Origin of the sequence: Nostoc sp. UCD121 (assembly GCF_014222285.1) — a bacterium.
GTDB lineage: Bacteria > Cyanobacteriota > Cyanobacteriia > Cyanobacteriales > Nostocaceae > Nostoc.
In genome coordinates, this window is the sequence record NZ_JACKZS010000028.1 from 1 (window position 1) to 55,251 (window position 55,251).

Annotated in this window: 47 protein-coding genes; 22 read left to right on the plus strand and 25 right to left on the minus strand. The window is 42.1% G+C overall.

What is annotated here, in order from left to right; all coding sequences use genetic code 11:
• The first annotated feature begins 105 nt into the window (after positions 1-105).
• Entirely contained in the window at positions 106-1,326 is a 1,221-nt protein-coding gene (gene nagA, locus GNF10_RS08735; RefSeq protein ID WP_185585763.1) for an N-acetylglucosamine-6-phosphate deacetylase, read from the plus strand.
• Between the two features lie 179 nt (positions 1,327-1,505).
• Here the strand turns inward: nagA and GNF10_RS08740 are convergent, their stop codons facing one another.
• From GNF10_RS08740 to GNF10_RS08750, 3 genes are all read right to left on the minus strand, one after another.
• A complete protein-coding gene (locus tag GNF10_RS08740; protein WP_185585762.1) occupies positions 1,506-2,630 on the minus strand; it encodes a site-2 protease family protein in 1,125 nt (374 codons plus the stop codon).
• Positions 2,631-2,785: 155 nt separating this feature from the next.
• Positions 2,786-3,619 (minus strand): sulfurtransferase, encoded by an 834-nt coding sequence (locus tag GNF10_RS08745; RefSeq protein WP_185585761.1) that lies wholly within the window; start codon positions 3,617-3,619, stop codon positions 2,786-2,788.
• A 47-nt stretch (positions 3,620-3,666) separates the two neighbouring features.
• Positions 3,667-4,086, minus strand: a complete 420-nt coding sequence (locus GNF10_RS08750; RefSeq protein WP_185585760.1) for a DUF6220 domain-containing protein — start codon at positions 4,084-4,086, stop codon at positions 3,667-3,669.
• Positions 4,087-4,199: 113 nt separating this feature from the next.
• On the opposite strand from GNF10_RS08750, the gene GNF10_RS08755 reads away from it, so the two are divergent.
• Entirely contained in the window at positions 4,200-4,865 is a 666-nt protein-coding gene (locus GNF10_RS08755; RefSeq protein ID WP_185585759.1) for a LuxR C-terminal-related transcriptional regulator, read from the plus strand.
• A gap of 138 nt (positions 4,866-5,003) precedes the next feature.
• Here the strand turns inward: GNF10_RS08755 and GNF10_RS08760 are convergent, their stop codons facing one another.
• From GNF10_RS08760 to GNF10_RS08790, 7 genes are all read right to left on the minus strand, one after another.
• Complete coding sequence (locus GNF10_RS08760; protein WP_185585758.1) at positions 5,004-5,213, minus strand: hypothetical protein; 210 nt, start codon at positions 5,211-5,213, stop codon at positions 5,004-5,006.
• Positions 5,214-5,346: 133 nt separating this feature from the next.
• The gene (locus GNF10_RS08765; RefSeq protein WP_185585757.1) at positions 5,347-5,952 is read right to left on the minus strand and encodes a Uma2 family endonuclease; all 606 of its coding nucleotides are present in this window, start codon (positions 5,950-5,952) and stop codon (positions 5,347-5,349) included.
• Positions 5,949-8,906: an N-6 DNA methylase gene (locus tag GNF10_RS08770; RefSeq protein ID WP_185585756.1), complete on the minus strand. Its 2,958-nt coding sequence runs from the start codon at positions 8,904-8,906 to the stop codon at positions 5,949-5,951. The genes GNF10_RS08765 and GNF10_RS08770 overlap by 4 nt, the downstream gene beginning before the upstream one ends.
• Complete coding sequence (locus tag GNF10_RS38445; protein ID WP_185585755.1) at positions 8,875-9,324, minus strand: type I restriction enzyme HsdR N-terminal domain-containing protein; 450 nt, start codon at positions 9,322-9,324, stop codon at positions 8,875-8,877. The genes GNF10_RS08770 and GNF10_RS38445 overlap by 32 nt, the downstream gene beginning before the upstream one ends.
• A 338-nt stretch (positions 9,325-9,662) precedes the next feature.
• Positions 9,663-11,375 carry a bifunctional diguanylate cyclase/phosphodiesterase gene (locus tag GNF10_RS08780; RefSeq protein WP_185585754.1) on the minus strand — a complete coding sequence of 571 codons (1,713 nt, stop codon included), beginning with the start codon at positions 11,373-11,375 and terminating at the stop codon, positions 9,663-9,665.
• 409 nt (positions 11,376-11,784) lie between these two features.
• Entirely contained in the window at positions 11,785-12,474 is a 690-nt protein-coding gene (locus GNF10_RS08785) for a phosphorylase (protein ID WP_185585753.1), read from the minus strand.
• A complete protein-coding gene (locus GNF10_RS08790) occupies positions 12,467-13,507 on the minus strand; it encodes a ferritin-like domain-containing protein (protein WP_311774140.1) in 1,041 nt (346 codons plus the stop codon). The genes GNF10_RS08785 and GNF10_RS08790 overlap by 8 nt, the downstream gene beginning before the upstream one ends.
• On the opposite strand from GNF10_RS08790, the gene GNF10_RS08795 reads away from it, so the two are divergent.
• From GNF10_RS08795 to hpnH, 3 genes are all read left to right on the plus strand, one after another.
• Positions 13,477-16,170, plus strand: a complete 2,694-nt coding sequence (locus GNF10_RS08795; protein WP_185585752.1) for an efflux RND transporter permease subunit — start codon at positions 13,477-13,479, stop codon at positions 16,168-16,170. The two genes, GNF10_RS08790 and GNF10_RS08795, sit on opposite strands and share 31 nt — an antisense overlap.
• Positions 16,170-17,153 (plus strand): hopanoid-associated sugar epimerase, encoded by a 984-nt coding sequence (hpnA, locus tag GNF10_RS08800; RefSeq protein WP_185585751.1) that lies wholly within the window; start codon positions 16,170-16,172, stop codon positions 17,151-17,153. The genes GNF10_RS08795 and hpnA overlap by 1 nt, the downstream gene beginning before the upstream one ends.
• Before the next feature lie 116 nt (positions 17,154-17,269).
• Positions 17,270-18,289 (plus strand): adenosyl-hopene transferase HpnH, encoded by a 1,020-nt coding sequence (gene hpnH, locus GNF10_RS08805; protein ID WP_012411559.1) that lies wholly within the window; start codon positions 17,270-17,272, stop codon positions 18,287-18,289.
• A gap of 569 nt (positions 18,290-18,858) precedes the next feature.
• On the opposite strand, the gene GNF10_RS08810 is transcribed toward hpnH, so the two are convergent.
• Positions 18,859-19,515 carry a class I SAM-dependent methyltransferase family protein gene (locus GNF10_RS08810; RefSeq protein WP_185585750.1) on the minus strand — a complete coding sequence of 219 codons (657 nt, stop codon included), beginning with the start codon at positions 19,513-19,515 and terminating at the stop codon, positions 18,859-18,861.
• A gap of 685 nt (positions 19,516-20,200) precedes the next feature.
• Here GNF10_RS08810 and GNF10_RS08815 point away from each other — a divergent pair.
• The 7 genes from GNF10_RS08815 (at position 20,201) to GNF10_RS08845 (ending at position 25,348) form a co-directional block, all read left to right on the plus strand.
• Positions 20,201-20,722 carry a phycocyanin subunit beta gene (locus GNF10_RS08815; RefSeq protein ID WP_012411561.1) on the plus strand — a complete coding sequence of 174 codons (522 nt, stop codon included), beginning with the start codon at positions 20,201-20,203 and terminating at the stop codon, positions 20,720-20,722.
• An 89-nt stretch (positions 20,723-20,811) separates the two neighbouring features.
• Positions 20,812-21,303 carry a phycocyanin subunit alpha gene (gene cpcA, locus GNF10_RS08820; protein WP_012411562.1) on the plus strand — a complete coding sequence of 164 codons (492 nt, stop codon included), beginning with the start codon at positions 20,812-20,814 and terminating at the stop codon, positions 21,301-21,303.
• 163 nt (positions 21,304-21,466) lie between these two features.
• Entirely contained in the window at positions 21,467-22,279 is an 813-nt protein-coding gene (locus tag GNF10_RS08825; RefSeq protein WP_185585749.1) for a phycobilisome linker polypeptide, read from the plus strand.
• Between the two features lie 129 nt (positions 22,280-22,408).
• A complete protein-coding gene (locus tag GNF10_RS08830; RefSeq protein WP_185586153.1) occupies positions 22,409-23,278 on the plus strand; it encodes a phycobilisome linker polypeptide in 870 nt (289 codons plus the stop codon).
• Between the two features lie 75 nt (positions 23,279-23,353).
• Positions 23,354-23,608 (plus strand): phycobilisome linker polypeptide, encoded by a 255-nt coding sequence (locus tag GNF10_RS08835; RefSeq protein WP_185586152.1) that lies wholly within the window; start codon positions 23,354-23,356, stop codon positions 23,606-23,608.
• Complete coding sequence (locus GNF10_RS08840; protein WP_185586151.1) at positions 23,608-24,453, plus strand: HEAT repeat domain-containing protein; 846 nt, start codon at positions 23,608-23,610, stop codon at positions 24,451-24,453. Before GNF10_RS08835 ends, GNF10_RS08840 begins: the two co-directional genes overlap by 1 nt.
• Before the next feature lie 169 nt (positions 24,454-24,622).
• Positions 24,623-25,348 (plus strand): HEAT repeat domain-containing protein, encoded by a 726-nt coding sequence (locus GNF10_RS08845; RefSeq protein ID WP_185586150.1) that lies wholly within the window; start codon positions 24,623-24,625, stop codon positions 25,346-25,348.
• Between the two features lie 217 nt (positions 25,349-25,565).
• Here the strand turns inward: GNF10_RS08845 and GNF10_RS08850 are convergent, their stop codons facing one another.
• Positions 25,566-26,216 (minus strand): hypothetical protein, encoded by a 651-nt coding sequence (locus GNF10_RS08850; protein WP_185586149.1) that lies wholly within the window; start codon positions 26,214-26,216, stop codon positions 25,566-25,568.
• Positions 26,217-26,507: 291 nt separating this feature from the next.
• Here GNF10_RS08850 and pruA point away from each other — a divergent pair, with 291 nt between their 5' ends.
• A complete protein-coding gene (gene pruA, locus GNF10_RS08855; protein WP_185586148.1) occupies positions 26,508-29,477 on the plus strand; it encodes an L-glutamate gamma-semialdehyde dehydrogenase in 2,970 nt (989 codons plus the stop codon).
• Between the two features lie 258 nt (positions 29,478-29,735).
• Positions 29,736-29,882: a ribbon-helix-helix protein, CopG family gene (locus GNF10_RS08860; RefSeq protein WP_114083081.1), complete on the plus strand. Its 147-nt coding sequence runs from the start codon at positions 29,736-29,738 to the stop codon at positions 29,880-29,882.
• Positions 29,883-30,475: 593 nt separating this feature from the next.
• Here the strand turns inward: GNF10_RS08860 and GNF10_RS08865 are convergent.
• Positions 30,476-30,655: a CopG family transcriptional regulator gene (locus GNF10_RS08865; protein WP_179073760.1), complete on the minus strand. Its 180-nt coding sequence runs from the start codon at positions 30,653-30,655 to the stop codon at positions 30,476-30,478.
• A gap of 439 nt (positions 30,656-31,094) precedes the next feature.
• Here GNF10_RS08865 and GNF10_RS08870 point away from each other — a divergent pair, with 439 nt between their 5' ends.
• Positions 31,095-34,634, plus strand: coding sequence for an NB-ARC domain-containing protein (locus GNF10_RS08870; RefSeq protein WP_185586147.1), 3,540 nt, complete (start codon positions 31,095-31,097; stop codon positions 34,632-34,634).
• Positions 34,635-34,688: 54 nt separating this feature from the next.
• Here GNF10_RS08870 and GNF10_RS08875 read toward each other — a convergent pair whose 3' ends face one another.
• Genes GNF10_RS08875 through GNF10_RS08885 form a run of 3 tightly spaced genes read right to left on the minus strand, consistent with a single transcriptional unit; the run spans position 34,689 to position 38,633 of the window.
• Complete coding sequence (locus GNF10_RS08875) at positions 34,689-35,702, minus strand: SGNH/GDSL hydrolase family protein (RefSeq protein ID WP_185586146.1); 1,014 nt, start codon at positions 35,700-35,702, stop codon at positions 34,689-34,691.
• A gap of 23 nt (positions 35,703-35,725) precedes the next feature.
• Complete coding sequence (locus GNF10_RS08880; RefSeq protein WP_185586145.1) at positions 35,726-36,862, minus strand: 3-oxoacyl-ACP synthase III family protein; 1,137 nt, start codon at positions 36,860-36,862, stop codon at positions 35,726-35,728.
• Positions 36,863-36,875: 13 nt separating this feature from the next.
• Positions 36,876-38,633: a ScyA-related TPP-binding enzyme gene (locus GNF10_RS08885; protein ID WP_185586144.1), complete on the minus strand. Its 1,758-nt coding sequence runs from the start codon at positions 38,631-38,633 to the stop codon at positions 36,876-36,878.
• Positions 38,634-38,921: 288 nt separating this feature from the next.
• Between GNF10_RS08885 and GNF10_RS08890 the strand changes: the two genes are divergently transcribed.
• Entirely contained in the window at positions 38,922-39,671 is a 750-nt protein-coding gene (locus GNF10_RS08890) for a haloacid dehalogenase type II (RefSeq protein ID WP_221643394.1), read from the plus strand.
• 256 nt (positions 39,672-39,927) lie between these two features.
• Entirely contained in the window at positions 39,928-40,797 is an 870-nt protein-coding gene (locus tag GNF10_RS08895; protein ID WP_185586143.1) for a DUF5895 domain-containing protein, read from the plus strand.
• An 84-nt stretch (positions 40,798-40,881) separates the two neighbouring features.
• On the opposite strand, the gene GNF10_RS08900 is transcribed toward GNF10_RS08895, so the two are convergent.
• Both GNF10_RS08900 and GNF10_RS08905 read right to left on the minus strand, forming a co-directional pair.
• Positions 40,882-42,141, minus strand: a complete 1,260-nt coding sequence (locus tag GNF10_RS08900) for a murein transglycosylase A (protein ID WP_185586154.1) — start codon at positions 42,139-42,141, stop codon at positions 40,882-40,884.
• Between the two features lie 3 nt (positions 42,142-42,144).
• Positions 42,145-42,399 carry a hypothetical protein gene (locus GNF10_RS08905; protein WP_012411579.1) on the minus strand — a complete coding sequence of 85 codons (255 nt, stop codon included), beginning with the start codon at positions 42,397-42,399 and terminating at the stop codon, positions 42,145-42,147.
• Between the two features lie 297 nt (positions 42,400-42,696).
• Here GNF10_RS08905 and GNF10_RS08910 point away from each other — a divergent pair, with 297 nt between their 5' ends.
• Positions 42,697-43,017, plus strand: coding sequence for a DUF4278 domain-containing protein (locus GNF10_RS08910; RefSeq protein WP_185586142.1), 321 nt, complete (start codon positions 42,697-42,699; stop codon positions 43,015-43,017).
• Positions 43,018-43,179: 162 nt separating this feature from the next.
• Positions 43,180-44,559, plus strand: coding sequence for a serine/threonine-protein kinase (locus GNF10_RS08915; RefSeq protein WP_185586141.1), 1,380 nt, complete (start codon positions 43,180-43,182; stop codon positions 44,557-44,559).
• Between the two features lie 42 nt (positions 44,560-44,601).
• Here the strand turns inward: GNF10_RS08915 and GNF10_RS08920 are convergent, their stop codons facing one another.
• The gene (locus tag GNF10_RS08920; protein WP_185586140.1) at positions 44,602-45,516 is read right to left on the minus strand and encodes a DUF3365 domain-containing protein; all 915 of its coding nucleotides are present in this window, start codon (positions 45,514-45,516) and stop codon (positions 44,602-44,604) included.
• Between the two features lie 182 nt (positions 45,517-45,698).
• On the opposite strand from GNF10_RS08920, the gene GNF10_RS08925 reads away from it, so the two are divergent.
• A complete protein-coding gene (locus GNF10_RS08925; protein WP_185586139.1) occupies positions 45,699-46,553 on the plus strand; it encodes a phosphate/phosphite/phosphonate ABC transporter substrate-binding protein in 855 nt (284 codons plus the stop codon).
• Between the two features lie 19 nt (positions 46,554-46,572).
• Here the strand turns inward: GNF10_RS08925 and GNF10_RS08930 are convergent, their stop codons facing one another.
• The 6 genes from GNF10_RS08930 to GNF10_RS08950 form a co-directional block, all read right to left on the minus strand.
• Positions 46,573-47,343, minus strand: coding sequence for a hypothetical protein (locus GNF10_RS08930; protein ID WP_185586138.1), 771 nt, complete (start codon positions 47,341-47,343; stop codon positions 46,573-46,575).
• 736 nt (positions 47,344-48,079) lie between these two features.
• Entirely contained in the window at positions 48,080-50,875 is a 2,796-nt protein-coding gene (locus GNF10_RS08935; RefSeq protein WP_185586137.1) for a GAF domain-containing protein, read from the minus strand.
• Between the two features lie 964 nt (positions 50,876-51,839).
• The gene (locus GNF10_RS08940; protein ID WP_185581414.1) at positions 51,840-52,310 is read right to left on the minus strand and encodes an N-glycosidase; all 471 of its coding nucleotides are present in this window, start codon (positions 52,308-52,310) and stop codon (positions 51,840-51,842) included.
• A 126-nt stretch (positions 52,311-52,436) separates the two neighbouring features.
• The gene (locus tag GNF10_RS39265) at positions 52,437-52,622 is read right to left on the minus strand and encodes an ATP-binding protein (RefSeq protein WP_311774142.1); all 186 of its coding nucleotides are present in this window, start codon (positions 52,620-52,622) and stop codon (positions 52,437-52,439) included.
• Complete coding sequence (locus tag GNF10_RS08945; RefSeq protein WP_311774141.1) at positions 52,574-53,386, minus strand: hypothetical protein; 813 nt, start codon at positions 53,384-53,386, stop codon at positions 52,574-52,576. The genes GNF10_RS39265 and GNF10_RS08945 overlap by 49 nt, the downstream gene beginning before the upstream one ends.
• Entirely contained in the window at positions 53,383-54,087 is a 705-nt protein-coding gene (locus GNF10_RS08950; protein ID WP_185581413.1) for a response regulator transcription factor, read from the minus strand. Before GNF10_RS08950 ends, GNF10_RS08945 begins: the two co-directional genes overlap by 4 nt.
• A 150-nt stretch (positions 54,088-54,237) precedes the next feature.
• On the opposite strand from GNF10_RS08950, the gene GNF10_RS08955 reads away from it, so the two are divergent.
• Both GNF10_RS08955 and GNF10_RS08960 read left to right on the plus strand, forming a co-directional pair.
• Entirely contained in the window at positions 54,238-54,495 is a 258-nt protein-coding gene (locus tag GNF10_RS08955; protein WP_185581412.1) for a hypothetical protein, read from the plus strand.
• Between the two features lie 115 nt (positions 54,496-54,610).
• Positions 54,611-55,251, plus strand: a 641-nt coding sequence (locus tag GNF10_RS08960) for a hypothetical protein (RefSeq protein WP_185607141.1), incomplete at its 3' end; no start/stop codon positions are given.

Below are 55,251 nucleotides of genomic sequence, written 5' to 3' on the forward strand. Positions count from 1 at the left end.
ATTTAAAATTCAAAATTATTTGAGTTAGGTTATGCCGATTTATCATCTCATTGATTGATGTTGGTTGCATCTAAAATCAGATTTATCTTTCTTTTTGCCAGTGTGATGACCCAAGTAACACAAAATCCTGTAGATATTATCAATGCTAGAGTGCCTGGTTACAAAGATTTGCAAATGCTCTTGGTTAATGAAGAGGGCATAATTGAGCAAATCTTGCCAATGGGTACAGTAGAAGCACGCAGCCGTACATCTCTAATAAATGTTGCTGGCGACTGGATTTCATTGGGTGGCGTTGATTTGCAAATTAACGGTGCTTTGGGATTGGCATTTCCTGATTTAACGGCTGAAAATGCTCATAAGCTCCAGGAAATCTCACAATTTTTATGGGATGTCGGGGTAGATGGATTTTTACCGACACTTGTGACAACTTCAGTAGAAAATATTCAGCGATCGCTTGCTATTATTGCTGAAGTTCTCCCCAATCAGCCAGCAGGTGCAAAGATTCTGGGAGTACATCTAGAAGGGCCATTTTTGAATTTTCAAAAGCGCGGCGCACACCCGCCGGAGTACCTGTTACCTCTAACAATTGATCGGGTAAAGTGGGTTTTGGGTGATTATGCCCATATCGTGAAAGTCATCACCTTAGCACCAGAGTTAGATTTCACTGGCGAAGTAATTCCATATTTGCGTTCTCTGGGAATTACTGTCAGTTTAGGGCATTCTCAGGCAACATCTGCCCAAGCACAACTTGCCTTTGAACAAGGTGCAACGATGGTAACTCATGCTTTCAATGCCATGCCAGCATTACATCACCGAGAACCAGGATTATTAGGTGCAGCAATTATCGATCCTGATGTAATGTGTGGTTTTATTGCTGATGGTGAACACGTTTCGCCCATGATGCTACAAATTTTGCTTCGCGCTAGCTATCAAGAACAAGGGCTGTTTCTCGTCAGCGATGCCCTTTCTCCTCTGGGGCTACCTGATGGCGTGTATCCTTGGGACAGTCGGCAAATTGAAGTTAAAAACGGTACGGCACGATTGGCCGATGGCACTTTGTCGGGGACGACTTTACCCTTATTGGTGGGAGTGCAGAATTTGGTGAAGTGGGGAATTTGTGACATAGAAAGTGCGATCGCTTTAGCTACTAATGCACCTAGAAAAGCAATTGGTTTACCAGGAATTGTTAAGAGTCAATCCGCTAACTTATTACGCTGGCATTGGGATGAGACTACAAAAGAATTAACTTGGCAACGTGCCATCACCGCAGAAATGCTCAAGAAGCCAGAAGATGGGAATTTATCTGTTGTTGTCAACTCCATATAATTTCAAAATAGCGAAAAAGGGAAAGGTTTTATTATCCCTTTCCCTTTAATCTGAGTGGAGTCTAAGCTTTAATTATGAATTACGTAAAGTCTGCGGCATAGCTTTGCTTAGAGTGTAGCGGTAGCGAGTCCGCAAGCGTCATTACGAATTACGAATTACGAATTACGAATTAGTAACTATTACGCAGGGTTTGGTTGAGTTCGGCTTTGAAGAAGCTGGATAATTGCAGCTTTTTCTAAAATTCCAACTAGAACGCCGTTCTCACGAATTACGGGAAGCACAGATAGCTTTTGTTCTTCGAGTAACTGTATGACTTCTAGCAGAGGTTGATTTGATTGGACTGTGGTAGATTCGGTAATTGGTCGCATGACTTCTTTTACTTGAGTTTCTGACCACAATGCTGTTGGTACATTTCGTAAATTATCAACTGCGATCGCACCTACTAATTGTCCATCATCATCAGTCACTAAGAACCGATGCCAGTTTTGCCCACTGATGACTCGCTCATCGGCAAACTCTCTCAGGCTAAGATTACCAGATACAATCGGGCTGTCATGAGTTACAGCATCTTCAGCAGTCAAACCTGTGAGCTTTTCTTGCACTCTGGCAAATTGAGCCGAATTACCAGCATTTTGCAACAAGAAGAAGCCAATTAACAAGTTCCAGAAGTTACCAGCGTTGCCAAATAATACTAGGGGAAGTACACCTGAAAGAATTGCTACCCAACCAAAGATTTGTCCAACTCGACTAGCAAAGGTTACGCCTTTATAAGGATTACCTGTAACTTTCCAAACGATAGCTTTCAGTATATTTCCGCCATCTAATGGCAAGCCAGGAATCAGGTTAAATAGGGCTAATGCCAAGTTAACAGAAGCTAAAACACCAAGAATTGCTGCTAACGGGCCTGATGCAGTAGTAGTAACACCAATAGCTGTAACGATACCGCATAGTAGCAAGCTTACCATTGGGCCAGCGATCGCTACCCAGAAAGCCTCACCTGGGGTTTTTGACTCTTTTTCTAAACTAGCCAAACCGCCAAATATAAACAGTGTGATGGATTTAACATCAATACCTTGACGAATCGCAACAAAGCTGTGGCCTAATTCATGGGCGACGACAGAGGCAAATAACATCAGCGCTGTCATCAATCCCAGTAGCAAAGCTAATCCCGCAGATAATTGGGGAAATTGTGCCGCCAGTCCACTGCTATAGCTCCAAGTTACCAAACCCAGAACTAAAAACCATGACGGATGGATATAGAAGGGAATTCCGAAGAGATTACCAACGCGAATTGTGCCATTCATGTCGTTCACCTTTGATTTCAGCTTCGAGAGGTTTGTTTTCGTCCTTCTCGATGTTTTTATTGTAACGAAAGGTTAAGAGATTTTAATCTTGTTAATGGTAGTGGTGTCCGTCCGTAAAGGTGCGGTTATTGGCTATATTTGCGAATAATAGCTCACTATTTCTCTATAGCTACATCAGGTAGGCGGCTCCACTCATTCCAGGAGCCATCGTAATTCCGAACGTTCGGATAACCTAATAAATACTTTAAGACAAACCAGATATATCCAGAACGCGCACCGATAGTACAGTAGGGAAAAACTTCCTTATCAGTCGTAATGCCCTTACTGTTATAAAGATTTTTCAATTCCTTGAATGATTTAAAAGTGCCATCCTCATTGAAAGTTAAGGTATGCTCAAGATGCACTGCACCTGGAATATGACCAGTAAGTTGACCTGCTTTTGGTTGCTGATCGAAAAACCACTCGCCACAGTATTCTTGAAGTGTTCTGACATCTAACAACACGCAATCGCTTCGACTAATTGATGCTTTAACTTCATCATGTAATACTCTCAGACTAGTATCAGTAGCTTTGGCACGGTAATCAGTGGCAGGAAACGTGGATAACTCAGTTGCTAGTGGACGATCTTCTGACTTCCATTTCTGGTAGCCACCATTGAGAACTTTTACATTTTCATGCCCAAAGACTTGCAACAGCCAGAAAATCCAGGCTCCAGTTCCAGGATAACTGCCATAAGCAACCACTGTGGTGTTATTTGTGATGCCTGAACGTGCCATCAGCTTCTCAAAAGCGATCGCATCCCAATTCATTTTCAAATCGGGCAATAGTAAGTCTGTAAAGATGTTCCAGAAGACAGCACCAGGTATGCGAGCATTTTTGTACGGTTCTGGACTTATATTCACTTCAATAATGCGGACATTTGGATCGTTGAGATGATTTTCCAGCCATTGGGTATCAACAAGAACGGATGGATGAGCATATTGAGACATTTATATTTCTCCTGTAATAGCGCAAAAAGAATTGAAAGTTACCTATATTAGTCTTGGTTATGGTTGGGAAATACAATCTGCGATGTCCGATGAACTAGGGTTGTGGAAATAGAAAATAAAGAAAAGCCGATGAGTGGATGAAAGATAGCTAAAGGAAAAGAAGTCTTCAAGTGAATTGTGAGAAATTGCAGTCCCAGCAACACTGGGATACTTGCTGTCAGGTTCTGGACTCTGGGAGGAAAAGGCATCAGAAACACCCAAATCAACAAAATTAGTGAGAGTCCGCTATATCCTCGCACGAGCCAAATATGTAGGTTCCACCAATCAGAGTTGTAAAAGTAAGCCAGTCCAACACTAAATATTTGGGTTGCTAAACAGAGATTGAAAAACACTACTGCAATAAAAAAACTGATTTGAATCCAGCGCCCGGATATCTGTGTATCATCAATGCCAGAATTTAGAGTCATGCTTAAGTAATCCAAAAAAAGCAAAAAAGTGGAAAAACTTGATGTGACAAAGGCTAGGATAGGTCTGGTTGCCATACTGCGCCTAGACCTCGAAAGTGTACAATTTGCCAATCATGATTGCCTTACAAGCTCTATTTCATGAAATTGCTCAAGCTAAAGATGAAGAGGCGTTGCGATCGCACATCCGCGCAGAAATGAGTGAATATTTTTCAGCTACACGGTGTGGGCTGTTTTTCTTTGCTCAAATTTCTCTACTTGACAGCAAGTTCCAAAAAGCACTGCAAATTGCATTATCACCTCAGCACAATCCAGTTGCCCGCTACTTGCTAGAACACCATGCCCCTGTTCATGAAGGTTTAGTAGTAGAACCTAAGACATGGAGGTTGATTTGTCCTCGTGCCGATCACTGGCACGTTATGGCAGGGCCAATTGTCAGTAATGGGCAGTTAGTAGGCGTGGTAGGTTTTACCCGTCAGCAAGGAATGCCTACATTCGATTCACAAAATCTCACAGATTTGAGTGCGCTTTGTCTGCACATTTCTACTTGGGTGGCAATGGCGCAATCCCAACATCCACTACTATTACAGACAGAGCGTTTAACGCCTCGTGAAAAGCAAATTGCTAACTTGGTGGCTCAAGGACAAACCAATGCAGAAATTAGTACTGAACTTTGGATTACTGAAAACTCTGTCAAGCAAGCTTTAAAAAGGATGTTTCGCAAACTTGAGGTTTCATCTCGGACTCAGATGGTTGCAAAGCTTTCCACAATTTCAAAATAGTCATCTTCAAGACCTTCCCAAAGTTGAGCAACGGGAATCGTTTGCTCAGTCATTCTATTACAGTCTTAATTTTCAGGAGCAAGTCCTCATCTCGGATCTTACTAAGATCCTTTTCAAAGCTTTTTCTGAACTCGACCTTCACGATTTCGGCTCCAAAAGTTGAAAGATGGAGTCGCGGTTAACCAGTTCAGTTGTTTCACCTTCCGCGATCGCTCGTTCCATTGCTATGTCTTCAATAATTTCTGCCAAAAATTCAGAGACTTCTTCACGCTTATCACGAATCAATTCGACGATCGCGCTTTTCAATATTTCCTTGAGTTGTTCTGGGTTTATGGTAATCTCGGACATTATGCCTCTATTAAATTAAGTTGAATTTGAGAAGTTAATGCCAACAGCTTCAAGTTGTTGGTTTATTCAAGTCGTTGCGATCGCTTCATGCGTCTCTCTATCGCCTGTTCTACTCCTGTTTTAGCCATTCAACTCAAACGGTTGAAAAATCAATATTTTCGTAAAGCTCTGCAATTTGAATTTGCAACTCAAAGATACTCAAAGAAAGGGTGACAGTTGGGTCGTCGTATTCTGAAAATAGCCACTGATTAGCGGCTGTTTTGACATGATGCTCAACGTGTATGCGATATTGATCGATCAGCAAATATTCTTGGAAGGTAGGAATTTTACGATAGGCAACAAATTTCTCACTGCGTTCGCATAGCGTCTCCGCAGGAGAATCGTAGTTTTGGGTGGACTTAGACAATACCTCAGCAATAAAGCAGGGGTTCACCACGGTATCTTTGCGTCCAGTTTGAAGTTCTAAGGGCTTGGGCAGAACCATCACATCAGGGTAAGTATAGAGATTTGCACCGGGAATCCAGAGTCGTTGATCCAGGATAAATACACGGTATGGCTTTCCCCGCAATGTGGCTTTCAGGATAGCCACAAGGTTGCTGGTAATATCATTATGGTCTGGGGTTCCACCTGTCATAGGGATAATTTCTCCATCACGGTATTCGTTGCGGATATCGGAGGCGATTTCAAGTTCCAGGTACTCTTCAACGGTGTAGTGTTTTGTCTCAGGTTGAGCAATCATGTCAGTTTTACTCCCAAGGCTTCAAGTTGCTGGTTTATCCAAGTTGTGGCTGTCGTTTCATCGGTTTCTATCGCTCGTTCTACTCCTGTTTTAGCAATTTCTAGCAGTTGTTTAGATTTTAGTTTTAATAAAAATGATGATTTTATCTTCTCAGCAATCTTTTGCTGTTGAGGTTTTGGTAAAATTGGAATTAACAAATTGGCTAAATCTGGTTGAGAAATACTGTAGTAAGCCACACCATGAACTCGACGTTCAACCTGTAAATAACCGAATTTTGAATTCAAAAATAAACTCACATACTCTGGTAAAATTTCTTGTCTAGAAACTGAAGTTAAACGTACAAGCATAATTTCACTGCTAATAATCCCGTTAACTTCTAGTTCTGTAACGACTGCGGAATTACCAAAACTACCTTTACGGGTAAAAAGGATATCTCCGATTTGTAAACCCACTGGCTTATCAACATCAGCCATCGTGATGGGAATTTTTACGGCACTTTCAAAATTAATCTGTCCGTTTTTGATATCGCCAACGCGAATATAAGGCGTACCTTCCTCGGTATACTCTCGATAGTCAAAACCGTTTTGAATTGGTTCTATCAATGAACCTAAGTTTTGAGATGGAAAACCACAATCTTTAATAGCTTCTTCTGCTTGATCATATTTTGGCTGGTAATACTCAGCGTCTAAGCGACCAGAGGACATGAACGACTCAGCAAAACTCTTGACGGCAACAGTTTCTTCCGTAGGTTGCCAGTCTTTCAAGTCAAGCTCCGACAACAGCAAATCCTCAGCTTGTTGATAAATTAGCTTACTTGCATCTACTTCCATAGATGATTGATGGACTAGCTTCTCTATTGATTTCTGAAAAAAAGTAGAGAAAAGCGGAAAGAGGATGTTTTTTAAGTAGTAAGGTGCTACTTCAGGTTGTACACCTCCATACATTCCCTTGTTGATTTGTTCTTTTCCATAAAAGGTATTCAGAAAAACTGCTAGAAATGATTGGTTGAGTGTTTTGTTCCTTAGTATGAAGACGTGCGATGATGCAATCGCTTCTATTTCTTCATTAAAGATTAAAGTATCTCCGAAATTCGCACCAGTTCTTGTGATGAGAATATCATTCCTTTTAATACGATTTTTAGACAATTTTTCCGCATCTTCTTGGGAGATATAGACTTGATTCGATAAATCAACTCTTAGTGGACGCAAGTTTTGAGTTCTAAAAAATAAGACTCCTGATAAATCATCTTCTACATACTCGCGCTTAATTTCTGTCGGATGGATAATTACAGGTTTAGTTTCACTCAGCCTTGTAGCTTGTGGCAATGCCTTAATTTGATCTTCAATTTGAAAGTATTTCCTCTTAAAAAATTCACTATCAAACCTAAAGTGAAGGTTATGATCGAGAGCCTGAGTTAATGGCACTTCAACAGCTTCAAGCCCATCCATCAGCCACTGATACCTCACAGCATCAAACGGCGCAACAGATGGGCTTAGTTCAAAAAAACTGAAGTTCTCCTTTTTGGCAAACTCAATAAACGCTTCAGCAATGCCGTCTTCTGTCTTTCCTTCGTGGTTATACAGGTCGTGATCTACCACTAAATGTTCGTGATTATCTCGCAAAAAATCGCCCTCTACCCCAACGACTCGTTGCACCGGAGAAGGCGGCATCAAGTCGCTGAGTTCATCATCGGGCGGTGAAGCCGTAGACGATGAAATCTTGCGCCAAATTTTATCCCCAGAGTTATCCTTCCCCGACTTTCGCATCGTGGCAAAAAAGATGTTGTAGTCATCCTTTCGGGGGCAAAGTGCGCCTGCTTTGGGGTCGTCGTTCCACTTCTGCACAAACAGCACTGAGGTTTTTGTGCCTGTGTGCGGTTTAAAGGTGTTGCCATGTAACCCCACCACTGCCAAAATCCGGCAGCGTTCCGCAATAAAATCTCGAATGTTCTTGTCGGAAGAGTTGTTAAAGCGTCCTTGGGGAAGCACGATCGCCATTCTGCCCCCTGGTTTCAAAAAGTCCAGGTTACGCTCAATAAACAAAATGTCGCGCCCGACTTTACTTTGCCACTTGCCATCCGGCTTTTTAGCCAGATCGTAGCGGGCAATCATGCGCGGTTCTTTGATGTCTCCCGCAAAGGGAGGATTTGCCATCAGCACATCAAACTGAAACTCTCGATAGTCTCTGCTACCTTTCGGTCGCAGCCGTTTCAGCCGTTTAAATCCCTCATGGTAAATGTCATCCCAATTATCTTGCTCGGTGACTTCATCCCACAGTTCATAGTCCAGGGTGTTCAGGTGCAACACATTTGTTTGCCCATCCCCCGCAATCAGGTTTAACGTCCGCGCCACCCGCACCGCCTTTTCATCAAAGTCGATCGCAAACACCTTGTCTTCCACATACTCTTTGCACCGGGGCGGCTTATCTTCCAACGAAAACAAATGACTCGTTGACAATCCCTCATCATCTAAAATCTGCCGCCACACATGAAAAATCGTATGCACCGGAAACCCCGATGATCCCGCAGCCGTATCAATCATGTACTCATCCTCTTGCGGGTTGAGCATTTTCACACACAGATCAATTACATAGCGCGGCGTAAAAAACTGTCCCTTTTCGCCCTTGCTGCTCTGGTTGATCAAATACTCAAAGGCTTCATCGATCACATCCAGGTTGGAATTAAACAGCTTCACATTTTCCAACGACGACACACAAACCGACAGGTGAGACGGCGTGAGGCTAATTTTGGCATCCTCGCTAAACACCCCTTCCCACTTCTTCTTGGCTTTGTCGAAGAGATCCTGAATCTTAGTTTTCAGTGCGGCTTCTGTCTGTCCCGTATTGCGAAATTCTAAAGAACGGGTCGATCGCCTGTTACCCTGCCCAGAATACCACTCATCATAGAGCTTGGTGAAAATCAGCTTAAACATGGTAGTAGGAAATTTGATCGCCATTCGTCCAGACTGCGATGGGCGCACCCGTGGCATTGCAGTAAGAGCGAAGTTGGTCTTTCCCATCCTTCAGCTTTGGCTTTTTTAGCTCTACGAGCATATAAACTGTGTTGGGACGGTCTTTGTCCATCACCAGGATGTCTGCCCGTTTCACCTCTCGCCCAAAGTTCACCCCATACTCAACCTGAATGCGACTGAGGGGATAGTGCAAGCGATCGCTCAAAACCCGTAAATATAATTGCCGAATTGCCTCCTCTGGCGTTAGCTTAATCGCCTTTTGGCGCACCAAACAAACCGTATAAGGAACATCACCGTTTTTGGTCGCCTTGAGAGTAATTGTCTGCTCTAACTGCTCAATTTCAGCGATCGCAAACTGCGACAGCTTATAATTTGAGTCCTTGAGGATATCGGCTAATTTCATCAGGGGCTATCAATTTGACTCTAAGGGCTTCTTCGTCATAAGAGTTTAGCGCCATTGTAGTCACTGCCTGATAATTTTTTTAATTCTTTAATGGCGATCGCTGTGTATTCCTGGTGAACACATCACCCTTTTTCTATTTTATCTGTGCGATCGCAGTTCCCCAGAGGATTAGACTCACCTTTTACTACTGCGAATTTGCCCAGAAATTCTAATGCGGCTAAACCCGGACAATTTTACAAAAAGAATCTCAATCTAGCGCTACGTAACTAGATTGAGATTCGGGTGGCTGCCGAGAGCAGTGCAAAAGTGTGATTGGTTGTAATGTGTTAGACATCCACCTATGTTGTAGTAATCTCCAGCTGCTGAAAACTTTTCTGCAACATCGGGGCAATTATATCAGCAGGAACAGGACGACTGAAGTAGAAACCTTGACCTTCATCACATCCACGCATTTGCAGGTATTCAAGCTGTTCTTTGGTTTCCACACCTTCTGCTGTGATTTTCAAGCGGAGGCTCTTTGCTAGGGCAATAATCGCATTGGTGACGGCGGCGCTATCAGGATTAGACATGACATCCTGCACAAATGATCGATCAATTTTGAGCATATTCACAGGAAAGCGTTTCAAATAATTCAGGGAGGAATAACCAGTACCGAAATCGTCTAGAGCCAAGCAGATACCCAGTTCTCGTAATTGTTTTAAGGTTTTAACTGAACGATCAATATCAGCCATCAAGAAGCTTTCCGTCACTTCTAGTTCTAAGGAAGATGCTTGGAGTCCAGTTTCTTCAAGAATTTGGTTGACGATCTCAACCAGATAGGGTTGTTCAAACTGTCGAGATGATAGATTCACAGATATCCGAATTGGGGTAAATCCAGCAAGCTGCCAAGCACGAGTTTGGGCGCAAGCAGTTCGCAAAACCCATTCACCAATTGGTACGATCGCACCATTGGCTTCTGCAATGGGAATAAACTTTACAGGAGAAACCAAACCTAATGTAGGATGCTGCCAGCGAAGCAACGCTTCCATCGCTATAACTTGTCCGCTATGTAAATCAATTATAGGTTGATAATAAACCAGCATTTCGCCACGCTCTAGCGCTCCATGTAATTCATTCTCTAAAGTCAGTCGCTCCTGTAACTGAGCATTAATTTCTGGCGAATAGAATTGGTATTGGCTACGCCCTTGCTGTTTGGCTTGGTAAAGCGCTATATGAGCCTGTTGCAAAAGTTTATCTACGCTATTAGGATCGGTTAGATTATTAAGTGTGATACCGATACTGACAGTAATATGAATCAAGTTACCTTCTACAGAAAAGGGTTTACTCAGGTTACTCAACAGCACCTGAGATAGCTTAATTACGCTTTCCAAAGAATGAATATCCATTCGGGCAAGAGCAAATTCATCTCCTTTTAAATAGGCGAGAACATCTGTTTGTGCCGTGCAGTCTAATAACCTCTTAGCAACTGCTCTTAATAATAAATTTGTTGTCTGATGATCCAACCCATGACTCATACCAGTGAAATCGTCAATACTGAGCAAAAACACAGCTACAAGACGCTGGTTGTTTTCAGGTTGGGATAAAATCTGATGGAGGCGATCGCGGAATAAATCACGATTGGGCAATCCAGTCAGGTCATCATAATTAGTGATTTGGTGAATTAACTCATCTAATTTGTGAAGAGTTTGTGAGGTATCTGCCATCAACGTACCCGCTTCATCAGCAAATTCTGTGGGCAATTTAGGCAGTGTTTTGGTGTTCAGATAATTTTGTAATGCACCAGATGTCAAAATGACCGGTTTGAGGAGATGGTTTAGCGCATAGAGGGTGACAGCAGTACCCGCTAATGTAGCCAATAGAGCAATAATCATAACTTGTGCCGCCATCCCAAAGGAATAGGAATTTGAGATGACGAAACTCAAAAGTAAGGTTAGAAGTGGTACATGAGTACCTAAAAAAGCCACCAACATGATTTTAGCGGTGTAACTTTTTTTGAGCCATCCAAAATTAGCTAGGAACGAGTACAAGTACAAGTTTTGATTAAAATTCATAAATTCTGTTAGATCGTTGGTAAATTAGTTCCGAGCTATTCTCGCAAAAGAGTATTTTTTATTCGAATAAAAAAGAATTAGCTCTCTTGGAACTCAACCCTGATAAGGTTCTATATTATGCTTCCCAATATTCTTTTATAATTAATATCCATAACGATAAAGTTTCTATGAAACTTATTGCACAAACAATGTCATCATCCAAATCAAAATCGTATTTATTCTTACACTGATAGTAATTATTCTTGTGATTAATGTGATATCAACACAAATATAATCACAGATATTTTTTATATAGTTCGATTTCAAAAATTTCGACTTATATGAAAATGTATTCAGAGAAAGTTAGATCCCCGACTTATCAAATAAGTCGGGGATTTAAAAACCGCTAAGTGTGCTATTATTCAACAAATTATTCCGGTCTATTACCAGAAAAAAGCAAATTTGTAACTTGCTCTAACACCTTTAATGCTGTTAATGAACCTCGAATTAGCCGAGTAGCTGCAAGCGGTTGTCTAAGCATTGCCATCGCTAAAGGGAAAGGGTTTAGGGAGCCATCAGAGTTAATTGCTGATGTGAGATCGGGGATATCGTGCTGACAATCGTCACTGACTACTCGCAGCATTGCCACGGCTACCCCACCCACCTTGAAAAACTCTAGGGCAGTAAATCCTTCCATATCAACAACATCAGCCGTCAAAGTCTCACCCAAATGAAGTTTTTCGGCAGCAGACCAAATCATGCGATCGCTAGTTAATGATTTGACTAATGATGCTTTCTCTGATATATAAGAGTGCAATTGTGCTGTGAAAGTGCGATCGCACTCTAGAAGCTTCCCTTGATAAATACAATCTTGATACAGCACAATATCACCAACTGTATAGCGATCGCTCAAGCTGCCACAGATACCCATAATCAGCACCCTGGATTTGGGAACTAAAAATTGTCCTTGGTGGAGATACTTAAGTAAGGGTTTCATCCCAACAGGTACAGCTACTACTGTTGGGATGGAACCAGTAACGCCGCTTAATCCGCGACAAACAGCTTTATATTCTGCTCCTTGAGGTACCAGAATAGTGTTGATGGGCAAAAAATTAGGCACTAGCCCTCTCACTCTCAATATTCTGAAGTTTGCGTTTGGGTATTAACTCAAGGGTACGGAGGGCGATGTTGGCTAGTCTGGGTAGTAATTGTGGTTGGAGTAGTCGGGGGTCATACTTGCTCATCCGGCGCTGATTTTCTACTAGACAAATGCTGAGAAATTTTTCTAGTGTCAGGTTTTTTGTAAAGATGTCAGTACCTGTGACAGCGAAGCCAGTTTTACTAGGATCATCATTGCCAAAGACGGCAATCAAATTACTGAGAGCTTTGCCGTATTGCCAGAGGGTTTTGGCGCTTCGTAATGGGATGAATCCCTGGCCACGATGAATTTGTGTATAGGTAAACCAGTTAACAAAAAAAACAATATGACGTGTTTCTTCATCTATGATGGGATCAAAGATAGTGAAAATGGACTCTGGAAAAACATTAGCTTCACGGGCGATTGCAAATAACCCGTAGGCAAAGAAAGTATCCAGACACTCTTCAAAGCCAAAACGCGTAAAGACTGGCTCGATATTTTGGGGAACTTGAATTGGTTGACGTTCTGGTATTTCGATGCCGTAACGGTCAATTAATGTTTGAAGTAGACGGGCATGGCGTAATTCTTCTTTACCTTGGAGAGCGATCGCACTTTGTAAAATAGGATCGCTCACTGTTACTGCGTAGCCACTAACTATTGCTCCAGCTTGTCGTTCTGTATCTAGAGCTTTCTCCCAAAAGGGAATACTGCGTAAGAAACTCAAGGCTGTATCGTCCAAATCTGGCCAGGGGAGAGACTCAGGTTCGTATTCCCTGTAGCTTTCGATAAAGCTCCGGCAGAATAATTCCTTATGCTCGACAGAACCAAGTTTCATCTTTGAAGTTTCCTTTTGTATTAAAGATTGGGTCATATCTGAGTGACAATAAATAATATTGCCGTTAGTAGTAACCAAAACTCGCAAACCGAAGGTGATTGCTGTAGCATGACTAAATAATTGTGTCACCCACACGATAATTTTCCAAGATGGTAAAGCTTCGTAACTCAAAATCTGCACGAGAAGTATTCAATATTTCCAAATTAGCGATTCAATTTTCGTGGCTGACGGTGAGTTTTTGGATTGCCGTAACTGTAGCTGGAATTCTGGCTTTCAGTTCTCTCAAGTATGCTTTGTTCCCAGATATTACCTTTCCAGTGGTGGTTGTGAATGCTACAGCCCCACTGACAACTGCTTTGGATACAGAGGCGAAGCTCACCCAACCCCTGGAAGAACGCCTCCGTTCCCTAGAAGGACTGGAGAATATCCGCTCATCAACCTATCCGAGTCAAACAGCCGTTGCCCTTTCTTTTGCCGTTGGGACGAATTTAGAAACATCAACCAAAGAGGTGGAAACTGCCCTTAAGCAGTTGACTTTGCCTCAAGGAGCAACTTCTAAAATTATTCCCCTGAACTTGAATGAGTCAGCCGCCATTAGTTACGCCATTGAGAGTTCCAAACGGAATCTCACAGATTTGACAAAGTTGGCGCAAGACGAGATTGTAAATGCGATCGCTAAACTACCAGGAGTCCTGAAAGTCTCACTGTTAGGCGGTGCGGCTGCAACTCCTCCCCTAAATCCAGCGAATCAGAGTGCAGCAGCCATTCCCCAAGCAGGCGCAACATTAGTCAGATTTAACGGGCAAGATGCACTCGCATTTCAGGTAATCAAACGCGGTAACGCTAACACCTTAGAAGTGGTGAGTCGAGTTGAGGAAGAAGTCCAAAGACTACGTTCTACCCTCAAAGATGTCAAACTCACCTTAGCTGCTACCCAAGCAAAATATATCCGCCAAGCCACCCAGTCAACTATTGATGCTTTGCTCGAAGCCGTCTTGTTGTCCATCGTGGTTATATTTCCTTTTTTATGGAATTGGCGAGCCACCCTAATTTCTGCCTTGGCGATTCCTACGTCTTTGTTGGCGACGTTTATCGTCATGGCAATTTTCGGTTTCAACTTAGAAACAATTACGCTGTTAGCTTTAGCTTTGGTGATTGGGAGTATTGTTGATGATGCGATCGTGGATGTAGAAAACATCATGCGACACATTGATGATGGGGACACTCCTCGCCAAGCGGCGCTTTTAGCAACCAATGAGATCGGATTAACAGTCACCGCCGCCACGTTGACAGCAGTAGCGGTTTTTCTGCCCATAGGTTTGATGGGTGGTGTAATTGGGCAGTTTTTCAAGCCCTTCGGCATCACTGTTTCAGCAGCCATGCTTGCTTCTATGCTAGTTGCTCGGACTTTATCTCCAGTTCTGGCTATTTACTGGCTAAAACCTAGACCCTCGCTCTCTCCGCGTCGAGAAGCAAGAATTTGGGTAGCATTTGCCCAATCTTACAGAAATTTGCTGAGTTGGTCTTTGAATCACCGGAAGATAGTTGTCGGGTTAGCTGTACTCAGTTTTATTGCAGGTATAGCGCTAATTCCACTAATTCCCAAAGGATTTATTCCCAAACTCGATCGCGGCGAATTCAATATTGCTTATACTGCTCCTTTACCTAGTATTCCCGATTTTGCTAGAGGCGCACAAGGAAGCAATATCCCCAATCCCCAGTCCCCAATCCCCAGTCCCCAATTCCCAATTCCCAATCCCTTAAACGATTCTCTTCAAGTTGCTAAAAAACTAGAAGATGTAGTCAGAAAATCACCAGCAGTTGAAACGGTATTTACTACTGTTGGTTCTCGTGAGGGTGAGCCGAATAAAGGCACACTATATATAAAGTTAAAGGAAGACCGCACAATCACAACTGGAGAACTACAAGACCAATTCCGCTCCACTTTACCTGTCCTTTCTGGGGTAACTACCAGTGTGGAAGATATTCAGTTTGTTGATTCTGGCGGTCAAAAACCTCTCCAAATAGCTTTGCGCGGTGACGATCTCCAAGCCTTAAGTAAAGCAGTCAAGGCAATTAAAGAGAGAATTCAGAGATTACCGGGATTTGCCGATGTCACTGTTACAGGTGAAACAAATCCTCAAGGTGAGGTATTTCAAATCGAGCGTCTGAATAATCAGCGAGTAGCTTATGTCAGTGCAAATCTTGGCAAAGGTCTATCTTTGGGTGATGCTACTGATAAAGTGGTAGCTGAAGCTAAGGCGGTGTTACCTTCTAATGTTTCGTTAAATTTAGGAGGAGACTCAGCTAGCCAAGGTGAAGTTTTTAGCAGTTTTGGAAGTACTTTGGCTTTATCTGCCTTGTGTATAGTTGTAGTACTAATTTTGCTGTTCAAAAGCTGGGTAGACCCTCTAGTGATTGGTGTATCTTTGCCTTTAGCACTGGTGGGGGCAATGTTGGCACTACTGATCACTAAGAGCGATTTTGGTATGATCTCACTGATTGGTTTTGTCTTTTTGCTGGGGCTGGCCAATAAAAATGCCATCTTGCTTGTGGATTATATCAACCAGTTACGCAATGCTGGCACAGAACGCACAGAGGCAATCCTCAACACTGGATTAGTGCGCCTCAGACCAATTATAATGACCACTGCCTCCACCATTTTGGGGATGCTACCGATCGCATTGGGTTTTGGTGCAGGTTCGGAATTGCGATCGCCTATGGCTGTAGCGATCGCTGGTGGACTCGTAACTTCAACTATCCTCAGCTTGATTGTCGTGCCGGTAGTCTACACTATTTTAGATGATTGGTTTCCCCGCTTTCAGACGAGAGAGAGAAGTTGATGCAAGTTTTTGTCACGGGGGGTACGGGTTTTATTGGTGCCCACTTGGTACGGTTGTTACTGAAAGAGGGTTACACAGTCAAAGCGCTGGTACGCTCAAGTAGCAATTTGGAGAATCTACGCGGTTTGGAGGTAGAAATTGTCAAAGGCGATTTGAACGATCCAAATCTCTGGCAGCAAATGAGAGGTTGTCAATATCTATTTCATGTCGCAGCCCATTATTCTCTGTGGCAAACAGATCGAGACTTACTTCACCATAATAATGTTCTGGGTACACGCAATGTCTTGGTAGCAGCTAATAAAGCTGGCATTGAACGCACCGTTTATACCAGTTCGGTTGCGGCAATTGGGGTAGGATCATCTGGTCAAGTGGTCGATGAAACATATCAGAGTCCCCTAGAAAAGTTGGTGGGGAACTACAAAAAGTCTAAGTTTCTGGCTGAACAAGAAGCGATGCAAGCTGTTGCCACAGGTCAAGAGGTCGTGATAGTCAACCCAAGCAGCCCTATTGGATCGTTAGATATCAAACCTACCCCCACAGGTGATATAATCTTACGGTTTTTACGACGGCAAATGCCCTTTTACTTGGATACTGGTCTGAATTTTATCGATGTGCGGGATGTAGCATGGGGGCATTTACTGGCTTTGCAACGGGGTAAGTCAGGCGATCGCTATATCTTAGGTCATCAAAATCTAAGTCTCAAAGAACTACTCGAACAACTTGCCGATATCACAGGTTTGATAGCACCTCAACGCACAGTACCCGCTTGGTTGCCCTTTACTGCTGCCTGGGTTGATGAAAATATTCTCGCACCCTTGGGAAAATCGCCCTCAGTGCCATTGGATGGCGTTCGGATGGCAAAACAACCAATGTATTACAATGCTGCAAAGGCTGTACGAGAGTTGGGTCTACCTCAATCTTCGCTAAAAGCAGCACTCAAAGATGCTGTGGATTGGTTTGTTGCTCAAGGCTATGTCAAATGAAAAATATAGCGATTTATGTGTGGATGAAATAGACAGTAGGGGCGCAAGACCTTGCGCCCCTAAGAAGGTTTGATGTTTTCCTGTGGTGTTTTTATAAAAGAGGAGCGATCGCAACAATGGCAGTTAATATACAACAAGCTATGGATATCGGGAAGTATCTGGTTACTCAGCGTTTGAAAGGACGTAAACGCTTCCCCTTAGTATTGATGTTGGAACCTCTTTTTCGTTGTAATCTAGCCTGTACTGGTTGTGGTAAAATCCAACATCCAAAAGAAATATTAAAGCAAAATCTCACCCCAGAACAGTGCTTTACCGCAGTGGAAGAGTGCGGCGCACCGGTTGTATCAATTCCTGGAGGAGAACCTCTGCTACACCCCCAGATTGATGAAATTGTTCAAGGATTAATTGAGCGCAAGAAATATATTTACTTGTGTACCAATGGTTTGTTGTTAGAAAAGAGTCTGGATAAGTTTCAACCTTCACCTTATCTAACTTTTAGCGTGCATTTAGATGGAATGCGCGAGTTACACGATCATTGTGTAGACCGCCAAGGTGTTTTTGATATTGCCGTCAAAGCCATTCGCGCCGCTAAAGCTAAAGGTTTTCGTGTCACCACTAACACGACTATCTTTGAGGGTACTAAACCCCAAGATATGCAAGAGTTCTTCGACTTTCTGGAAACACTAAATACTGACGGGATGATGATTTCTCCCGGCTACAGTTACGAGTGGGCACCAGATCAAGATCATTTTCTCCACCGCGAACAAACCCGCACCCTCTTCCGGCAAATTCTGGCTCCCTACAAAGCTGGTGAAAAAAACTGGAACTTCAATCACAATCCACTGTTCTTAGATTTTCTCACTGGTGAGAAGGACTACGAATGCACGCCTTGGGGTAGCCCTAGTTATAGTGTTCTCGGTTGGCAAAAACCTTGTTATCTGCTGAACGAAGGTTATTACTCTACCTTCAAGGAACTACTAGCACAAACTGATTGGAGTCAATACGGCCAGAAGAGTGGTAATCCCAAGTGTGCCGATTGCATGGTTCACTGCGGCTACGAACCCACCGCCGCAATGGATGCAATGCAACCGCAAAATATGGCGCGTGCCCTTGGCAGTGTGTTTGGTAGGAATTAATAATCAGGGGGAAAGGGGAAAAAGAAGCCCATATTTAAAACCTTGTTTTCACGCCTATCTTTTTAATCTCTCACTTCCTTGTCAACCCGCCTTGGAATTTATTCCAAGGCTAATAGCTCAATTCCTTTTAATGATGTAGATGTTGAGATAGGACTTACACAAACAATACAAAACCCTGATTTTCTAGTAGGGGTAATTCATGAATTGCCCCTACTGCATTTACTATTGCAGAAGTCATACTAGAGTTTGTATGTTATACCATTCCTTTGTGAGGCTGCGCCAAATTTTCTTTCTCTCTCTTTCTTTGTGTACTTTGCGCCCTTTACGGTTCGTTTTTTCTTATACTTCACTCTAAATATGGTTTAGTAGTTTTGTAGGTTTGGTGGAGTTAAACGCAACCCAACATTACCACCTTATTTATGTTGGGTTACGCTAAAGCTGCACCCAACCTACATAAATATATCTTTTAAAAAACTCTAGGTTTCAACATAGATGAGGTTTGATAACTAATATTTAAAAATAGCCTAGCGCTGGATTTTATCAATCTTTTTAATCACTATCCACTTAATTTACCTGGCTTTACTTGGAACACCAGTAAAGGCGAAAAACTGTTGTTCTTTAGGTGCAGCTAAACTTTCACCAAGGTAACGATGAATACCTACTCCCATGTCTCCGGTTGCGGTGAGTTTGAAGTTCACTTCTTCAAATCCATATTCACGGAAAAATTTACGCACAGTCTCAGAGTGGGGAATACCGTTAGAGTGTCCACGAGTCCAAATTACAAAAGCACCTTGTTTGCTCAGAAAACTCAAGTTCGCTAGCAAGCGATTGAGTTCAGCTTCATCTGCAAGATTGCCAAATACACCACAGACAATCACAATGCCTGCTGGCACTGCTCCTACATAGTTAGACGAGAGTGTTGCATCTCCATTGATAAACTCAATTTGTTTTGTCAAACCCAAGGATTCTATTGTTTCTTGTCCACGTTCAACTAGGTGTGGATTTAGCTCTACGAGTCGGGCATAAACATCTTTTGCCCGTGGGTGATTTGATAGCGTTCCTAGCAAATCTCGTCCATCGCCCGCGCAAACACTAACTACACGGATTAACCCTAGTTCGGACAAATTTAAGCTATGGGAGATATATTCCTGCACAATTTGCAAGCGTTGTTGCAATTTTGGTTCGTTCTTGTAGAGGTCGTGCCATTCAAACCAGTCTTTTACCATAAAAAGTAATTTCCGTTCCGATTAATCACAAGTTTGCAAAATTACAGACATACGTGTAGCTTAAAACTACGATAATTCTGTCGAGTAACCGTAGTTTGCCTTGAAGACAGACTATCATGAAAAATTCTCCAAAATCAAGTCTTTTTTCTTTATAAAGTTGAAAGCAGAGACGCGAAGAAATTGCACTTATTACCTTGTATGGATGCAATGTAGCCGTAAATATGCTGTGTGTCCGTGACGGAAGATATCAAGTAGCAAATACTACAAAAGTTCAAGGTACGATACCTGCGGCGGGCTACACCTACGTATTCCTTAAGGGATTTCCCTGAAAGAAATTTCCGGTATTTTTAGAGTGCCGAGAAGTTAAAACCAAAAAGTAAAGTTATGTAAAGGAAATTAACAAACATAACAATAATTTGTAATAAATAATGACGCGGCAGCATTGTATAAAGAGAACTTGGAAGTAAAAAACAACATCTTAATCAGGTTTTCCAGTCGTTCATAGAAGTTTGAAGTTTTTTAACAAAAGTTTTAATCTGAAAGCCTGGAGATCGTAAACTTATTTCGTGGATGTCTGTTTTAGACCTTTCGTAACTCGTCAGGCAGTGCTGACATCAAAAAAAGCTGAACCATTCAGTTTTGAGTCCAATTATTCTTAACCAAGCAAAGTAGGAGATTTAACGCAATGGTTTTAGATGCATTTGCAAAAGTAGTTTCCCAAGCTGATACACGTGGGGAATACCTCTCCGATGCACAATTGGATGCATTGAGTGAACTAGTCAAAGATGGTAACAAGCGTGCAGATGCTGTTAACCGTATTACCAGCAATGCTTCCGCTCTTGTTGCTGCTGCGGCTCGTGATTTGTGGGCAGAACAACCCCAATTGATCACTCCCGGTGGTAATGCTTACACCAGCCGTCGCGCTGCTGCTTGCATCAGAGACTTGGATATCATTCTTCGCTACATCACATACGCAATCTTTGCTGGCGATTCCAGCGTGTTAGATGATCGTGCCCTCAACGGCTTGCGTGAAACCTACTTGGCATTGGGAACCCCAGGAGCTTCAGTTGCTGTTGGTATTCAAAAGCTAAAAGCTGCTTCCCTAGCAATTGTTAACGATACAAACAACATCACCAGAGGCGATTGCAGCGCTTTATCAGCTGAAATAGCTAGCTATTTTGATCGTGCTGCTTCAGCAGTAGCTTAAGGCAAATATTGCTGCTATTGACTGAGATAACTGTCCATTAGGACAAAACAAAATTTCAACCAAATTTTTGTAAAAGGGAAATACCAAAAATGACAAAAACACCTCTAACTGAAGCAATTGCATCGGCTGACTCTCAAGGTCGTTACCTCAGCAGCACCGAAATTCAAGTTGCTTTTGGTCGCTTCCGTCAAGCGCCAGCTAGCTTACAAGCAGCAAAAGCATTGAGTGCTAATGCTCAACGCTTGACCGAAGGTGCTGCTCAAGCAGTATATAACAAGTTCCCTTACACCACTCAACAACAAGGCCCCAACTTCGCGTCTGATGCACGCGGTAAAGGCAAGTGTGTTCGTGATGTTGGCTACTACTTGCGGATTATCACTTATGCATTAGTTGTTGGTGGTACAGGCCCCTTGGACGATTTCTTGATTTCCGGCTTGGCTGAAATCAACCGGACTTTCGACCTATCTCCTAGCTGGTACATTGAAGCTCTCAAGTACATCAAAGCTAACCACGGTCTAAGCGGCGACCCAGCTGTTGAAGCAAATTCCTACATCGATTATGTAATCAATACTCTAAGCTAGAGTGTTTCTTTAGCCCGGAGAGGAAATCAGCTCTTATGACAAGTGAGTTCTATGAGTTGCTTACCTCTCCGGGCAGTTTTCTTTTCAAAAGACTGTTAAAAAACTAGAAAAAAATTTTCTAAAAAGTTTTCAGTTTTACAGTTAAAACTGAGGAGGTTTAAAGATGGCAGCTTTGGGACAAGCAGCAAGGCTAGGGATTGGAGTATTTGAAAACTCAACACCTGTAGAACTACGCCCCGATAGAACTGAAGCAGATGTAGCAGTAATTATCCGGGCAGCTTACCGTCAGGTTTTGGGCAATGCATACCTCCTAGAAGGAGAGCGTCTAGAAAGTGCAGAATCGCTTTTGCAGCAAGGTTTAATCTCGGTTCGGGGATTTGTGCAAGCTATTGCTCAATCGGAACTCTATCGGGACAAGTTTTTTTACTCCAACTCGCAAACTCGGTTTATCGAGTTAAATTATAAGCATTTATTGGGGCGTGCCCCAGGAGATGAGTCAGAGATTTCGTACCATGTTGAGCTTTACAACTCACAAGGTTACGAAGCTGAAATTAATTCTTACATTGACTCATTAGAATATCAAGAAAGTTTTGGCGAAAATGTTGTGCCCTACTATCGAGGCTTTAAAAGTCAAGTAGGACAGAAGAACGTTGGATATAGCCGACTGTTCCAACTGTATCGTGGTTATGCAAATAGCGATCGCGCCCAAGGACAAAAACAAGGACGGTTAACCTGGGAAGTCGCTAAAAATCTAGCTTCACCCATTTATCCAGTCTCCTCTGGAGCCTTAACCGGTCTTTCTACAGGTGGTCGTGGGGAAACATATCGCATCAGAGTGCTACAAGCAGCTTCCCCCAACTCAACTGTAGTGCGCCGTGGTACTGCGGAATTGATCGTACCCTACGAGCAACTGTCTAGTAAATTGCAGCAGTTGAATCGTAAGGGCAGTAAAGTTATTAGCATTACTGCCGTATAAATATGACTGGGGACTGGGGACTGGGGGCTGGGGACTGGTGGTTGGGAAATGGGAAAAGTTTTCCCAATACCTAGTACCCTATCCCTAATCCCCAGTCCCCAATTACTAATTACAAAAGGAAAATTACCAATGGCTATTACAACAGCAGCGTCCCGTCTAGGAACGGAACCTTTTAGCGACCAATCTCCTGTAGAATTGCGTCCCAATGCAAGTAAAGAAGATATAGAGAGAGTAATCGCTGCCGTCTATCGTCAGGTGTTGGGCAACAACTATATATTGGCATCTGACCGCCTTACAAGTGCTGAATCTATCCTGCGCGATGGAAAAAATACAGTGCAAGAATTTGTGCGTCAAGTCGCCAAATCAGAACTGTACAAATCCAGGTTTTTCTACGACAATTTCCAAACTCGCGTTATCGAACTGAACTATAAACATTTGTTGGGTCGTGCCCCTTATGATGAGTCTGAAGTGGTTTATCACTTGGACTTGTACCAAAACAAGGGATATGAAGCCGACATCGATTCTTATATTGATTCGCCAGAGTATCAATCTAGCTTTGGTGAAAATATAGTGCCTTACTATCGTGGCTTTAACACCCAAACAGGACAGAAAACTGTAGGATTCAGCCGGATATTCCAACTTTATCGCGGCTATGCCAGTAGCGATACTTCCCAACTCAAAGGCAAATCCTCCCGCCTTGCTGCTGAACTAGGTCGCAATAGCGCATCTGTTGTTGTTCCTCCATCTGGTGCTTCTTCAGGTTTTTCATACGTTGCTTCCGAAAAAGGCGTTACCCCCAACAGTACTTTTGGTGGTGCGGGAACATTTGGTAAAGAAGGCAGACTCTACCGTATTGAAGTGGCAGGTGTTTTTGGTGCCGGTTATCCTAGCACACGCCGTGTCAATCAAGCGGTGGTAATACCTTATGAAGAACTATCTAGTTACTTCCAGAGAGTGGTAAAACAAGGTGGTAAAATAGCTAGTGTGAAACCGCTTTAGTGTCATTTGTCAATAGTCATTAGTCATTGATTAATGACTATTGAAAACTTAAAATTTGAAATTTGGAAGTGATTTATGGTTGGACAAATTAGTAGTAGAAATAGTAATCGCTCCTTCCGATATGAAGTAGTAGGTTTGCGCCAAAGCGAAGAAACCCAAAAAAACAACTATCCGATTCGCTCTAGTGCCAGTGTATTTTTCACAGTGCCTGAAAACCGGATGAATCAAGAAATGCAGCGAATTACTCGCTTGGGTGGCAAAATAGTTAGTATTCAGCCATTAAACGCTGAAACAACAAATAGCGAACAAAGTGAGCATCCTTCTTCCTAATGAATTCCAGTCCACAGAAATTTGAAGATTTATCCGCGACAGGTGATAATGCCGATGGTGGATCTTTAACAGTAGAACAAGCGATCGCAAATCTAGAAAGTGAAGATTTAGGTTTGCGATTTTATGCTGCTTGGTGGTTGGGTAGGTTTCGCATAAGTGAACCAGCTGCGGTTACAGGACTGATCAAAGCTTTAGAGGATAAAGCCGACAGAACACCAGAAGGCGGATATCCTCTAAGACGGAACGCAGCTAGAGCCTTGGGAAAACTAGGCGATCGCCAAGCAGTCTCACCTTTAATTACGTGTTTAGATTGCTCAGATTTTTATGTGCGCGAAGCAGCAGCACAATCTTTGGAAATGTTAGGCGATCCGGTTTGTATTCCCGCCCTGATCAAGCTATTAGCGGTAGGTTTACATGGAGAACAGCTTGTCTCACAGCAACCTGATTTATCTCAACCCTACGAAGCCATTTTAGAAGCCTTGGGAACCTTGAGGGCGACTGAATTCACCTCTTTGGTAAAGCCATTTTTAGAGCATCCAATTGAATTGGTGCAATATGCCGCCGCACGAGCAATGTATCAATTAACCCAAGAACCAGCTTATGGAGAACGGTTGGTAAAGGCTTTGGCGGGTGAGCGATTGCAATTGCGTCGAGCAGTGTTAGCAGATTTGGGAGCTATTGGATATTTACCCGCAGCAGATGCGATCGCACAGACTCTTGCTGAAAATAGCCTGAAACTCATTTCTCTCAAAGGATTACTAGAACATCAAGTCAATCACACAACACCAACCACTTTGTCAGAAGATGCGATTAAAGTGATTAATTTGATGGACTCGCTATTGTAGTCATAAATTCTAAATAATAAGTTCTTATTAATACGTTACAAAAAATGCTTCCTATACATAAATCCCCAACCCAACTGCAAAATCAGGGTTAGGGGGTTTATGTATTATGTCAACTACGGATAACTTAAGCTACAATTGGCTGACGGCTAATTACTCATGAAAAATTGTTATGAATAACAGCGATCTTGCCCAAATATTGATCCGTGCTGTACAAGAAGCAGATTCGTCAGAGCGCTTAGTAGACGCAGTTCAAGAGTTAGCAGCAGCCGATATAGAGGAATCTGTTCCCACTCTAATTGCAGCTTTGGGCTACAACAATCCAGGGGCGGCGGTGGCGGCAGTGGATGGACTAATTGCGATCGGAGAAGCCGCAGTATCGCCACTATTGGAACTAATTGATGACTATAACTATGGTGCTAGAGCCTGGGCGCTTCGTGCCTTAGCAGGAATTGGCGATGTTAGGGCGCTAGATACCTTGTTGGAGGCAGCAAAAACCGATTTTTCTTTAAGTGTAAGGCGGGCAGCTGCTAGAGGATTAGGCACTTTGCGCTGGCATCAAGTACCGCCGGAGAAAGTAGAATCTGTTCAGACTGAGGTATTAGAAGCACTATTATTAATTTCTCAAGATCCAGAATGGGTAGTCCGTTATGCAGCAGTGACGAGTTTAGAAACATTAGCTATTGCAATAGCAGTTACTTTACCCGATCAAGCGTCGCGGATTACAAATCAACTTCAGCAAATGCTTGATACCGATGCCGATCTCGGAGTTCGCACCCGTGCCAAGTTTGCACAAGAAAAAATTCAGCCGCAACAACATCAAGAAGTATTTGCACCGAAAAGAAAGTTACAAGACACTGAAGTTGAAGTGCCTCACCGTGGTGGTGGCAGACGTTAAACAATTCAAAATTTCTAGCGATAGAAAAATTCGACTTGGCGGTTACAAACCTCGTGTAGACGAGGTTTTACCCGCTTGTGCGGGCTAAAAATAAATGGCTTAACCCGTTGCTAATTTTCTCTTAGTTCAAGTTCAAGTCGCTGGTCTTTTTTTGTAGCCACGTTCGCCCTTGTTGTACCGGAGGCATCATTCCATTCACTGCGACCGTGCTGTAAAATTAATCAGCCAATAAAGACTGAATTTCTGCCTGGATATTGCCACGGGCAGAGGGTTCGGCGAACTCTAACATTAAAGGCGTAAAATAGATATGCGATCGCTGCAAAAATCGTTCTAAAACTTTCTGACGACCCGTGATATAGTCCTTCTCTGGAAGCCAGCCATATTCCTGGCGAATAGCATGGGCGTATTCTTCATATTCCACTGAGTTAGCAGCCAAAATCGCTAAATCTGCATCAATTAGAACTTGGCTATCACAGTCATTCACCGCAGCTTGGTGGTCTTTAGTATTCAAAATGAGACGCGTAACAGTATTTATAGTACTTTCTGGAATATCTAAAGTATTCAGCAACTCAAAAGCATAGTCTGCGCTTCGTTCTTCATTATCTTTAGCTTCAGTGTCATACACTACATCGTGAAACCAGGCAGCTAGTTGAACAGCAGCTAGGTTATTGGTGTAGCCTTGTAAAATCTGAATTGTGCTGAGAACGCGATCGATGTGTTTTAGTGTATGGTAGTAGCGACTAGGGATAGAGTAAGCTGCAACCAACGAATTAAAGGCTTTTTCAGCCGCTACCTGGTCAACACCAAAAAATTGGAGTGTATGTTGCCAGTTAGAAAATAAAATATCCATAAAGTTTTCTGTAGGCATAGAGTGAGTATACCCATTCTTAGTATTGGAAAAGATAAGTACATCCTGTTCAAACCACAGAGGGAAGATGCAATGAGAGAAAAAGCTGGAAAATCCTTCCCTTCTGCCCAATTATCAGTGTTATTCAAAATTCTGCTTGTTAAAAGCCACTACTTAGAATTCTCTTGCTGTCAGACTTAAATTGCAACTTGGCAAACCATTAGATATGGTGACAGCTAAATGAAAGCGTCAAAATAGAAGACACAGGCTTTGTACAAAAAGCCTTGCCTTGATTAACGGAGTTTATTATCAGTGGTATTACAAGTACAAACAAGCACCTACGAAGCTAAAACCCAAGAAATTGCTAAACAACTTCTAGCCGCAACGCAGGAAAATCGTTCGTTTTTTTCTTCCCTACGGGATCAAATGCGCTGGGATGATAAATTATTAGCTTGGGCGATGAGTAATCCTGGATTACGGGTGCAACTATTTCGCTTTATAGACACGCTACCTGCTTTACACAGTAAATCAGAAATTGCTTCACATTTACAAGAATATTTAGGAGATGAATCTGTAGAATTACCGGCAGCTTTGAAGGGAATGCTAAACTTTGCTAACCCCGACTCGATGCCAGGCCAAGTTGCTGCGACAACCGTTGGTACAGCCGTTGAGACTCTTGCCCATAAATATATTTCTGGGGAAAATATTAAACAAGTCATCAAAACAGTTGAACGACTGCGAAAAGAAAAAATGGCTTTCACCATTGATTTACTTGGTGAAGCGGTGATTACCGAAGCCGAAGCGCAGTCTTATCTAGAACGCTATCTAGAATTAATGCAACAATTGGTAGAAGCATCAAAGAATTGGGCAGCTATCCCGGCTATTGATGAGGCTGATGGCGAAACCATACCAAAAGTTCAAGTTTCTGTTAAATTAACGGCGTTTTATTCCCAATTTGACCCATTAGATGCTAAAGGTAGTGAGGAGCGAGTTAGCGATCGCATTCGGATTCTCTTACGTCGTGCTAAAGAGTTGGGCGCAGCTGTGCATTTTGATATGGAACAGTATGCTTATAAAGACATAACTCTCAGCATCCTGAAAAAACTCTTACTAGAAGAAGAATTTCGGCAACGCACAGATATTGGCATGACAATTCAAGCATATCTGCGTGATAGCGAGCAAGATGCCAAAAACGTAATTTCTTGGTTAAAAGAACGCGGTTATCCCCTAACAATCCGCTTGGTGAAAGGCGCATATTGGGATCAAGAAACTATCAAAGCAGCCCAGAAGCATTGGGAACAGCCAGTTTACAATGATAAAGCGGCAACTGATGCTAACTTTGAAACCATTACTCAGTTATTGCTAGAAAATCATCAATATGTCTATTCTGCCATTGGTAGCCATAATGTGCGATCGCACTCTCGCGCCATTGCCATCGCTGAAAGTTTAAATGTCCCTCGCCGTCGCTTTGAATTACAAGTCCTCTACGGTATGGGTGATAAAGTTGCTAAAGCATTGGTTGACAGGGGTTATCGAGTTAGAGTTTACTGCCCCTACGGTGAATTATTACCTGGAATGGCGTATTTAATTCGCCGATTGTTAGAAAATACAGCTAATAGTTCTTTTTTACGCCAAAATCTCGAAAATAGACCAATTGAAGAGTTATTAGCGCCCCCAATTGTCAAAGAAGAAAAATCTTTAACTCCTAACTCTCATTTTCTTGGTGCAGCTGATACCGATTATGCGGTGGAAGAGATCAGAACGAAAGCGGCGCAAGCTTTCCAAAGCGTTCGTCAACAATTGGGTAAAACTTATTTGCCGTTGATTAATGGGGAATATGTTAATACGTCGGAATTTGTTGATTCTCTCAATCCTTCTAATTTCAGTGAAGTAGTTGGTAAAGTTGGCTTGATTAGTGTTGAACAAGCTGAACAAGCCATGCAAGCAGCCAAAGCAGCATTTCCTGGGTGGAGGAAAACACCAGCGAAACAACGCGCCGATATTTTGCGGAAAGCGGGTGATTTGATGGAACTCCGCCGCGCCGAACTTTCAGCTTGGATAGTTTTGGAAGTTGGGAAACCTGTTAAAGAAGCTGATGGAGAGGTTTCGGAAGCGATAGATTTTTGTCGGTACTACGCTGATGAAATAGAACGGCTAGATAAAGGTGTTAATTATGACCTTGCTGGGGAAACTAACCGTTATATCTACCATCCACGGGGGATTGTTGTAGTAATTTCTCCCTGGAATTTTCCTCTGGCGATCGCATGTGGAATGACTGTTGCAGCCTTAGTTTCAGGAAATTGTACTCTTCTTAAACCTGCGGAAACATCTTCTGTAATTACCGCAAAACTCACCGAAATCTTAATAGAGGCTGGTTTTCCCAAAGGTGTCTTTCAATACGTGCCAGGGAAAGGTTCGCAAGTCGGCGCTTACTTGGTAAATCATCCTGATACTCATGTAATTGCTTTTACTGGTTCTCAAGAAGTTGGCTGTCGAATTTACGCAGAAGCCGCAATATTGAAACCTGGACAAAAGCACATGAAACGGGTAATTGCTGAAATGGGTGGCAAAAATGCCATCATTGTCGATGAAAGTGCTGATTTAGACCAAGCAGTTGTAGGAGTAGTGCAATCGGCATTTGGTTACAGTGGACAAAAATGTTCTGCGGCTTCCAGGGCGATTGTGCTGGAACCGATTTATGAAGCCTTTGTGCAACGATTGGTAGAAGCGACAAAATCCTTGAACATTGGGGAAGCAGAGTTACCTAGTACCCAAGTTGGGCCAGTAATTGATGCTAATGCCCGCGATCGCATCCGCGAGTATATTGAGAAGGGTAAGGCAGAAGCACAATTAGCCTTAGAATTACCAGCACCCGAACAAGGATATTTTATCGGCCCTGTAATTTTTAGTGAAGTATCGCCAAATGCGGTAATTTCCCAGCAGGAAATTTTTGGCCCTGTGCTGGCGGTAATTCGGGTGAAAGATTTCCAGGAAGCGTTAGCAGTCGCCAACGGGACGAACTACGCCTTAACTGGGGGACTTTATTCTCGAACACCTTCGCATATTCAGCAGGCGCAGACAGAATTTGAAGTCGGGAATTTGTATATCAATCGCAATATTACCGGAGCGATCGTTGGGCGGCAACCCTTTGGTGGATTCAAACTTTCTGGAGTTGGTTCTAAAGCAGGCGGTCCTGATTACCTACTGCAATTCCTAGAACCACGCGCGGTAACAGAAAATATTCAGCGCCAAGGTTTTGCACCAATTGAAGGTGCAGATTAAACTACAAAAGTAGTTTAGGGTATGTATTCCAAGAGGTTTGGGTTAAAGCTTAATCTTCCCTAACCATCCTAGAACTTACGCAAACAGAAAGATTTCCAGGTAGAGGCAATTCATGAATTGCCCCTACAATATGTAGTTTTGCGTAAGTCCTACATCCTTAAAAAGGTATCCCAGCACATCCCAAATTTAGGTTACTTTCCATCTGGAGAGGTAAAATCAGGGGTTGAAGCTATGAGTACACGATTTATCAGTTTTAGTATGAACAAAAAATGGGCGGTCAAGCGAATCACTATAAACCTGGCATCAAATGAAGCCAAGAACCTCGAAAAATATTGTGAACAGACAGGCAGACCAGCGACGGATGTGATTAGAGAACTCATTCGAGCCTTGCCACAGACAAAATAAAAGTAGATTTGCTAACCATTTCACTTTGGTTGATTCTCAAGATATAAATATTAGACTTTGGGTAATTTTTGGTAAGGATTGAGAGACACGGTAAAAACTGAATAAAGGCGTGCTGCGATCGTTTACGGCGATCGCAGCACGCCGAAAACAAGATGACGTGAAACTAAATAAGTTGGCACAATAAAACCAAACTATGTAAAGAGAAATGAACTAGGCTAAAATCCTTATGCCTATTGCCTATTGCCTTATGCCTATTGCCTATTGCCTGTTGCCTGTTGCCTTATCCCAACGACAATTATTTACGCTCACTTACTTATATTTAGTTGCAACATGAGTGCTGAGAAACTGTTTATACGGTTCGGCGACTATTTTAGTCTGTCGTCACTTCCATCAAACAATAATTTCTAACCCTTGTTTTTTAGTATTTTTGCAACAAACAACAGCAAAGAAAGTAGCAAATATCCAGTTGGAAGTGTCTAATTTTATGATTACCGCTCTTGAATTACTCTTGTCAGAGTAAACTGAAAACCTTTGTCCAAATCTACAACACCTTCTACTATAGTCATGATTTTTCTGGACTGGGACTTGACAGGTCAAGGTAAGGCTTCAATCAGTTCACGAATCACGTCTATTGCTGGTTTGCCTGTTTGTTCACAATACTTTTCAAGATTCTGAGCTTCATCTAATGTCAAGTTTAAGGTAATTCGCTTAAGCGCCTTTTTCTTGCTGGAGGTTGCCAAATGGGGAAATTTAAGTGCAGCAGTTTTATTCATTGATTGATAGGCTAGATATATACAAACTTTCCTTATCAAGCTTGCCAATTTTGAAACGTCTTTACCAGTGAAAATCAAGATTTTGAGATTGAACTTAAGCGTTAAGCCCCAAACACATTACTGAAACGAGAAGGTATTAAATTACTAGTATCATACGGAATAAATCAACTATTGCGGTTGGTGCAAGAAGCTTTTGGCTGAAGACCTTGTATCAGCAACGATCCACAGTCCAGATTTTATGTTAAATAAGTTGTGTTAAATTACTGAAACAATTAGATTCCTAAAGATGGCTGACATTAGTAAGCATTTTGGACATACAACTATTTGAAATTTTTGCAAGATGAAATTGTTCCTTTGTGATAGCTATCACCTCATATCTATAGCAACCTAGTAGATAATCCTTTTAGTTAAAGGCGATTACCCAAACGTGAGTTAATAAATGACTTTACAGAATTGGAGACGAAAGCGTGGCGTTGCACTTACTGCCAAGGGGTTACAAAAAATTAAGGAAGCCAAGCATCAGTCAGAAGCAAAAGAAAATTTTGGAAACAGATATACTCTCGAAGAAATGAGTGCCCGCTCTGGGTTATATTCTGCGACCATCTCGAAAGTCTTGAATCGGGAAGGAGGGGTTGATAAACAAACTATTGAAAAGCTTTTTTCAGCTTTCAATTTAAAAATAGATAAAAGTGACTATTTAAGCTCAATTAATCGTCTAGATTGGGGAGAAGCTATCTTTAACCCAGTTTTTTATGGACGTACAGAAGAACTTACTACCCTAGAGCAATGGATTCTCAATGAACAATGTCGATTGGTTGCACTATTAGGGATAGGAGGTATTGGGAAAACAACGGTATCTATAAAGCTTACTCAACAGATTCAGGAAAATTTTGAGTATGTGATCTGGCGATCGCTACGAGAAGCCCCACCTGTTAAAATTATTCTAAGTAACCTGATCCAATTTTTATCTGACGAGCAAGAAACAGAAGGTAACTTACCAGAAAGCTTTAGCGATCGGGTATCAAGACTCCTCTACTATTTGCAAAATCATCGCTGTTTGGTGATCCTTGATAATGCAGAGTCAATTCTCCGTAGTGGTAGCCGCGCAGGACTTTATCGAGAAGGATATGAAGAATATGGTGAGCTTTTAAGACGGATAGGAGAAGCAACTCACCAAGGCTGCTTAGTGCTAACTAGTCGTGAAAAACCGAAAGAAGTGGCATTACTGGAAGGAGAAGCATTATCTGTTCGTTCGCTACCACTGAGTGGCTTGAAGATAGCAGAAGGACAAGAAATCTTAAAACTCAAAGGGCTATCTGCGACAGAGGACGAATGGAAAGTAATAATTGAGCGCTATGCAGGTAATCCACTAGCCTTGAAGATAGTTGCCACAACTATTCAAGATATTTTTAATGGTAATGTCACTGAATTTTTGCAACACGACACGGCTGTCTTTGGCGACATTCGCGATATTTTAGAGCAGCAGTTTGAGCGCTTGTCAGATTTAGAAAAGGATATTATGTACTGGCTAGCGATTAATCGGGAGTCGGTTACACTCTCAGAATTGCGAGAAGATATTGTATCACCAGTACCACAAGCAAAATTACTAGAGGCTCTAGAATCTTTAGGCAGGCGATCGTTAATCGAGAAAGCTACGCCTAAGCTAATTGGAAAAACTGGATTACTTTTTACCCTCCAGCCTGTGGTCATGGAGTATGTAACTAGTAGCTTGATAGAACATATATGTGAAGAGATTCTCACTGAGAATATTTATTTATTCAGATGTCATGCTCTGATGAAGGCGACGGGTAAAGACTATGTTAAACACACTCAAGTTCGCCTCATCATCAAACCAATTATAGATGGGTTGCTGAATGTTTTAAGAAGTAAAAGAAACATTAGAAATGTATTAACTCAAACTTTAGCAAAGCAGCGACAAGAATCTCCGCTAGAACCAGGATATACGGCGGGCAATATTTTTAATCTGCTTTGTTATCTAGAAACCGATCTAAGTAGCTATGACTTTTCTGATCTAATCGTTTGGCAAGCAGATATGCGTTCAGTTAATTTGCATAATGCAAATTTTGCTCAGGCTGAATTAAGTAATTGTGTTTTTGCTGAAACATTAGGAGGCATCCATTCTGTTACATTCAGCCCAGATGGAAAACTCTTAGCGACTGGGGATACTAATAATCAGGTTCGCTTATACCGAGTTGCGGATGGACAACAATTGCTTGTTTGTGTCGGGCACACAGATTGGCTTTGGTCAGTTGCCTTTAGTTCCGATGGTCACATACTTGCCAGTGGCAGTCAAGACCAAACACTAAAACTATGGGATACTAAAACTGGAGAATGCTTGACCACCCTTTATGCTCATGAGGGTGGGATTTGGTCAGTTGCCTTCTGTCCTAACTGTCACATACTTGCCAGTGGTGGTCAAGACCAAAAAGTCAAGCTCTGGGATACTAGTACCAGGCAATACCTCAAAACTCTTTCAGGCCACCGTAATCGGGTAACATCAGTTACCTTCAGTCCCGATGGTACCATTCTTGCCAGTGGCGATGATGACCAAACAGTAAGGCTATGGGATGTCAGCACTGGTCAAACTTTTCAAATCCTTCTACATCCCAATATCGGTATCTGTTCAGTCGCTTTTAGCCCCGATGGTAAAACAGTAGCAAGTGGTTGTCGTGATAAAATTGTAAGGATATGGGATGTTAGTACTGGTCGCTGCATTCAGACTCTACAGGGTCATACTGACTGGGTAACTTCAGTCGCATTCAATTTAGATGGCCATACACTTATCACTGGTTCACATGACCAAACTGTGAAGTTATGGGATGTTAGTACTGCTCGTTGCCTTACAACTCTATCTGGACATACTACTAGGATATGGTCAGTTGCTTTTACTCCAAATAGTCAAACGATCGCAAGTGGTAGCAGCGATCAAACAGTGAGGCTGTGGGATGTCAGCACTGGTTTATGCTTCAAGACTTTGCAGGGTTATTGTTATGGAATATGGTCGGTTATCTTCAGCCATGAAGGTAATATGCTTGCAAGTGGTAGTGGCGACCAAATGGTAAAGTTGTGGGATGTTAACACTGGAAAGTGTCTCAAAACATTGCGAGGACATAGTAATCGGGTCACATCAGTTGTTTTTAGTTCCGATGGTCGTATCCTTGCAAGTGGCAGTGAAGACAAAACAGTAAAGTTGTGGGATGTTAACACTGGAAAGTGTCTCAAAACATTGCGAGGACATAGTAATCGGGTCACATCAGTTGTTTTTAGTTCCGATGGTCGTATCCTTGCAAGTGGCAGTGAAGACAAAACAGTGAAGTTGTGGGATGTTAACACTGGGAAGTGTCTCAATAGTTTGCAAGAACACGCTTTGGTGGTATGGTCAGTCGCTTTCAGCTCGGACGGTCAAACTTTAGCGAGTACTGGTCAAGACCAAACAATCAAGTTGTGGGATATCAACACTGGTAAATGCCTTCAGACTCTGTATGGTCATAGTGGTTTTATATGGTCGGTCACTTTTAGTCCGGATGGTAGAACGCTAGCTAGTTGTAGTAGCGACCAAACTGTTAAGTTATGGGATGTTAAAACTACTCAGTGTCTCTCAACTTGGCAGGGACATACTAGTTCCGTATACTCTATAGCTTTTATGGATGGTAACACGCTAGCCAGTGGTAGCAGTGACCAAACTGTCAAGTTGTGGGATGTTAACACTGGTAGCTGTGTCAGAACTTTGTTGGGACACAGCAATTTAGTATGGTCGGTTGCTTTTAGTAGCGACGGACAAACCTTAAGCAGTGCTTGTGAAGGTGGGACAATTAAGCTTTGGGATACTTTGACTGGTGATTGTCTAAAAACTATTCTGAACCCTAGACTTTACGAAGGCATGAACATTACTGGCGTTACAGGAATGACTGAGGCGACTATTTCCACTCTGAAAACTCTAGGGGCTGTGGAGTTATAAATCAAAATTCAGCAGCAGTCTGAAATGTGGAATTTATCTGCTGTATTGATATTACTATGTCCGTTTCATTAGCAAAACTGCACCTAAATTAGCAAATGCCAACAGCCCTAATAGAACAGAAGGTTCAGGTACAGACTCTGGTTTGAGTAATGAAAATGCTAATTCTCCAATGATCTGATGAGTGGCGGTCGTTGGATGAACTTGATCCCAGAATAGAAACTTATCAGGAGTACAGACAACTGACTGCGGAGAAATATTTATAGGGATTACCGATAAGTTTCCAATGCAAGATTCGGTCACATCTGTAAAACCGAATTCCCCAGGATCTGCAATCATTCTATTAACAAGAGAATTAACATCAAGAGAAATAATATTGATATCAGGGCTGAGTTGGTGACTTAAAAAATTAAGATTTGTGGTCAAGCTGGAGTTGTGTATATTGATAGAAGTACTAATTAAGGTGGAAACTTGATTATTGTTGCCTGCAACTGGAAACTTTCCTAAATCTGGCAGGTTAACCACCATAATATTTTTAGCACCAACAGCAGCAAGCGATGTCAATGATGCTGATAAGTTGTAGACTGCTTGGTTAATTACTTGGGTGACTGATGGGGTAGAATCCGGAATGTTAACGAAAAAGTTATCTACATAATCATTCAGACCAGCCCAAATTATATAAAGAGCATTCGGGTTTACAGACGGATTTGCCGATGTAAAGCTATTAATCTGTTGCTGCAATCCTGGTAAACCACTAATACCGATATTCTTAGACCCTGTGGTTGCACCACCATAGGCAAAATTAGTTTTCGGATTGAATATTAACCCTAAATCAGAGGCGAGATATTCTACCCAGACTGAACCATTAGAAAAACGTCCATTAAAGTAAGTTTGACTTGGAGGTATAGCTCCTTTCGTTATATTGAATACATTACCTGTATCAGAAAGACTATCACCAAAAATATAAATCTCGTCATAATTTTGTGCCGAGACTTTGAGTGGAAAAATGATAGAAAACAAAAAAATTCCTACTGTAAGAATCTTACTTTGCACTGTCAACTTTTGAGACATAATTTCAATCTTTCTATATGACCTTAACAAGAAACTAGGTTTCTACCTCCGGTATCTTTTCCTATTGAGTTAAATTGCTTCATAGGGTCAGTACCTAGTGCCACATTGCCCCAACGCATTACAGTTGCAGCAGCAGCACCTGAACAGCCGGAACCATAAATGAGAACTAAATCATTTTCGCGAATTTTGCCTAACTGTGCAGCGTGGTATAAATTTGCCACAGTGAGTACTGGACCAAGGTTTGCATACTGCGGGTAGAGGTTGAGCGTACATTCTGGATCTATGCCTAATATGCGCGTGCAGAAACTTGCAACCCAAGCTGTAGGTGTATTGAAAAGAAAAAAGTCAATTTGCTCAATAGTTACACCAGCAGCAGCAACAGCACCCTCACAACATTTACGCAGAAACTCCCCAGCTGTTTCGCCAAGAGCATTCCCACCCTTGCCTACTTGCATACGGACTTGCGGATTGTTTTGCTTGTCCTTGATGATTTGAGCAAAGAGAACTTCATTTAATGCAGCAGTATGAACAGTCTTTGTACCAAGGATTCCCTGGTTCGGTTCTAATGAGCCAATTACGAAAGCTCCAGCACCGTCGCTAGTAAACCAGGGAAATGTATCATCCTCGTCGAAAAAGCGAGAGTAGGTACATGAAATAACTACCAGTACATTGCGATACTCTCCTGCTTTCACCAAAGCACAGGCAGTTTGAAGTGCAACCGGAGTACTTCCACAGGTCGCATCAAGATTCCAAGCAGCACCCTGGAGACCTAGTTGACTGGCTAGGAAAGCAGCATTGCCAAATCCAATTTGTTCAGGCCACACTGAGGCAACAATCATCAATTCAACTTCGTCAGGAGAGAGCTTTGCGGCATGGAGAGCATCTATTGCAGCCTGATACTCCAGCGTCAAAGAAGACTCACCAGATCCCAGCATCCATCGCTCAACAGTGCCGCGAAAAGGATCTGACAGATAGCGCAACATCTCTTGGTCAAACTCGTTACTGGAAATGGACTCACTAAGTGAAAATAACTTTGCAAAACCTTTTTGCTCGGCTTGAGCGACTAGCTCAGGATATTTTTCTATGTAATAATCATTTGTGCGTCTGATACTTGGAAGGCTCAAAGCAAGCGAACGAATACCGACTGGAAGATGCGTCATATCTAATCACCTTTTAATAATTCGTAGCGCCCTGTAAAATCAGGCTTAGATTACGACTTTGAGTGGGTGCTATTTGGGTGGGGTCGATGATTACGTCAACCACAAATGGGCCCTTCGCCGCGATCGCTTTTTCTAGTGCTATTTGAACGCCAGCTTCCCTTTCTACCCGAATACCATCTGCTCCCATACCCTGAGCAATCTTGACAAAATCTGCCTGCGGAATTGTTGCATCTACGTTCTTGAATCCTAGATATGCTATTCCCTGTTCGCAGATGTTGTAGCGCCCATCGTTGAGTATAATCCAGACCGCAGGAACTTGATATTTTACAGCCGTGTTTACTTCGCTGTTCATCAGCATGGCACCGTCTCCGACAATAGCCACAGCCTTGCCATTCCGTGCTAAAGCAGCACCTACTACACCTGTGACAAAATGCCCCATAGAACCAAATCCGTTGCTTATCCGATAACGACTTGATGTGGTAAATCGCAGCAGATGAATTACCCAAGCAAACGAGTTACCTGACTCTGCCATTACTAATGCATCGCTTCCATCAACAATCACTTGTTGAATTACATTCATAAGCAGTTCCGGTCGTACTAGACCGTCCACACGTGGCTTGATGAGATCGCGTTTAAATCGAGGCAGCATTATTGCCCTAGAGCGACCAGTACTTTCTGGGAAGTTCTTCAGCAGGTTCTTTAGGAATATTGCTACGTCGGACTGGATGGCAAAAGTCTCGGCGGATGGATATGCAGTTCCTGGAACCTTTGTGTCGATGTCAACATGCAAAAAGCCGTGTCTGGGAATCATCTCAGGGTTCCACAATGAGGTAAACTCACCAAGACGTGTTCCCAGCACCAGTATGCGCGTTGGACGTTGCTCCCTCATATACCTGAAAACAGACTCATGCCCACCAAAGCCAGTAACGCCTACAAACTGAGGATGATCTTCAGGAAAAATACCTTTGGCCCGTGGTGAACACATTACGGCAGCCCCTGTTCTCTCAGCAAGCTGGCGAATCTCTTTTGCAGCACCCCGTGCCCCGAAACCTACCCAGATTGCAAAGGCTCCCTCAGATAGTAACCGGACACATTCTCCGATTGTTTCTTCACTTGCCGTTGCTATCGCATGACACAGAGTTACTTGTGGCAAAGATGTTTTTACTGGACTTGTCTGGATATTTGTGGGAATACTGATATGAGCTACAAATCCTTCCGGTTGTGCTAGACCGATGGCAAGCCTTCGAGCAATCTCTGGAAGTTCATCGCTGGATTCGAGGGTTGTCGCATAATGGAATATTGTCCCCGAAGTAAAAATACCTGCGCTGGGAATTGTGTAGGCGCTAGTTTCTTGGCAAGCCCATCGTCCACGCTGTGGTGCTGAGGTCGAAGCTGAGATAAGAATCACCTTAGCGCCCTCCCAACGGGCAGCCAACAGCCCTGTCAAAGCGTTGGTGATCCCCGGCCCTGTAGTAGTGAATACCACAACCGGGCGATCGCTAACAAAGTAAGCCTCAATTGCTGCAAAAGCTGCTCCAGCTTCGTGGCGAAAGTGCAGCACCTGGAGGGAACTTTGATGTAATGCAGCCCACACTGGGGCGATCGCACCTCCCGAAACCCCAAAGGCATACTCTACTCCCATATCTCCTAGCATTTTAACCACTGCCTCTGCTACCGAAGAAGGTCTAGATGGCTTGCCGTGAGATTGCTGTTCAGTGGAGTTTAATTGTTCAGTGGTATTCGCTTGTGTGTCCTGAAATTTAAGATGCATACAAACTATACTTATTAGGAATAATTTCCCCTGTGAAGTAACATTATCCCACACGCTAAACTCAGCAATATTACTTTTTTTAGATAAGTACCATATAAATTTTTTAGTACTGCTTTTGTAAAGCAGTTAGTTAGAAACCTTAAAACGACCCTCACACTTTGCCTTGCCAATTTTTTAGCAGTTGAAAATCTGATACAAGGAATGTCTAGAGAATTAAACATTATGTGGGTGTAGTGATGCCTACGGCAGGCTGCGCCAATGTAGATGGATTAACCTGTTTTCCAGTTTATGAAAACTGAACACTATAAGAATCAAGCTCTGGAGTATAAAAAGGTGATTAATTTCAATCAGTATAAAGCTTTAACTTTCGATTGTTATGGAACCCTGATTGATTGGGAGAACGGCATTTTAGGAGCGCTTAAGCCACTTCTGCTAGCACACAACACTAATTTAGATGACGCTCGAATTCTGGAACTTTTTGCTGAATTTGAAGCAGAACTTGAAAAGGGTTATTATATCAAATATAGGGAAATTTTGAAGAGAGTAGTCGAGAAATTTGGTGAACAATTTGGCTTTGAGCCAACTGTCAAGGAACTAAATTCAATTGCTGATTCGATTCAGCATTGGCTACCTTTCCCCGATACAGTTGAGGCACTTAAAACCCTCAAGCAAAAGTTTCAGTTGGTAATTATCTCCAATGTAGATGACGATCTATTTGCTTTTTCTGCAAAACACTTAGAGGTGGAATTTGACCAAATAATCACAGCAGAACAGGCAAAAAGTTACAAACCCTCCTTAAACAACTTCAGACTGGCTATTGAGAGAATTGATTTGCCACTAGAGCAGATATTACATGTTGCTGCTAGTGTATATCACGATATCGTTACAGCCAAATCTCTAGGACTATCAACAGTTTGGGTAAACCGTCGAGCAGATCCACAAGGAGTTAACATCACAGGGTCAGCAGTCAGTAAACCTGACTTAGAAGTGCCCGATTTAAAGACTCTCGCAGCTATGAGTTTACAGAAAGAATACTGAGCAATAATTGCTGAATGCCCAGCACTATTTCGACAAGAATCTGTTGTTACAAAACGAAACAGGGATTGCAACATAGATTGATTTTGCTTTACCCTGGAAAAATTACTACACCAGTTTGACGGCATGTTCGACCTCCTTTTGAGGGCGACACGCAAGGCACGAGTAAATCTCGTAGCAACGCTCTCTTTCTGGCTCTCCTTTCCTCAGCGCTTTGCCGATAAACTTGTTCAATAAAACACTTTGATAGCCTAAAACGATGAAAGCATCTGCTAATTTCGACTTTGAAGACGAGAAATTTAATGCACCGCCTTCTCAAGTCATCCCTTGGTGTCAGATGATTAATCCTCGGTATGGCACAGATGGTATGCAATCCCACGGTTTGGCGATTAAACTAGATAACGCCAATGCTGTAGGCTTTGTGCCAGATCATAATTGGCAGCAGGTAGAGCATGAATTTAGTTCTGGAGTCGAAACAGTCTTTATTAGCACTACTCCAAACTTGGTTTTAGTGCGTCGGGGGCCATTGTCTGTTAAAGACCGGGAAAGTGGTCTAAAATTGGGTACGCTTAAAGAGAATTATGATGCCTTTTTAGCAGATAAACTTAAATTTAAAACCTTTACTCGCTATCTAATTTTTATAGTGGGTGAAAATAAAAAATTTTTACACGAATCACCACTACAACTAACTCTTAATGGTGCTGCCGGAGCGAGTTTCAGCAAAACCTACTGCGAATATCAACAAGGTAAAGTAGTTAGTGGATTCGTGGCTGAACTAGAAAAAGCTTATGCTGTTTACCGCAAGCAACCTTTAACGCCAAAAGGCCCTTTGTTCCATGCTCACGGGATTTTTTGCCCGATAATTGAGTGTGAAGAAAGAGGTATTGAACCAAATACAGTTCTAGTCGCTTCAACTGTAGACTACAAACATCCCACGGTAGGGACTTTAACTCAATATTTAATAGCTTCGGATTCTCTGGAGTCTGCAATGATTTGCAAGACTTTTGAAGAATACAAAGATTTTGGGAAGGAACCTGTAAAATCAGAAACGCCTAAATTGGCAATGGCAGGAGTTTCTAACTCTTACGTTTATGCCGATGAAGATGATTTTGCTTATCCACCATATTAGGTGGGAGTGGGGAGTGGGGAACAGGGGAGACAAGGAGAATAATCAATGCCCAATGCCCCATGCCCCATTTCCAATGCCCAATACTTATTCTTTAAGCAGCAAATAATATAGTGAACCATTGCCGCCTGTGATGCCAGCGCGATCGCCTGCTAGTTTACCAGAACCCATAAAATAATCCACCCGGCCCGGGCCTTTGATGGCGCTTCCTGTATCCTGATCAAGCACAAAGCGGCTGACAGTACGCCTCTCTAGTTTGCCACGACTGGCGGGATAGGGAAATGAATTGTAAATCAGAGCTAGCGCTCCTGGTGGCATGAGAGACTTATCTGTAGCAATGGAACGTTCTGCTGTCACTGGCACATGAATACTACCAGTTGCTGGTCTACCACTTGTTTCTTGGAAGAAAATAAATCGTTCCCATCGGGGCAGATAATTGTTCAACTCCTGGGGTTTTTGCCGGAAATAACTAATTAGACGTGGCATTGTCAAACCATTTAGTGGCAGTTTGCCATCTTTGGCTAGTTCTTTGCCGATACTAGTCCAGGGGTAATCTGTTCCACCTGCATAGCCAACTGACGTTGTTTTGCCATTAGTTAACTTAATTTGAGCAGAACCTTGGATATGTACCATGTATGCGTCGAGGCGATCGCGGAACCACAGCAGTTCTAAACCGCGCAATTTGCTCTTATTCCCTTGTAAACCATCCTTCCCTTCCAAATCAATTCGTTTGGGGTGGGGTTTCGGCCATTGGCTGAAATCAGGTGGTAGGCGATAAAGGGGATATTTATATACTGCAGTTTTGACACGGCTAGCGGTATAAACAGGTTCGTAGTAAGCAGTGAATTTAACAGTACCCTTGCCATCGTTGCCTACAGACTGGTAAAAGACAAACTCACGGCGGACGACAGATTGTAATTGGGCGGGTGACTTAGAACTGACAACCAGTTGGCGGAAACGTAACAAACTCCGGCGGACGCGATCGAGGGTAATCTCCTTGATTGGATAATTTTGATATGCTGCGATCGCTTCACCCTTTGTTAGGTAGATCAGACTGTTATCAATGGAAGCCAACAACGCATTACGATCACCTGTTTTACCTCTTTGACCCCAAATTTGATCATCCCAACCCAAGCACCTCTGCTGGAGCGTACAATCGCTTCCTATGGCGATCGGTTTTAGCGGCGGTGTTATCTCTGGAGTGATTGGTATTGGCACCGGAGAGAGATCGGGAGTAGTCGGTATTGGCAAGGGCAGTAAGTTAGGAACCTGAGCAACAGCCGACCAAAGAGGGTTTACAAGGACAACTCCCAGACTCAAGGAAAGTAAAGCAAGGGTTTTTCTCATCATTTAGTTGAATCTTTCAACACTGGAACTAAAAATAGGTTCTACCCGGATTGCCACAACCCGAGAAGGTCTTACTACCATATATTCCCCTTGAATATTTTTGATCGGCACACTAATAAAGTCATTGGAAGCAGATTTTGGCACAAGTTCGCCGCTATACCACTTCTGAAACTCTTGAATAGTAGGAAAACGGACTTCTTCCCGGTGGCCGCTTTCCAGTAGGAGGTATACGGCATATTCATTTGGAGTTCTAGCCATAAGATTGAACCATTTAAAAAAACATTCAACCCATTGTTAACCACGTAACCCCTGAATGAAAAGGGTAAGCATACGGGAGGTGGGGATGAGGGAAGAAGTAAGGGAGCAGGGGAGGCAGAGGAAGAAAGAATAACTAATGCTCAATGCCCCATGCCCAATTCCCAATGCCCAATGACTCCTCACTTTAGACGGCTAATCCTTTAATCGGTTCCTTTGTTCCTGCATAACTCTCCAATCAAGCTCTGATAAGTCATTGGCATTGTTGAACAACAGTTAGTTATTCAGGAGGCGAAATTTATGAAACTTTACTATCGTGGTCTGAGCTACGAATACAACCCAAGCAAAGTTGACAGCAAAAAAACAGAACAGCCCTTTCAACCAGTTCCTCAACTCGGGCCAGCTTATAATTTAATGTACTGTGGCATTAATTATCATGTTGATCCAAATTCAAAATCGGCAGAAGTTCCTCTATCACCAGTAGCTTATAAATTGAGCTTTAGGGGAATTACTTACTTTGTAAATAAAACTGCACAGGGAGAAGTAACTGTAGTCTCTCAACCAGCAAGAACTTCAAAAGTTGTGGCACTGCCGATTTCTAAACAATTAAAACTTCAATAATAATATGGTTACAAGCTCATCTGGAGTGTAGGGAGTCATGAACTTGTGTGTAGTACAATCCTCAAAAAACCTTTGAATTTCAGCATTATCTACCTCAAATTCATCTTGCCAAAACTGGTAGTTGTGCCAAGATGAATTTGAGGACTTAAGGCAAGTGAGACAATGTTAGGACAATTATTAGACGGACGTTACCAAGTCCTCCAAGTCTTAGGGGGAGGTGGATTCGGTCAAACCTATATAGCTCAAGATACCCATCGGCCAGGTTTCCCGAAATGCGTTGTCAAACACCTTAAGCCTGTCACTCGTAGCCCCGAATTTCTCGAAACTGCTAGACGGCTATTTACCAGTGAGGCAGAAACACTAGAGCAACTGGGCAGCCATGACCAAATCCCTCGGCTTTTAGCCTATTTTGAAGATAACCAAGAGTTCTTTTTGGTGCAAGAGTTTATTGAGGGGCATACTCTAAAAGCAGAACTATTACCGAATCAACTTTGGACAGAAGATCAAGTAATTCAACTTCTGCAACAGATGTTGAGTATTCTGCAATTTATTCACAGCCATAACGTTATCCATCGAGATATCAAACCAGACAATATAATCAGGCGGCAAAAAGACGGTAAGTTAGTGCTGATTGACTTTGGTGCAGTTAAACAAGTCCAAACTCAACTACTTACAGTTTCAGGGCGCAGTGGGGCTACTATTATAATTGGTACTCCAGGATATATGTCTACAGAACAGGGGCAAGGGAAGCCCCGTTCTAACAGCGATATTTATTCTTTGGGTATTATTGGTATCCAATCGCTGACGGGGTTACATCCGATAAACTTTGAGGAAGATCCAGATACTGGTGAAATTTCTTGGCAACATCAGGCTAATGTCAGTTCTGAGTTGGCATCTGTGCTATCTAAAATGGTGCTACATCACTTTAAACAGCGCTATCAATCTGCGGCTGAAGTTTTACAGGTGCTTAAGCATCTTGATAGTAAAGTAGAAGCGCAATCACTTCAATCACCATCTTTTAGACAATCATCTCAAGCTTCACTTTCTCAACAAAACTCAATTGGGTATCCGCCTGCCTCCATTCTGTCTACGGAAAATTATAGCCGTTTAGAAAAGATTCTTTTGGAATTTGTCGGCCCCGTTGCCTCAAGATTACTCCAACAAGTTACGGCATCAGCACCCAACTGCGAAGAATTAATTAATCAATTAACCCTTCATCTTCGAGGAAACCAACAAATTGATTTTAAGAAGAAAACAATGTTTCTACTAGAGAAACCTACTCTACTACAGGAATTTACAGTTAAATCTGAAATTCAGTCTAATAATTTACCAAGTCAAGAATCTCAAGTAATCAGCGATAGCTTTGTGCATCAATGTGAGCGGGAATTGTCTGATTTAATAGGCCCAATAGCTAAGTTTCTAGTCCAAAAAGCTGTTAAGTCATCTGGGCAAATTTCCCGTGCAGAATTTGTGCAACTTTTAGCATCAAAAATTCCCGAACCTCAAAAAGCTTTGAAATTCCAGCAACGCTTACTTACTTGATATTTTATATATTGCCTTTATTTATCCGTTAATTAAGAATTATCAGCTTTGGTTATTCAACATCTCCATAGCTATTTTTAAGCTAGCTTTCATCCGATTAAATGCTTCTGCTAACCCACCAATCTCATCATTAGAGCTTTCTTCAAAATCAGCGCTCATATCACCAACACTAACTTTTTGAGCTATTTTTTCAATTCTTCTGATGCGCTGAATAACATATTTTTTGATTAAGAAGTTAATTAAGAAAACTACGATCGCAAAGATAGTTATTAAAAGCCCCATGATTAATACCCAAGTCCGTTTGGCATTGGCAAAAATTTCTTGAGAAGGAACAGAGATTATTTGAGCAGAAACAATCTGATTAAGTTGCCAGCCAAAACCATTTTCTGAACCATAAGTTGCCAACTGACTCTTAGGAGCCTGATCTGGTGTAGAATGACATCGCAGACATTTCTGTTGTGTAATCTTTAATGGTCGCGCTATGTAAAATACTTCGCCTTCTGACAATTTCCGAAAGCCTGTAATTTCTTGAGTTTTGGATTCATTGCGAAAACGTTCTACAAGTTGAGTTTCAAAATTATCAGCTTTATCCGCTAAATTTGTTGGATTAAGTGTTGCATCTTTATGAAAAAAGTTTTTATATTCAGGCTTTTTACGAAAATTCTCAAAGACTTCTTTAGAAGAAAAAGTTGGTACAACTTCAGGCATGAATGTTGGGTTAGTGTCTAATCTAGGTGCTAATAAGGGATCTATACGGTTTTGTGTATAATCTCTAACTGCGTTCACCATTTGAATGAGAATCTGCGCCTGAGAAGTTACTTCATTTTGCGCTCTCCCCTGAAGTACACTGGATAAGGCAATCGCACTTCCCACAATACTGACCATGAAAACTAATATTAAAAGTAAGTTAAATTTAGCACCGATTTTTAAGTTTTTTAATGTAATGTTGTTTAACATAACCTAACCAATGAAGGTAGTATCTGAGTTTGTCTAATATTTATTTATACCTGTTAGAAAGCATCTCAACAATATTTAAATAAATATTAATTTTTTGCCGCGATATAACCTATTTAGGCAGCAGTCAAACTTATCTAAATTAGTTCTGAAAACCAAGTTACTTCCTTAACCAATAATTAGTGATGTTTTTGCGACTTCCCCGACGTTTATTTCTGTTTAATCTGCTAGGTTTGACATTTGCTGCTTGTCAATCACCAAATGATATTAATGGTACGTTAACTGTTGGCGTTATCAACTATGGTGGAGGCGAACAGATAATTAATCAATATGCTAAATTTAATAGTTATTTGGGTGAAAAAACAAACTCGTATATTCAGCTAGAGCCAGTTTTTAATGAAAATAGAGCGGTTGAGCGCCTAGAAGCTCGTGCTTGGTCATTGGTATTTGCTCCACCGGGTTTAGCGGCTATTGCGATCGCACGTCACCAATATGCTCCCCTATTTCCTTTAATAGGTATTAATAATTTGCGCTCAATTTTCGTTGTTCGTAAAGAGAGTCCAATTACAGAATTGAAACAGTTACAAGGTCAAACACTGGCTTTAGGTCAGTTAGGTTCTGCAACAGGGTATTATTTCCCTCTTTACAATCTTTATGGTACAACACTAGCTGAGATCCTATTTGCACCCACACCTAAAGCCGCGCTGGAATTGGTGGCTCAAGGAAAAGCGATCGCCTGTGCTGTCTCAGAGGCGGAATTGGCTCTCTACGGTTCACAGTTTGCCCCCACGGAATTCCGCATACTATTTAAAGACCCTCACTATGTACCATTAGGCGTAGTCTTGATTGGCCCTAATGTAGAACGTAACCGTCAAGAGTTCATCCGCAAAGTGATGAGTGATGCGCCTTCTGGTTTAGCTCAAGAAGTGGGGTATGTACCCAATGGACAAGTACCAGATTACAAATACATGATTTCTGTGGTTGATCGGGTAAGCTCGATTACTTCTAAGCTGCAAAAGAAACCTGTCCAATTATTTTGATTTACATCATAAATATTGCTCAAAAAAACAATTTAAATCGTGCTAGCTGGTTTTGAATTGTTCCTGTCAAGATTTTATTTAGTTCTGTAGTGTCTTGAAATTGCAAAATTTGCTGTGTGGGTAAATCGAAGGGAAATTGTCCTTCAATATCTGGACGTTGCATTTGTGCTAGTACAATCTGTTCAGATCGCTTACTTTGGATAGCATAGCCAATCTCAATACAGACATTGGGACTAGGAATTAGTTGGGGGGTTTCTTTACCGTCAACACTAGTGATGGGTGTGGTGTCAGCGATAAATAACAAACTCTTACGGATTTTTCTCATGATCGTGCGGTTAATACGTAGAGTAGCACCACTGGGGCGAGAGGATTCTACTAATGTTAGAGGAAGGCGCGATCGCAAGTTTAAACTTTCTAAACTTTTTCGCAGTTCTTCTCTGAGAGCATTTGTCGCAGCAACATACTCAGTTTGATAGGATAAAAAAATTGTTGGTTCTAACTGAGCCAACAGTGCCTGTTTGGTAAAATAAATTTCATGACTAATTAAGTCAATGTTGGCGACGCAATAGCCACCACTCCCTTCAATATAAAATTCAATATTTTCCCCTTCTAGATAGCGCCCAAACCAAGTTGATTTCTTAACTTCGTCGCTTTCTTCTAAAAAGTCTGCTCGCAATGCCGATCTCAGCAGGCTTTTTTTGCTCAAGCGAATGTCTGGCGGACGTTTTTCTAGTTCTGGAATCGGCTCGTAATCCTGTAGATACCACGCTCTGAGCGCAATAATTGACATAAGGCGCTATTTAAATTATTTTTCACTATTTAGCTTAGTATAATCTTACACCAAGAGCAGTCCATATCTTAGACTTCTCTTTAAACACAACAACACCCAAGCATCTACTCGCTGAACTATCTTCTCTCGTTGTTTATCAGATGCAGGGATGTACTAATTTTCATCGCTTGTGTAAACAAGTTATGAAATCTAGTGACAGCGCCCCCTAATCTTCCACATTTGAGTAAATAGCAGTTTTCGCGTTGGGTGTTGCTGTGTTTTGACGAGACAGATGTAAGTTAAACAGCGTCTTTTACCTCTTACTTAATCGATTCCAAATGCAGCTGTTATATCTGCCAGGGAAGCTTATTTATGAGCTTCAACTATTAGATTATCACTCATAGATGGAAGGTAGTTTTTTTGCAACGAAACTTTACTTTTAAAGTATTGTGTAATCAAAGTCAATATAAGCTAACGCGCTTACATATTGCACTATTTTCCGTGTAGACCGTCATTAGTCATTAGTCATTAGTCATTTGTGTGTTACCAAGGACAAATGACAAAGGACAACCTCACCAGTTGATATGCTTTCTTATATACGTAACAGCTTATTGCACTAATGGGATAACTTCTAAATTCCTTTCTTAGCCTATTTTTAAAAAATATCATCACCCTTTTAGATGAATAAAGTAACTACTAATTCAAATTTTAAGTTTTGAAACAAACATTCTGAAAATAAGGTAGAAAATCTATTTCTCTAGCTTGAGTGAACTATTTTAGCTGGGGGCTTGACGGGAATTTCAATCCAGAACTCTGTACCAATGCCTGGTTCGGAAATACACTCCATTATTCCACCATGTTTTTCGCAAATAATCTGATAACTGATTGCCAATCCTAATCCTGTACCCCTACCCACAGGTTTGGTAGTATAAAATGGGTCAAAAATTCGCTTTTTTATCTCTGGAGTCATTCCCGGCCCATTGTCACTAATACGAATCAATAGACGAGAGTTATCTGCTGAGATTCTAGTGGAAATGTGGATAGTAGGCACTGAAGATGGCTTATCTTGTTTGTCCTCCTCCCCAGCCCCCATTTCCCAGTTCCCCATTCCCCATACTTCGGCTTCGCTCAGTACAAGTTCTCCATTCCCCATTTCTAAAGCATCTATGGCATTGCTGAAAATATTCATGAATACCTGATTCATTTGGCCGGCATAGCATTCTATCGTTGGGATGTTGCCATAATCTTTGATTACCTGAATGCCTGGGAATTCATCATTTCCTTTCAGCTGATGTTGTAAAATTAACAAGGTGCTGTCAATGCCTTCATGCAAGTCAACGCGCTTGTTTTCAGCCTCATCCAAGCGAGAAAAATTGCGTAACGACAGCACTATTGAACGGATGCGATCGCTTCCTACTTGCATTGAGGTAATGATTCTTGGCAAGTCCTCTACCAAAAATTCAAAATCTACTGCTTCGATCGCAGCGCTAATTTCAGTATCAGGATCGGGATAATGTAGCTGGTAGAGGCGTAAAATTTCTAGCAGTTGTTCGATGTAGTCACTGGCGTGGCACAGATTACCGTAGATAAAGTTAACGGGGTTGTTGATTTCGTGAGCGATACCCGCCACCAACTGTCCTAAGCCGGACATTTTTTCGGTTTGAATTAATCTTGTCTGTGTTTCTTGGAGTTTATGTAAAGTCTTTCCTAACTGTTCTGCTTTATTTCTGGCTTCAGTTTCAGCTTTACAAGTTTGTTCATAGAGTTGTGCTTGTTGAATGGCGATCGCAGCCTGATCTCCTAGCTGTTGCAATAAATCAATTTCTGTATCCTGCCAATTTCTGGGAGCGCTACATTCATGGGCAATTAGTAAACCCCATAATTCTATACCTATATTAATTGGAACTACCAAGTTTGCTTGAATTTGTAGACCTTGCAAAAACTCTCGATGACAATCACTTAAAGAATTAGTTGAAACGTCGTTAATTGCTCGTACCCTACCCTGAGCGTATAAATACGTATGCTCATCAGGAAAGCATTCTAGTGGTGCATTCACTCCCAAAACTGACTGCCAATTACCATTAATCTCTTCCACAATCACCGATTTACTGTTCAGTTGGAAAATTACTACCCGGTCTGAATTTAGTAGTGAGCGGACTTCGGAGACAATAGTTTGCAGGGTTGTCTGCAAATCCAATGTACTGCGGATCTGCTCTGTGATTTGCTTGATTACCTTGGTGAGAAGTAATGATTTTTCTAGTTCAGCAGTTTGTTCTTGCACCCGCAGTTCCAAGTTGGCATTCAGGGCTTGTACTTCTTTATATATCTTTTGCTGCTGAATTGCCATTGAAAACTGATCGTACAAGGCTTGTGCCAATGTCATGTCTTCCGGTTCCCACTCAGGCGATTGCCCCTTTTTTTGCTCTCGCCAAACCTCAAAGGAAAGCTGGGGTAGAAGTTGCCGCCGATTTTGTTCGCATCGTCCCGCCCACAAGATTTCCGTTTCAAATTCAGCGCGAAAAATGCTTAATACACCGATAAATTGTTCCCGGTAATGCAGGGGAATCACCATCAGTCCGCGAATTTGAGTAGAACGAAATGCTAAAGCTAAAACTCGCAAATGCGGTTCTTTATAGAGGTCAGAGGTTGCCCAAATATTACCTGGTTTAAACTCAGTCATCCAGTTTTGCCATGTAGGATGCTGTTCAATAATTCTGCTATCTAATTCGTAAGGTAGTGTGGGTTGATCGCCCCAGGTATATAGTTCCCGACTCTCTTCAATGTAAAGCCTGCCACCTACTGCACTGAATGCGGTAATAACTTCTTGAAGCGCCCCTTGCAATTGGATTGTTGGTAGTTTATGCAATAGTCTGGTGACTCGGTTAATAGTAGCTTCTTGCTTTTGCTGGGTAACGGCTGCGGTGAGTAGATTACTTTGAGCGATCGCGATCGCAACTTGATCGGCAACTTGCTGCAATACTTTGATTTCCCGCTTCAAAATCTTTCGCGGTTCACTCTGGTGAGATACCAACAATCCCCACAATTTAGGCTTTGCCGATTGTTGTTGTGGATCGCAATCTAAAATTGGCACTACTAAAGAAGATTGCACACCCATTGCCTTTAAGTATTGAATATGGCACGGGTCTACTTGTCGATAGTAGATATTAGTTTCTAGGCGTTTGCCAGTTTCTATTGATTGTAGAGGTGATAATCCGATTTTCTGGTTTGCTACATCAACAATCGAACGTTGCCCCGCCAACAAAAACATCTCTCTGGCCGCTTCGGGGATATCATGAACTGGGAAGCGCAACCCTAACAATGATGGCAGACGCTCGTTATAAATAGATTCAGCAATGACTTCACCACTACCACTAGTATCAAAACGATATATCTTAACTCGATCTGCACGTAAAAATAACCGTACTTCAGTAACGGTAGTTGTTAATATTTCTTGAAAATCGAGCGATCGCCTAATTTGTTTGATCATCCGGTGCAGTAAGCTTTCTTGCTCTAAGCTTTTCTGCAAGCCGTTTGGTTTATCGGTAGATGTCATTGTTTATGTACACCATAACTGAAGTATAGTTTTTCTTATAATTGTCCCTAATTATAAATTTCAATTTACAATGCCTTGATTTTTATTCCATTTCAATAAATTTCTGCGGCAAAGGCATTGCGAGGGCCGTACATCTGTTGCAATTTTTTTAGAAATGGATTAAAGGGTATTTGAAAAGTATTAGATATTTTGCTTAATTCCCGTAGTCCTAAGAAAGTTGATTTAGGGAGATATCAAACTATTTGGTGTATCATTTGTGACTTTCAAAATATCCTTTCAATTTTAAAGTAAATAAAAATTTAACCATTGACACCTATTGATTTTATATTCTTAATCATTAAAACATTTCAGTATTTTTACTTAAATAATATCTTCATCATTACCTTATTTTCTTTACCATTTTTGCCCCGAAAGCTCCCTAAAGACCACAGTGGTTCCTCTTGAAAAGCTATGTATTAGTCAGATATTTCTTAATATTTACAAGACCGATCGCTCCTACAAGTCCCAAAGCCTTAAACTACATTGTATATTCTCAATAGCAATAAGCTTTTTTCGCAACAATAATAACTATTTTGCCAATTTAGCAAGAAAATCACAGCATTGTAAGCTATGTGAAACAATGGTTTGAATATTACTAATATAAAATCTCAGTAATAAATCGAAGGTCTTAAAATTGCTCTTTATTAAGTAGCTTTAGGGAGATTTAAACTTTAACTGAACTTGATTTTATTATTGGCAATTTTTCAAATACTTTTGACTGGAGAATTCTCATATTCCCCGTCTAGTTACTGATTTTATATTAAATGTAACTATAGAACTCCTATTTGATTTTTGAACAAGACTCAGTACGGATCTATCCCTTCTTTCCTATTCCCTATTCCCCATTCCCTGCCCACACAAGTAAATATGGCTACGCCACGCTGCGCGAACAGGAATCAAACCGGATTCCTATATTTTGATGAAATTATTCGTAAATTCTTGTTAAAGATAGTAAGTTACGAATTTCTTCACGCACACTCATGAGAGTTTTACCGAGATGGTTAAGACCTGCTTTATTAGCACCACAGCCCCAAAAAGAATCGGTTGGGGAGTTTTCAACCAAAAGCTCATCGCCTGTCTTCAGCAGAACTTCTCTAATATCAACATGAGTGAGAAACTTTTTGAGTACAGCTTCTCGCATAATTTGCGTTTTGACTAAATCCCAGTCTCGACGGAGTTGGCGAGTGCTACATCTTCCTAAAGCGGCAGCTTCTTCTGGGGTGGCGGCGGCATGGATGAGCGGTATAATTGCCGCATCTTTGCTGCCAACAAACTTTTGTGCTTGATAATAATGCTCAACAGTTGCCCAGTAAGTGTCCTGGATGTGGATTCCGTGGGGAGAAAAGTTAGAAAAACAGCCATAAGGCTGCCAAACCTTATAAAAGTAAATGGTCATTTGAAAATTACTCTTTCATATATAGCAATCCTATTTGATTTGTGAGAATTGCAGCTCAAAACCGAACTTATCTAAATTTTGCCACTTCATCAGAGAAGGGAGTTGTTGCAGAGGTCAGTTTTTTTCCTACCTCCTACCTCCTTCCCCCTTCGGTAAAGTGAGGGTGAAAGCTGTTTGACCAAAAGCTGTTGACTCAAGGGTGAGGTCGCCATGATGTGCCCTGGCAATTTCACGGGCTAGGCTGAGTCCTAGTCCGATGCCTTCTATTTTGCGAGTTCGAGCCGGATCGCCGCGATAGAAGCGGTCAAAAATGCAACATCAGTTGTTCCAATGGGAATCCGTTGATCTAGTCCTTTAACAGTTACTTGTTGAATAACACCTGTTAATTGATGGATAGGACGTAAAGCACTACCAGAAACTAACCATGCACCGATGGCAACTAGCAATAGCGATCCGGGAATTGAAACCAGAAAAATATTCCGAATGGTAGCCATTTCTTGATCGACGGCTTGCAGATTCACAGCAATGCCAACCTGAGCATTGGGAAATTTAGTTGCTCCAATCCGCCAAGCTGCTTTTGCTGCCTGTTCAGTGATAAATTTAGGTGGACGCGGACGAAGAAAGGGTGGCGGCCCAACATTTCTATTTGAGGGTGGCGGTGGTTCTCTCTGCGGAGGTGATGGTAAAGGTATCAACTGAAGACGCTTCAGCAGTAGGCGATTCACCTCAACGTCGGCAGGTAGGGAGTTAGATTGATAAAGTATGTTGCCGTTTGCATCAAGCACCAGTAGGGCAATGGGGGTTTTTGTATTGGTTCCGAAGGCATCAGATAATGAGTCTTCGTAAAATTGCCATCGTGAGGGGCGGCTTTCTTTGCGCTGATTTTCAGGAGGTTCTCCCCGTGGTGGCAAATTCGGAGTTGCCCGCATCAAGTGATTTAACAGTTCTGCATCAAGACGGCTGATTTTAGCATTGTAAATCTGAAACCAGGAGACTGCACCGAAACCGACTAATGTAGTTCCAGCTAGAGCCGCAGACAATAGGGCAATTCGGAGGCGGAATGAACGGAGTTTCATGAGCTAGACTCTGGTTTGCGAAACCGATATCCAACCCCTCGAATGCTTTCAATCCAGACTGCTTCATCAATGGGGTCAATTTTTTTACGAATTCGCTGGATACAAACATCTACGACGTTGGTGTTGGGGTTAAAGTCGTAGCCCCAAACATGCTCCAAAATTTGGGTACGGGTGAAAACCCTTCCAGGAGAGCGCATCAGATACTCCAGAAGATTAAACTCGCGGCTGGTGAGTTCTATCGCTTGGCGATCGCAAGTAACTTCCCTGGTGATGCGATCGAGTTTGATAGGCCCAACACTAAGGATATTTTGGCGTAGGCGTAGCCCGTCGGAGACATCGCTCGCACTCCGGCGGACAACGGCATGAATTCGAGCCGCTAACTCTTCTACAAAAAACGGTTTAGCGATGTAATCATCTGCTCCTAAATTTAGCCCTGTCAAGCGATCGTCTAGTTCATTCCGAGCCGTCAACAAAATTACCGGCGCATTCCGACCTTGCCCCCGCAAGAGTTTTAAGATTGACAGTCCATCCTTTCCCGGTACCATAATGTCGAGGATAAGAACATCATATTCATTTTCTAATGCCCGCAGATATCCTTCATCACCGTTATCGCAGTAGTCTACAACAAATCCCTGCTCCTTCAGCCCAGCTCGGACGAAGTTAGCAATTTTCGCTTCATCTTCGACAAATAGAACGTTCACAAGTATTTATTAGTTTATATATTGTTCCATTCTAGATTCATTACCTTTCTACTTAAGTTACAAAACTGTAATTTAGAAAGTACTTGGACTGTAATTTTGAGGTGGCTTAATCAGAAATATGAACACCTTACCTTTTGCAGGTTGATTTATATGAATATTCGTCGAGTCTTAGCTGTAGCAGCGATTCCTTTTTTGATTGGTACATTCGGTTTTAGCCTACAAAATCAGGCTTATGCCGCTAATCAATCCAATCGAAATGCCCAGATTTCTCAACAGCCTCAAACACCACAAATATCTGATAAAAAACCACAGATTAGAGATTCTAAACCCCTTGTAAATCAGAAAACGCGTCCTCCCCAACATCCTCAAAATGCGGTTCAAAATCGTGTAGAACACAATAACCGTTAATTGCAGCACCCTTTATTCCTGAAAATTACAAAATTGTAATTTACAAGCAGGGCAAACTGTAATTTTGGTTCAGTTAAATCAGAAATGTAAACAATCTATCTTTTGGAAAACGATCGTGAATATTCGTAGAATACTAGTTGCAACAGCGATTCCCGTTTTGGTTGGCACATTTGGTTTTATTTCACTCAATCAGGCTTATGCCGCTAATCAATTCCCTCAAATTGCACAGGCGCAACAACCACCCAACCAACCACCAGACGGAGAACGGCGACATCCTCGACCTGATTTTAAGGCTGCTGCTACCAAGTTAGGAGTTAGCGAGCAGCAGTTAAAGGATGCGTTGGGTGTCCCTGCAAATCCTCCAAGTGGCGATGTCTACGACGGGCTACGCCTACGCAATCCGCGCCCACCCCGCCCTGATTTTAAGGCTGCTGCCACCAAGTTAGGAGTTAGTGAACAACAGTTAAAAGATGCGTTGGGTGTTCCTGCCAATCCTCCAAGTGGCGATGTCTACGACGGGCTACGCCTACGCAAGCAGCGTCCACCCCGCCCTGATTTTAAGGCTGCTGCTACCAAGTTAGGAGTTAGCGAACAGCAGTTAAAAGATGCGTTGGGTGTCCCTGCAAATCCTCCAAGTGGCGATGTCTACGACGGGCTACGCCTACGCAATCCGCGCCCGCCCCGCCCTGATTTTAAGGCTGCTGCCACCAAGTTAGGAGTTAGTGAACAACAGTTAAAAGATGCGTTGGGTGTTCC

Excerpts from the sequence above, each read along its gene's own strand:
- GNF10_RS08780 (WP_185585754.1), bottom strand. The coding sequence starts at position 11,375 with ATGAATTTTAATCAAAACTTGTACTTGTACTCGTTCCTAGCTAATTTT.
- GNF10_RS08810 (WP_185585750.1), bottom strand. The coding sequence starts at position 19,515 with ATGGTAAAAGACTGGTTTGAATGGCACGACCTCTACAAGAACGAACCA.
- GNF10_RS08850 (WP_185586149.1), bottom strand. The coding sequence starts at position 26,216 with ATGCCTACAGAAAACTTTATGGATATTTTATTTTCTAACTGGCAACAT.
- GNF10_RS08910 (WP_185586142.1), top strand. The coding sequence starts at position 42,697 with ATGAAACTTTACTATCGTGGTCTGAGCTACGAATACAACCCAAGCAAA.
- GNF10_RS08880 (WP_185586145.1), bottom strand. The coding sequence starts at position 36,862 with ATGACGCATCTTCCAGTCGGTATTCGTTCGCTTGCTTTGAGCCTTCCA.
- GNF10_RS08745 (WP_185585761.1), bottom strand. The coding sequence starts at position 3,619 with ATGTCTCAATATGCTCATCCATCCGTTCTTGTTGATACCCAATGGCTG.
- GNF10_RS08815 (WP_012411561.1), top strand. The coding sequence starts at position 20,201 with ATGGTTTTAGATGCATTTGCAAAAGTAGTTTCCCAAGCTGATACACGT.
- GNF10_RS08755 (WP_185585759.1), top strand. The coding sequence starts at position 4,200 with ATGATTGCCTTACAAGCTCTATTTCATGAAATTGCTCAAGCTAAAGAT.
- hpnH (WP_012411559.1), top strand. The coding sequence starts at position 17,270 with ATGGCAGTTAATATACAACAAGCTATGGATATCGGGAAGTATCTGGTT.
- GNF10_RS08770 (WP_185585756.1), bottom strand. The coding sequence starts at position 8,906 with ATGGCGATCAAATTTCCTACTACCATGTTTAAGCTGATTTTCACCAAG.
- GNF10_RS08940 (WP_185581414.1), bottom strand. The coding sequence starts at position 52,310 with ATGACCATTTACTTTTATAAGGTTTGGCAGCCTTATGGCTGTTTTTCT.
- GNF10_RS08835 (WP_185586152.1), top strand. The coding sequence starts at position 23,354 with ATGGTTGGACAAATTAGTAGTAGAAATAGTAATCGCTCCTTCCGATAT.
- GNF10_RS08870 (WP_185586147.1), top strand. The coding sequence starts at position 31,095 with ATGACTTTACAGAATTGGAGACGAAAGCGTGGCGTTGCACTTACTGCC.
- GNF10_RS08930 (WP_185586138.1), bottom strand. The coding sequence starts at position 47,343 with ATGTCAATTATTGCGCTCAGAGCGTGGTATCTACAGGATTACGAGCCG.
- GNF10_RS08935 (WP_185586137.1), bottom strand. The coding sequence starts at position 50,875 with ATGACATCTACCGATAAACCAAACGGCTTGCAGAAAAGCTTAGAGCAA.
- GNF10_RS08920 (WP_185586140.1), bottom strand. The coding sequence starts at position 45,516 with ATGTTAAACAACATTACATTAAAAAACTTAAAAATCGGTGCTAAATTT.
- cpcA (WP_012411562.1), top strand. The coding sequence starts at position 20,812 with ATGACAAAAACACCTCTAACTGAAGCAATTGCATCGGCTGACTCTCAA.
- hpnA (WP_185585751.1), top strand. The coding sequence starts at position 16,170 with ATGCAAGTTTTTGTCACGGGGGGTACGGGTTTTATTGGTGCCCACTTG.
- GNF10_RS08925 (WP_185586139.1), top strand. The coding sequence starts at position 45,699 with ATGTTTTTGCGACTTCCCCGACGTTTATTTCTGTTTAATCTGCTAGGT.
- GNF10_RS08890 (WP_221643394.1), top strand. The coding sequence starts at position 38,922 with ATGAAAACTGAACACTATAAGAATCAAGCTCTGGAGTATAAAAAGGTG.
- GNF10_RS08845 (WP_185586150.1), top strand. The coding sequence starts at position 24,623 with ATGAATAACAGCGATCTTGCCCAAATATTGATCCGTGCTGTACAAGAA.
- GNF10_RS08875 (WP_185586146.1), bottom strand. The coding sequence starts at position 35,702 with ATGTCTCAAAAGTTGACAGTGCAAAGTAAGATTCTTACAGTAGGAATT.
- GNF10_RS08840 (WP_185586151.1), top strand. The coding sequence starts at position 23,608 with ATGAATTCCAGTCCACAGAAATTTGAAGATTTATCCGCGACAGGTGAT.
- nagA (WP_185585763.1), top strand. The coding sequence starts at position 106 with ATGACCCAAGTAACACAAAATCCTGTAGATATTATCAATGCTAGAGTG.
- GNF10_RS08765 (WP_185585757.1), bottom strand. The coding sequence starts at position 5,952 with ATGATTGCTCAACCTGAGACAAAACACTACACCGTTGAAGAGTACCTG.
- GNF10_RS08750 (WP_185585760.1), bottom strand. The coding sequence starts at position 4,086 with ATGACTCTAAATTCTGGCATTGATGATACACAGATATCCGGGCGCTGG.
- GNF10_RS08900 (WP_185586154.1), bottom strand. The coding sequence starts at position 42,141 with ATGAGAAAAACCCTTGCTTTACTTTCCTTGAGTCTGGGAGTTGTCCTT.
- GNF10_RS08825 (WP_185585749.1), top strand. The coding sequence starts at position 21,467 with ATGGCAGCTTTGGGACAAGCAGCAAGGCTAGGGATTGGAGTATTTGAA.
- GNF10_RS08885 (WP_185586144.1), bottom strand. The coding sequence starts at position 38,633 with ATGCATCTTAAATTTCAGGACACACAAGCGAATACCACTGAACAATTA.
- GNF10_RS08895 (WP_185586143.1), top strand. The coding sequence starts at position 39,928 with ATGAAAGCATCTGCTAATTTCGACTTTGAAGACGAGAAATTTAATGCA.
- GNF10_RS08860 (WP_114083081.1), top strand. The coding sequence starts at position 29,736 with ATGAACAAAAAATGGGCGGTCAAGCGAATCACTATAAACCTGGCATCA.
- GNF10_RS08945 (WP_311774141.1), bottom strand. The coding sequence starts at position 53,386 with ATGAAACTCCGTTCATTCCGCCTCCGAATTGCCCTATTGTCTGCGGCT.
- GNF10_RS08760 (WP_185585758.1), bottom strand. The coding sequence starts at position 5,213 with ATGTCCGAGATTACCATAAACCCAGAACAACTCAAGGAAATATTGAAA.
- GNF10_RS08740 (WP_185585762.1), bottom strand. The coding sequence starts at position 2,630 with ATGAATGGCACAATTCGCGTTGGTAATCTCTTCGGAATTCCCTTCTAT.
- GNF10_RS08905 (WP_012411579.1), bottom strand. The coding sequence starts at position 42,399 with ATGGCTAGAACTCCAAATGAATATGCCGTATACCTCCTACTGGAAAGC.
- GNF10_RS08865 (WP_179073760.1), bottom strand. The coding sequence starts at position 30,655 with ATGAATAAAACTGCTGCACTTAAATTTCCCCATTTGGCAACCTCCAGC.
- GNF10_RS38445 (WP_185585755.1), bottom strand. The coding sequence starts at position 9,324 with ATGAAATTAGCCGATATCCTCAAGGACTCAAATTATAAGCTGTCGCAG.
- GNF10_RS08915 (WP_185586141.1), top strand. The coding sequence starts at position 43,180 with ATGTTAGGACAATTATTAGACGGACGTTACCAAGTCCTCCAAGTCTTA.
- GNF10_RS08795 (WP_185585752.1), top strand. The coding sequence starts at position 13,477 with ATGGTAAAGCTTCGTAACTCAAAATCTGCACGAGAAGTATTCAATATT.
- GNF10_RS08830 (WP_185586153.1), top strand. The coding sequence starts at position 22,409 with ATGGCTATTACAACAGCAGCGTCCCGTCTAGGAACGGAACCTTTTAGC.
- GNF10_RS08955 (WP_185581412.1), top strand. The coding sequence starts at position 54,238 with ATGAATATTCGTCGAGTCTTAGCTGTAGCAGCGATTCCTTTTTTGATT.